51 protein-coding genes and 1 pseudogene (1 of these 52 running past the window's edge) are annotated in these 45,061 nt (G+C 41.5%); 27 read left to right on the forward strand and 25 right to left on the reverse strand.

The window, feature by feature from the left end; all coding sequences use genetic code 11:
* Both C505_RS0115285 and C505_RS22575 read left to right on the forward strand, forming a co-directional pair.
* A protein-coding gene (locus C505_RS0115285; protein WP_018693507.1) for an SO_0444 family Cu/Zn efflux transporter crosses the window boundary here: on the forward strand, positions 1–285 show its final stretch. The gene continues 765 nt to the left of window position 1, outside the view; 285 of the gene's 1,050 nt are visible here — the last part of the coding sequence; its start codon lies beyond the left edge, outside the window; it ends in the stop codon at positions 283–285.
* A 262-nt stretch (positions 286–547) separates the two neighbouring features.
* The gene (locus tag C505_RS22575; protein WP_018693508.1) at positions 548–1,201 is read left to right on the forward strand and encodes a helix-turn-helix transcriptional regulator; all 654 of its coding nucleotides are present in this window, start codon (positions 548–550) and stop codon (positions 1,199–1,201) included.
* Between the two features lie 38 nt (positions 1,202–1,239).
* On the opposite strand, the gene C505_RS0115295 is transcribed toward C505_RS22575, so the two are convergent.
* The 5 genes from C505_RS0115295 to C505_RS0115315 all read right to left on the reverse strand — a co-directional run bounded on the left by C505_RS0115295 (position 1,240) and on the right by C505_RS0115315 (position 5,055).
* Positions 1,240–2,076 (reverse strand): CsgG/HfaB family protein, encoded by an 837-nt coding sequence (locus C505_RS0115295; protein WP_018693509.1) that lies wholly within the window; start codon positions 2,074–2,076, stop codon positions 1,240–1,242.
* A 1-nt stretch (position 2,077) separates the two neighbouring features.
* A complete protein-coding gene (locus tag C505_RS0115300; protein WP_040440093.1) occupies positions 2,078–2,506 on the reverse strand; it encodes a curli assembly protein CsgF in 429 nt (142 codons plus the stop codon).
* 32 nt (positions 2,507–2,538) lie between these two features.
* Positions 2,539–2,943, reverse strand: coding sequence for a CsgE family curli-type amyloid fiber assembly protein (locus C505_RS0115305; RefSeq protein ID WP_018693511.1), 405 nt, complete (start codon positions 2,941–2,943; stop codon positions 2,539–2,541).
* 21 nt (positions 2,944–2,964) lie between these two features.
* Entirely contained in the window at positions 2,965–3,453 is a 489-nt protein-coding gene (locus tag C505_RS23790) for a hypothetical protein (RefSeq protein WP_018693512.1), read from the reverse strand.
* Between the two features lie 123 nt (positions 3,454–3,576).
* Entirely contained in the window at positions 3,577–5,055 is a 1,479-nt protein-coding gene (locus C505_RS0115315) for a hypothetical protein (RefSeq protein WP_018693513.1), read from the reverse strand.
* An 853-nt stretch (positions 5,056–5,908) separates the two neighbouring features.
* Between C505_RS0115315 and C505_RS0115320 the strand changes: the two genes are divergently transcribed.
* The 4 genes from C505_RS0115320 (at position 5,909) to C505_RS22590 (ending at position 11,874) form a co-directional block, all read left to right on the forward strand.
* Positions 5,909–8,413 carry a S8 family serine peptidase gene (locus tag C505_RS0115320; RefSeq protein WP_026318011.1) on the forward strand — a complete coding sequence of 835 codons (2,505 nt, stop codon included), beginning with the start codon at positions 5,909–5,911 and terminating at the stop codon, positions 8,411–8,413.
* Positions 8,414–8,523: 110 nt separating this feature from the next.
* Positions 8,524–9,306, forward strand: a complete 783-nt coding sequence (locus C505_RS22585; protein ID WP_018693515.1) for a metallophosphoesterase — start codon at positions 8,524–8,526, stop codon at positions 9,304–9,306.
* A 178-nt stretch (positions 9,307–9,484) separates the two neighbouring features.
* On the forward strand, positions 9,485–10,066 hold the full coding sequence (locus tag C505_RS0115330) for a hypothetical protein (RefSeq protein WP_018693516.1): 582 nt from the start codon (positions 9,485–9,487) through the stop codon (positions 10,064–10,066).
* 398 nt (positions 10,067–10,464) lie between these two features.
* A complete protein-coding gene (locus C505_RS22590; RefSeq protein ID WP_211215085.1) occupies positions 10,465–11,874 on the forward strand; it encodes a pectin acetylesterase-family hydrolase in 1,410 nt (469 codons plus the stop codon).
* 43 nt (positions 11,875–11,917) lie between these two features.
* Here C505_RS22590 and C505_RS0115345 read toward each other — a convergent pair whose 3' ends face one another.
* The gene (locus C505_RS0115345; protein ID WP_018693519.1) at positions 11,918–12,184 is read right to left on the reverse strand and encodes a GrxA family glutaredoxin; all 267 of its coding nucleotides are present in this window, start codon (positions 12,182–12,184) and stop codon (positions 11,918–11,920) included.
* 341 nt (positions 12,185–12,525) lie between these two features.
* Between C505_RS0115345 and C505_RS0115350 the strand changes: the two genes are divergently transcribed.
* Positions 12,526–12,978 carry a hypothetical protein gene (locus tag C505_RS0115350; RefSeq protein WP_018693520.1) on the forward strand — a complete coding sequence of 151 codons (453 nt, stop codon included), beginning with the start codon at positions 12,526–12,528 and terminating at the stop codon, positions 12,976–12,978.
* 564 nt (positions 12,979–13,542) lie between these two features.
* On the opposite strand, the gene C505_RS0115360 is transcribed toward C505_RS0115350, so the two are convergent.
* The 4 genes from C505_RS0115360 to C505_RS24410 all read right to left on the reverse strand — a co-directional run bounded on the left by C505_RS0115360 (position 13,543) and on the right by C505_RS24410 (position 15,479).
* Positions 13,543–13,866 carry a hypothetical protein gene (locus C505_RS0115360; protein WP_018693522.1) on the reverse strand — a complete coding sequence of 108 codons (324 nt, stop codon included), beginning with the start codon at positions 13,864–13,866 and terminating at the stop codon, positions 13,543–13,545.
* A gap of 595 nt (positions 13,867–14,461) precedes the next feature.
* Positions 14,462–14,683, reverse strand: coding sequence for a hypothetical protein (locus C505_RS0115370; RefSeq protein ID WP_018693524.1), 222 nt, complete (start codon positions 14,681–14,683; stop codon positions 14,462–14,464).
* A gap of 159 nt (positions 14,684–14,842) precedes the next feature.
* The gene (locus tag C505_RS0115375) at positions 14,843–15,157 is read right to left on the reverse strand and encodes a hypothetical protein (RefSeq protein ID WP_018693525.1); all 315 of its coding nucleotides are present in this window, start codon (positions 15,155–15,157) and stop codon (positions 14,843–14,845) included.
* Positions 15,150–15,479 (reverse strand): hypothetical protein, encoded by a 330-nt coding sequence (locus C505_RS24410; RefSeq protein WP_157369102.1) that lies wholly within the window; start codon positions 15,477–15,479, stop codon positions 15,150–15,152. The genes C505_RS0115375 and C505_RS24410 overlap by 8 nt, the downstream gene beginning before the upstream one ends.
* 505 nt (positions 15,480–15,984) lie before the next feature.
* Here C505_RS24410 and C505_RS0115385 point away from each other — a divergent pair.
* On the forward strand, positions 15,985–16,833 hold the full coding sequence (locus tag C505_RS0115385; RefSeq protein ID WP_018693527.1) for a PDDEXK family nuclease: 849 nt from the start codon (positions 15,985–15,987) through the stop codon (positions 16,831–16,833).
* A gap of 18 nt (positions 16,834–16,851) precedes the next feature.
* Positions 16,852–17,148, forward strand: coding sequence for a helix-turn-helix domain-containing protein (locus C505_RS0115390; RefSeq protein WP_018693528.1), 297 nt, complete (start codon positions 16,852–16,854; stop codon positions 17,146–17,148).
* Between the two features lie 67 nt (positions 17,149–17,215).
* On the opposite strand, the gene C505_RS23795 is transcribed toward C505_RS0115390, so the two are convergent.
* On the reverse strand, positions 17,216–18,733 hold the full coding sequence (locus tag C505_RS23795; protein ID WP_018693529.1) for a sensor histidine kinase: 1,518 nt from the start codon (positions 18,731–18,733) through the stop codon (positions 17,216–17,218).
* A gap of 63 nt (positions 18,734–18,796) precedes the next feature.
* On the opposite strand from C505_RS23795, the gene C505_RS0115400 reads away from it, so the two are divergent.
* Positions 18,797–19,588 (forward strand): TatD family hydrolase, encoded by a 792-nt coding sequence (locus tag C505_RS0115400; protein WP_018693530.1) that lies wholly within the window; start codon positions 18,797–18,799, stop codon positions 19,586–19,588.
* Here C505_RS0115400 and C505_RS0115405 read toward each other — a convergent pair.
* Positions 19,559–20,101 carry an AhpA/YtjB family protein gene (locus tag C505_RS0115405; RefSeq protein ID WP_018693531.1) on the reverse strand — a complete coding sequence of 181 codons (543 nt, stop codon included), beginning with the start codon at positions 20,099–20,101 and terminating at the stop codon, positions 19,559–19,561. The genes C505_RS0115400 and C505_RS0115405 overlap by 30 nt on opposite strands.
* Positions 20,102–20,112: 11 nt before the next feature.
* Here C505_RS0115405 and serB point away from each other — a divergent pair, with 11 nt between their 5' ends.
* The gene (gene serB / locus C505_RS23800; RefSeq protein ID WP_018693532.1) at positions 20,113–21,183 is read left to right on the forward strand and encodes a phosphoserine phosphatase SerB; all 1,071 of its coding nucleotides are present in this window, start codon (positions 20,113–20,115) and stop codon (positions 21,181–21,183) included.
* Positions 21,177–22,070, forward strand: coding sequence for an alpha/beta fold hydrolase (locus tag C505_RS0115415; RefSeq protein WP_018693533.1), 894 nt, complete (start codon positions 21,177–21,179; stop codon positions 22,068–22,070). Before serB ends, C505_RS0115415 begins: the two co-directional genes overlap by 7 nt.
* Positions 22,071–22,140: 70 nt before the next feature.
* Here the strand turns inward: C505_RS0115415 and C505_RS0115420 are convergent, their stop codons facing one another.
* Complete coding sequence (locus tag C505_RS0115420) at positions 22,141–24,660, reverse strand: PilZ domain-containing protein (RefSeq protein WP_018693534.1); 2,520 nt, start codon at positions 24,658–24,660, stop codon at positions 22,141–22,143.
* A gap of 124 nt (positions 24,661–24,784) precedes the next feature.
* Between C505_RS0115420 and radA the strand changes: the two genes are divergently transcribed.
* A complete protein-coding gene (radA, locus tag C505_RS0115425) occupies positions 24,785–26,140 on the forward strand; it encodes a DNA repair protein RadA (protein WP_018693535.1) in 1,356 nt (451 codons plus the stop codon).
* A gap of 4 nt (positions 26,141–26,144) precedes the next feature.
* Here the strand turns inward: radA and C505_RS0115430 are convergent, their stop codons facing one another.
* The 3 genes from C505_RS0115430 to C505_RS0115440 form a co-directional block, all read right to left on the reverse strand.
* On the reverse strand, positions 26,145–26,519 hold the full coding sequence (locus C505_RS0115430) for a PilZ domain-containing protein (RefSeq protein WP_018693536.1): 375 nt from the start codon (positions 26,517–26,519) through the stop codon (positions 26,145–26,147).
* Between the two features lie 118 nt (positions 26,520–26,637).
* Positions 26,638–26,880 (reverse strand): hypothetical protein, encoded by a 243-nt coding sequence (locus C505_RS0115435; RefSeq protein WP_018693537.1) that lies wholly within the window; start codon positions 26,878–26,880, stop codon positions 26,638–26,640.
* A gap of 59 nt (positions 26,881–26,939) precedes the next feature.
* Positions 26,940–28,268, reverse strand: a complete 1,329-nt coding sequence (locus tag C505_RS0115440) for an HD domain-containing phosphohydrolase (RefSeq protein WP_018693538.1) — start codon at positions 28,266–28,268, stop codon at positions 26,940–26,942.
* A gap of 176 nt (positions 28,269–28,444) precedes the next feature.
* Here C505_RS0115440 and C505_RS0115450 point away from each other — a divergent pair, with 176 nt between their 5' ends.
* The 6 genes from C505_RS0115450 to C505_RS0115475 all read left to right on the forward strand — a co-directional run bounded on the left by C505_RS0115450 (position 28,445) and on the right by C505_RS0115475 (position 34,545).
* On the forward strand, positions 28,445–29,152 hold the full coding sequence (locus tag C505_RS0115450) for a DUF2982 domain-containing protein (RefSeq protein WP_018693540.1): 708 nt from the start codon (positions 28,445–28,447) through the stop codon (positions 29,150–29,152).
* Positions 29,153–29,270: 118 nt separating this feature from the next.
* The gene (locus C505_RS0115455; protein ID WP_018693541.1) at positions 29,271–29,606 is read left to right on the forward strand and encodes a hypothetical protein; all 336 of its coding nucleotides are present in this window, start codon (positions 29,271–29,273) and stop codon (positions 29,604–29,606) included.
* A 107-nt stretch (positions 29,607–29,713) separates the two neighbouring features.
* The gene (locus C505_RS0115460) at positions 29,714–31,360 is read left to right on the forward strand and encodes a DUF342 domain-containing protein (RefSeq protein WP_018693542.1); all 1,647 of its coding nucleotides are present in this window, start codon (positions 29,714–29,716) and stop codon (positions 31,358–31,360) included.
* A 215-nt stretch (positions 31,361–31,575) separates the two neighbouring features.
* Positions 31,576–33,261: an Lcl C-terminal domain-containing protein gene (locus C505_RS0115465; RefSeq protein WP_018693543.1), complete on the forward strand. Its 1,686-nt coding sequence runs from the start codon at positions 31,576–31,578 to the stop codon at positions 33,259–33,261.
* Positions 33,258–33,782, forward strand: a complete 525-nt coding sequence (locus C505_RS0115470) for an Lcl C-terminal domain-containing protein (protein WP_026318015.1) — start codon at positions 33,258–33,260, stop codon at positions 33,780–33,782. Before C505_RS0115465 ends, C505_RS0115470 begins: the two co-directional genes overlap by 4 nt.
* 7 nt (positions 33,783–33,789) lie before the next feature.
* Complete coding sequence (locus C505_RS0115475) at positions 33,790–34,545, forward strand: DUF2884 family protein (RefSeq protein ID WP_018693545.1); 756 nt, start codon at positions 33,790–33,792, stop codon at positions 34,543–34,545.
* Between the two features lie 63 nt (positions 34,546–34,608).
* Here C505_RS0115475 and dusA read toward each other — a convergent pair whose 3' ends face one another.
* The gene (dusA, locus tag C505_RS0115480) at positions 34,609–35,610 is read right to left on the reverse strand and encodes a tRNA dihydrouridine(20/20a) synthase DusA (protein WP_018693546.1); all 1,002 of its coding nucleotides are present in this window, start codon (positions 35,608–35,610) and stop codon (positions 34,609–34,611) included.
* Positions 35,611–35,766: 156 nt separating this feature from the next.
* Here dusA and C505_RS0115485 point away from each other — a divergent pair, with 156 nt between their 5' ends.
* Positions 35,767–36,831, forward strand: coding sequence for a tyrosine-type recombinase/integrase (locus C505_RS0115485; protein ID WP_018693547.1), 1,065 nt, complete (start codon positions 35,767–35,769; stop codon positions 36,829–36,831).
* 108 nt (positions 36,832–36,939) lie between these two features.
* Here C505_RS0115485 and C505_RS0115490 read toward each other — a convergent pair whose 3' ends face one another.
* The 8 genes from C505_RS0115490 to C505_RS0115525 form a co-directional block, all read right to left on the reverse strand.
* Positions 36,940–37,536 carry a hypothetical protein gene (locus C505_RS0115490; RefSeq protein ID WP_018693548.1) on the reverse strand — a complete coding sequence of 199 codons (597 nt, stop codon included), beginning with the start codon at positions 37,534–37,536 and terminating at the stop codon, positions 36,940–36,942.
* Between the two features lie 130 nt (positions 37,537–37,666).
* Entirely contained in the window at positions 37,667–37,912 is a 246-nt protein-coding gene (locus C505_RS0115495; RefSeq protein ID WP_018693549.1) for a pyocin activator PrtN family protein, read from the reverse strand.
* Positions 37,909–38,811, reverse strand: a complete 903-nt coding sequence (locus C505_RS22600) for a RecT family recombinase (RefSeq protein ID WP_018693550.1) — start codon at positions 38,809–38,811, stop codon at positions 37,909–37,911. The genes C505_RS0115495 and C505_RS22600 overlap by 4 nt, the downstream gene beginning before the upstream one ends.
* 10 nt (positions 38,812–38,821) lie before the next feature.
* Complete coding sequence (locus tag C505_RS0115505) at positions 38,822–39,370, reverse strand: hypothetical protein (protein WP_018693551.1); 549 nt, start codon at positions 39,368–39,370, stop codon at positions 38,822–38,824.
* A gap of 9 nt (positions 39,371–39,379) precedes the next feature.
* Positions 39,380–40,348 (reverse strand): YqaJ viral recombinase family nuclease, encoded by a 969-nt coding sequence (locus C505_RS22605; RefSeq protein ID WP_018693552.1) that lies wholly within the window; start codon positions 40,346–40,348, stop codon positions 39,380–39,382.
* Positions 40,348–40,713, reverse strand: coding sequence for a hypothetical protein (locus tag C505_RS0115515; protein ID WP_018693553.1), 366 nt, complete (start codon positions 40,711–40,713; stop codon positions 40,348–40,350). Before C505_RS0115515 ends, C505_RS22605 begins: the two co-directional genes overlap by 1 nt.
* On the reverse strand, positions 40,710–40,901 hold the full coding sequence (locus tag C505_RS0115520; RefSeq protein WP_018693554.1) for a hypothetical protein: 192 nt from the start codon (positions 40,899–40,901) through the stop codon (positions 40,710–40,712). Before C505_RS0115520 ends, C505_RS0115515 begins: the two co-directional genes overlap by 4 nt.
* A 133-nt stretch (positions 40,902–41,034) precedes the next feature.
* Positions 41,035–41,670, reverse strand: a complete 636-nt coding sequence (locus C505_RS0115525; RefSeq protein WP_018693555.1) for a LexA family protein — start codon at positions 41,668–41,670, stop codon at positions 41,035–41,037.
* Between the two features lie 85 nt (positions 41,671–41,755).
* On the opposite strand from C505_RS0115525, the gene C505_RS0115530 reads away from it, so the two are divergent.
* From C505_RS0115530 to C505_RS25010, 7 genes and pseudogenes are all read left to right on the forward strand, one after another.
* On the forward strand, positions 41,756–41,929 hold the full coding sequence (locus C505_RS0115530; RefSeq protein ID WP_018693556.1) for a Cro/CI family transcriptional regulator: 174 nt from the start codon (positions 41,756–41,758) through the stop codon (positions 41,927–41,929).
* Between the two features lie 31 nt (positions 41,930–41,960).
* Positions 41,961–42,632: a hypothetical protein gene (locus tag C505_RS22610; protein ID WP_018693557.1), complete on the forward strand. Its 672-nt coding sequence runs from the start codon at positions 41,961–41,963 to the stop codon at positions 42,630–42,632.
* A complete protein-coding gene (locus C505_RS23805; RefSeq protein WP_018693558.1) occupies positions 42,629–43,618 on the forward strand; it encodes a replication protein in 990 nt (329 codons plus the stop codon). The genes C505_RS22610 and C505_RS23805 overlap by 4 nt, the downstream gene beginning before the upstream one ends.
* On the forward strand, positions 43,605–44,288 hold the full coding sequence (locus C505_RS22620; RefSeq protein WP_018693559.1) for a DUF6475 domain-containing protein: 684 nt from the start codon (positions 43,605–43,607) through the stop codon (positions 44,286–44,288). Before C505_RS23805 ends, C505_RS22620 begins: the two co-directional genes overlap by 14 nt.
* A complete protein-coding gene (locus C505_RS0115550; protein ID WP_018693560.1) occupies positions 44,275–44,634 on the forward strand; it encodes an endonuclease domain-containing protein in 360 nt (119 codons plus the stop codon). Before C505_RS22620 ends, C505_RS0115550 begins: the two co-directional genes overlap by 14 nt.
* Complete coding sequence (locus C505_RS0115555; protein WP_018693561.1) at positions 44,631–44,828, forward strand: hypothetical protein; 198 nt, start codon at positions 44,631–44,633, stop codon at positions 44,826–44,828. The genes C505_RS0115550 and C505_RS0115555 overlap by 4 nt, the downstream gene beginning before the upstream one ends.
* 90 nt (positions 44,829–44,918) lie before the next feature.
* Positions 44,919–45,061: pseudogene (locus C505_RS25010) on the forward strand (IS256 family transposase); the annotation flags it as partial.

A 45,061-nucleotide genomic window follows, 5' to 3' on the forward strand; every position in this document is an offset into this window, starting at 1 on the left:
AATATTGCGACGCTTGCAGTTGTTGGTAACGAGTTAGGTAAACGATCGCTTGTTGGTTATCTCACAGGGCTTGTGGGAAGTGCATTCGCATTTGGGCTATTTGTGGATTTTCTTATTCAGGAAAATGTTATAAATATTCAGGCGCAACTGGCTGATGTTCAGCAAATAGTTTCACCTCCAATTCAGACTATCTCAGCAGTCATCTTATCTGTATTCATGATTATTTCTATCATGAAATGGTTGAGAAAGAAGGGGGGCCTACTGAAAACGGTATCGGAAAGCTAATATTTATATGATATTGAATGATAAAATATCTGACTACCGATAAATTTCTGATATCACTACCTTAGCATTGGTTTCATTTATTTATATGGGTACAATGTAGCAAGTTTATGAGAACAGAATTGATGTTGCTCTGTACCACATAAACCATTTTGGTTATAAATATGAACCAATACTTATATAAATAAGCACTAAGGATACAGCGCTTATTCAGGGGAAGTAGGGACTAGCATAGGTAATTTGTACCTATCTAAGGAGCTGAAAGATGCCGCTCAAGAAAATTTATATACTAACAACAAACTCTACACAGACATCACAAGAAACAGCATTAATCGAAACGCTTGGTTATCCTATTTGTGTTGAACCCTTTGAATCTATCTTTGTACCTGATGATGCAATTTTAACAATCATTGATTTACATGGTTGTAGTGAGTTGCCGGAAGGGTTGTTCACTTTTGCGAAAGGTTCGTTCCAGCGTTTCCCAATTATGCTGATGAATGCCGAAATCAATCGAGTTGATGAAGTCAGGGTCCTCTTAGGTGGGATTGGAGGTGTGCTTTATCAACGTGATATGCCGGAGTTAAAAATCAAAGGAATTCGTAAACTGTTGGAAGGTGAGCTCTGGTATGGCCGTGAAACCCTCAGTGAATCGTTAAAGTACCTTATCTCTCAAGTTGGTATTCGGGGTGAGGTGATCAATGAGCATAATCATGATACGTCTGTTGTTGAGCGTTTGACGAAACGTGAAAAGATGATTATTCACTTAATGTCGACTGGTGCGAAAAACAAAGAAATTGCACATCAGTTAAATATCAGTACACATACAGTGAAAACGCATATTTACAGTGCATTTAGAAAAACAAACTCAAGAAATCGTGTCGAGCTAGTGAGTTGGGCACAACGGAACTGTTTGACTTAACACTGTAACTGCTATCATCTATAAAACTCAAAAATCGCCTATGTTGTTACAGGCGATTTTTCTTTTTTGAACTGTTTTTCTTTTTGTACTGCATGAGTTGGGTCAGGTGACCAGACTTTTTTCTCAATGCCCTTCTGGATCAGATCTGAAATTGCTTTCTCAATTGCTTGTTTGACACATAAAAACATCGGCTCATTTGTTGTAAACCCTGCCTCTGCTTCAGCAAGTCTTTTTAGACTCACATAACGAAACAACCCAGATCGAACTTCAGTTGATAGCACACGTTTATCTGTTGATGTAGATAATAAAACACGTCCAGAACGAATATCGATTGCTCGAAGGTAAATGGTTACAATATCTTCTCGATATTGCTCAGAAGCGCCGATACCATAGTATTTTAAGCCGATCCCTCCAGTTCTGATATTGGAGTCGTAGCTGATAATTCCACCCTCAAGAAGGACTTTTGCAGTAAGAAGCGGCGGTAAATCGCCATTTCCATCTTGCTTTTTATTTGCGGCCCGGATGATTTTTCTTTCGGTCAAAATATTTTGGAGACCTTCTCTCTCTACAGGAACAAACCAACCAGACTCGAGTAAAGCTTGAACAAGAATCGAAGTTGCGCCTTGTGTTACAGCTGTTGAAAATGAGCTGCCATTTTCCTGTGGTTTGTATTGTCCGGTTTGATCTCGAAATGAATAAACAGAAACAGGGATTGCACCGATTGGTTTTGGTAATTCATGCAACTCTTTTTGAGTATCAGTCACTTCAGTGATTTGAGCTGGTGTCTTGCCAGGATAAAATGTATAGCTGCACCCACTCAAATACAAAAGGGCCAATGCCGGGTATAGCTTATTGAATGAAAATCCAGACTTCATTTTAGTTATTTCTCTTCATGGATGTTCGTGTTGATTGATGGGTTTCTAGGTTTGTAACTGTGATATAGATCTCTAGAGGCGTATATTCGACAAATATTTCATAGATCCCGGCTTTATAAGTTTTTTCTCCAGAAGTTGGTGAGCCGGTATCTGTGCTGTCATCAAATGCTGCGTTCGTGATTTCACGAACAAGTCGATTCAAGTAGGCGCGCTCAAGTGAACTTTGTAGTCTCTCGTCAAATGTTTCTTGTTGTCTTGCTGGTGCTGAATGTGAGTTTTGGCTTTGGGCAGAATTGAGGAGGAACGTACCATTGAGGGGATTTCCACCAAAACTTGGGTTAATAGGTTTATAGACAAGTTGTGAGGCGTATGTTGATCCTGCAAATAGTGATAAGATTAATGCAATATGTTGTTTTCGTTTTTGATTCATCATGTCTGTCCTGAAAAATTTATCCTAGAGAATTACCACCCTGAAATCGCAATATCTTCTGTGTCTTGTTCAAGGCTACTGCGTATCATGGCATCCATGACACTTTGTAATGCTTGATCGACACGTTCTTCTATCGGTGTTGCACGGCGACCAAAATAAGTGACATATATCACCTTATGATTGAGCTCGAGCCAAACTTTTGTACCAGATTTCGGTGTGACTCTTTCTTTCACAGCAAGGTTAAATCCAGCTGTGCCCGGAACCTCTTGCCAGAGAAGCCCTAACTTTTTAGCAAACTCATGGCCAAATCGAGAGATAGATTGATCGATGATAAAGCCACTCAGGGTAATATCATCGACCGCATGGGCTGGCAAAATAAAGAATTGAATGCTCAGAAAAATAGCAATGTATTTTCGAGTTGAGAATCCCGACCGCATATTTCATACACTCAAAAGAACTTAATATTGTGTCACTTCGACTGTCATATCATCCCCCATTTGTGTCACTTCATAGGTTTGCTCATCCCCAAATTGATCAACTGTTGCATGATTTCTATCACCCATCTGGTTGACTTCCACATAGTTATCGCGACCAAGTTGGTGAATGCTTACTTTATTTTCTGTGCCTTGCTGTATAATACTTGCCTCATTTCCTTCTCCAATCTGCATGAGTTGAACATAGTTATCCAGGGATGCGGATTGTTGGATGAGTGATTTATTCAATGAGCCTTGCTGGTGCAATAGGATCGCTGAGAGTGTTTTCTGGGCTTCACTAGAATTGAGATCATGACTGAGTATTGAGTCCGCAAAATCATCATTCCCAAGATCGATATCTGAAGAAGCGAGTACAAATGTAGGTAAAGCCGACAATGTGAGGAAGAAAAGAAAACGGGTGAAATGTCTGTATTGTTTTAGAAGAGTACTGTGTTTGAATAAAGTACGATACATGACCTGTTCTCCTTATTTTACGAGGTGAAGACTTATTCTAAGAATTGTTGGCGATAGAAAAATCAGAAAAAATAATGAAATATGAACGGCCCATAAAGGCACCGCTCATATCTATATCATTCATTAGTGCTGAATGATTGTCGCTGAGTTCATATCACCAATTTGTTGGACATCAACAGAACCATGACTGCCATTGACAGAGCCTGCAACGATGTTGTCATTCCCCTGTTGCATCACATTAATTGAATGATTATCACCTGCGACAATAAATGCTTCGCCATCAGAAGCGCTCGTCCAGTTGTTATCGCCTGTTTGCGCGATATCAATATTGATATTCGAGCCGTCAACTTGGAAATCAATCGTGTTGTCACTGCCTTGTTGGTTCAAAGCAATATCATTATTGTCAGATAAAACGGTGTAGCCAAGTTGAATGGTTGCTTCATTATGGGCACCATTTTGAATGATATTGATATCATTCTCTGCGGTCGTCTGATCTGTGTCTTGTTGCCCTAGAAGCGTATATTGTTTGTTGCCACTGCCGACTTGATTCACTGCGAGCTTATTCGATGTACCGCTAAATGCGACGCCATGGGATTCATTGCTGGCGCCAACTTGAGCGATATCAAAGGCATTCTGATTTCCAATTGCACCTGTGTAGGATTTATTGCTGCTGCCATCTTGTTTCAGAGCAACGTTGTTTCCATCTCCGAAAAACTCAAGGTTTCCATTGTTTTTGCTACCCGTTTGGTTCGCATTGAGTTCGTTATTATGACCTTCAATCATGGAAGAGCTGATTCTATTCTCTTCACCAAGCTGCTGGATTGTGAATAGGTTACTATCACCTTCAATGCTGTTAAATCCAGTGTAGTTACGGCGACCATCCTGTTCGATTTCAGTTTGGTTTAAATGACCTTGAACCGAGTTAAACTTTGCTTCGTTATAGTGACCAGACTGGGTTACATCAACTAGGTTATCACTACCGACCATCTCAGTGACGAAGACTTCGCTCCATTCATCCTTCTGATCGATCGCAATTACGTTGTGATCACCTTGTAGGTTTGCTTTAACCCATTCGCCATTTCCTTGTTGATGGATTTCGATATTGTTATCAATGCCTTCAACGCTCAGACGAGAGTAGTTATTGAACATGGCATATTCAGCTTCATCCTGTTCAATTGTAACTTTATTCGAGTCACCATTAAGTGAAACTTTGACTTCATTTTTTTGGCCCAGTTGATTGTAAGACTCGATATTCTCATTACCTGTCACGTTGGTGAGAACAATATTCTCACTACCGGATTGGTTGACAAGCTGCTCGTTCAAATTACCTGTTTGTGCAGAATCAACGCCATTTCTTTGGCCTGTCTGCTCAATCTGAGCTGTGTTTCCTTCGCCGCCATTTTCACCAGCTTCCTGTTTCAGCTTGATCACATTACCGATTGTATTCTCAATCATTGATGTGTCGGTAGGAGTGGATTCTTTGACACTTTCTTGTGGCGCTTCATGCGTTGTGATTGTTGCCTGTTCTTCAGCGAAAACTGCTTGAGACAGACCAAGGGCAAGTGCGATAGAAGTCGTTAGAATTGATTTACGAAGCAACATGGGTTCCTCCTGATTATTGCTTTTTCGTCGTTTCCGAAAACACCCAAGCCAAATGTATTGCGGGTGGAACGGAAGAGTTTTATGTTCTATGCGATATTGGTATAACCAAACAGCAGCGCAGTGGTGAACAGGTTTACAGCATTTTGTGTGGTATCAATGTGTGAGAGTAGGTCTCCTAACCAGAACACCTCCGATTCGTTCATCGATCCTCAAGGTTGCTTGCCGAGTACTGATGAACAGCTACATAGATCCCATACGCCCACGTCACGTGGGGAACTTTGAAGACCCGCCGTTTTGTGCACTTTTATCGCGGCACATTCGACAGGATTTATTTCTTGGAGATTCCAGCCTATCTACTGCAAATGTATTTGACGCACATACAAAACAAATTCAAATATAGGCGCAATCATATTCTCCTTGAGTGACATCATTCCTTTTAACAGTAGATAAGACCTAATTTAAAAATTCGTCATCACATTAACAATCAGAAAATTGAATGATTTTGAAACAAATTTAAATATATGAAAAAAAAGAATATTTAGGATAATTAAAATATTAAATTTTTTTCATATAGTGAAAAATAACTAGTTTTTGGTTGTAAACAAAATTTTCACAAAAACAACAAGTTAAAAGTATTAAGTATTAAAAATATGAATTTGAGTAATTATTCTAGTTCTTTGTTCTGTTTTATGAATAAAAACCTAGTAATTTAGATCAGTTCTGATTTATAAACGAATAGCTTGCCGAAGAATCTGTTGAACTTCCACATACCCGATGGAGAGTCAAAATTGTAACTAAAACGGTTACATGAGACCCATAGAAATTCAATTTCATAACAATGTTGGAAGGGATTATGAAAACTAAATTATCATCATTAACACTTGCTTTATTGCCATTCATATCTGGTGCTGCGATTGCGAAATCGGTTGAAATTAATTATGTCGAAGCAACAACGCCAGCTTATGATCAAAAATCGGTTCTGATTGTTTTTAAAGATAATCAGGAAAATGCTGCACGAGTGAGTACGTTGTCTAAAGTGAAGGCCGCACCCACAGATTTGGTGACGGAAGACTTTAAAAATCTTCTTGATGGTCGAATTGCAAAATTAAAGCTGGATGGTGTCAGTGTTGAAGATGCCGTTAAAATTTTATCGAAAGATCCGGCGATTAAATCTGTTGAGCCAAATTATATTTTGCATGCATTATCAGTGCCAAATGATTCTGAATTCTCCAAGCTATGGGGCATGAATAATACAGGACAAGACAATGGCGTCGATGATGCTGATGTTGATGCTCCTGAAGCCTGGGGACTTGCGCTTGGTGACCGAAAAGTCCTTGTTGGCGTGATTGATACTGGTATCGATCACAGACATGAAGACCTAAGAATGAACATGTGGAAAAACCCGGGCGAAATTCCAAATGATGGCATAGATAACGACGGGAATGGTTTTGTCGATGATGTTCATGGGATCAATACCATTACTGGTTCTGGTGATCCGATGGATGACAATGGGCATGGGACACATGTTTCAGGAACCATTGGCGCATCTGGGAATAACGGTATCGGGGTCGTAGGCGTGAACCATGAAGTGTCTCTCATTGGTTGTAAATTCTTGAATGCAGGTGGTAGCGGCACGACAGAAGATGCGGTGAAATGTATCAATTACTTTATTGATCTAAAAGAAAAAGGTCATGATATTCGTATCTTGAATAACAGCTGGGGTGGTGGCAGTTTCTCTGAAACGCTATCGCAAGCAATTGAGCAGACAAACGAGGCTGGGATTTTATTTGTTGCAGCAGCAGGAAATAATGGCACAGATAATGACACGCTCCCGCACTATCCTTCGAATTATGAATCAGACAATATCATCGCGGTAGCGAGTACAGATAGACAAGATGCGTTATCTGGCTTCTCTTGTTATGGCCAGGTCAGTGTCGATTTGGCTGCCCCGGGTAGTGATATCTATTCGACGATTCCAAATGGTGGTTACGGCCTTGGTTCTGGTACTTCAATGGCTGCACCACATGTTGCGGGTGCTGCTGCACTTGTCCTTGCTGCAAAACCGGAGTTGACGACGGCCGAGCTAAAAACAATTCTTTTGGAATCGGGTGATGTGATAGAAACTTTTGCAGATAAGATGGTTTCTGGAAAACGCTTGAATGTACATAATGCAGTCAAAGCTGTTGACCCTGCGCCAAGCTATCACCTTTATGCACAAGATGCCAAACAGCAAATTGTTGCTGGTGAAACAGCGACATTCACATTCCAGGTTGCAGGCTTAGCTGGATTTGATGGTGAGATTGATTTGGTTCTTGTTTCATCATTAGATGGCGCAGTTCTTTCATCAGCGAAAGTAAAAGCTGGGGATATATTCACACTTGAGGTTCCAACGGCAGAACAAACCCCTTGGGGTGATTATGCGTTTGCGATTCAAGCAAAGCATGGCGATCTTGAAAAAGACATTTCTGTTGACCTGAATGTATTGCCTTTTGGTATTACAGACTACTCTGTTGCTTATTCTGGCGACCCAATCTCTATTCCTGATGCGGATCCAACAGGGATCACTTCTGTACTGAATATTGTTGATGATGCCGTCATCTTCTCAACAAAAGCACACGTGAAGATTACGCATCCGTGGATTGGTGATTTGACCGTGACGCTTGTTTCTCCAGATGGAAAAGAGTGGGTGATGCACCGCCGTGAAGGTGGACAGGCAGATAATATTGATACAGTCTTCGAAACTGAAATATTTAATACGATGTCCACAGCTGGTGATTGGACACTGAAAGTATCGGACTCTGAAGCACGTGATGTGGGTCAATTAGAAAGCTGGAAACTAACATTCTTGGCTCTAGGAAGTGGCACCGCACCGGCTGCAGGGTTTGACTTTGCAGTTGATGAAAGAACTGTCCAGTTTACAGATCTAAGTACGGATAGAGATAATAACATCACAACTTGGTTATGGGATTTTGGTGATGGTAATACGTCGGATCAAGCAAACCCAAGCCATACTTATGCTGAAGATGGTACTTATGACGTGTCTCTGACGGTGACAGATGCGGATGGCAGCACAAGTACAATTAACCGGACAGTTCGTATTGATACGATTGACTTAGTGGTGGATGTGAAGCGTGCGATGCTTTCACGTTTAGGGCGTCTATATGTCAACCTTCGTTGGGAAGGCACAGATGCGGAACAAGTCACAATCAAGCGTAATGGTGAAGTCATCGCGACTGTGCCAAATACAGGTCGATTCATTGATCGCGAAAGACAAGTGGAAGGAAATGAGTTCACATACGTTGTCTGTGGTGATGATAATGACTGTTCAGAGCCAGTTGTTGTTAACTTTGATCGTTAATTGGTTGTCGTAGCCATACCATTGGAAAATCGCTTCTTGATGAAGCGATTTTCTTTTTTTACTGTTTATACTGAGTGATTCATATTTAAAGGCTGGTTTCAGGAGGCAAAGTGATTGACGCTAAGTTTCGAAATCCAATTCTATGCGTTCCAGAAAATCGGCAGGGTCGTGATTTTTTTGTGGGGGATATTCACGGTGAGAAGGACTTGCTTTTTGCCTTGTTAGAGAAGTCAGGGTTTGATCGAACAAGCGATCGAGTTTTTTCTGTTGGTGATTTAATTGACCGAGGCCCTGATTCATTTGCATGTTTGAAATTAGCAAGAGAGCCATGGTTTTTCCCTTGCTTGGGGAATCATGAATGGATGTTACTGACCTGTGGTGAAAATCAGTCTTTATTAGAGACAACCTGGTTACCGAATGGTGGACACTGGTGGACAACAATTTCTTATGAAGAAAAGCTCGAAGCGACATCAATCATCATGGAGCATATGAGTTTAGCAATAGAAGTTTTGAGCAAAGGGAAAAAACTTGGTGTGATTCATGGAAATATCCCAGAAGGGTACAACTGGGACCGGGTGAAGACCCTTCTCGTTGAGGATGAGGTCTTTTTTAACAGTTGTATTTGGGGACGTCAGCGTGTAGAGCAACGCATTAAAACACATATTGATGGTATTGACGCTGTTGTTTTTGGGCACACGCCACTTGATAAAGTACTAAAGCTGGGCAATTGCTTATTTATCGATACAGGTGCATGCTATGCGACATCATCGATTGTATCTCACCCGGCATTAACGCTGGTTCGTTGGGAAAACGGCTATTGGCATTGCTCTCAATTGAAAAAGGAAAGTAATGACTTTCGACAAGGGAAATTAACATTCCCAATCCCATCATAACTTCATTCAAGTTTGGTTATCCTCATACTTTTTGAATGCGAATTCAAGAAGTTCATGAAATCGTTGCATTGACAGAGAATAGGTACGCCTCGTATAAAGGGTAGCTTTCAGGTTTCGTATCACAATCGTTAAGCTCGAACGATCAAGCAGAGATGCTGTAGGAAAATTCTTCTCAAGGGTGACAAAAGGGAGGGTGATCGCTTTGTTACAAATTGCTGAAAAACTACAGGCCTACTTAAAAAGAAAACAGGATGAGAACCGTCCTGCATATCGCATTGAAACACGCCGGGAACTCGAAGGACTGTTGAAGACATTCTGCCATCAGCGTAATTATCATGTAATAGAAACTGAAATTGTACTGAATGGCGGGATTAATTTAATCGTCAAAAGCGAGAAGCAATACCTGCTCATCTACGGTGAACGTTGGTCAAAGAAGAAGTTATTCCCAGAGGATATTCAGAATGCGATTCAAAAAGGCTTGCAACTGGATATGCAACGTATCCTTTTTTTACACCAAGTCAAAAATATCCATGAATTAGAGTATTTTTCTAGAGAGGTTGACTGCCATTTTCTTCACCTATCCAAATTAAGAGAATATTTCGCGTATTCAGACATTCCTTTTGAACATGCATCTAAGGATATTCGTTGCCCAAATTGTGGTGATATGATGAAACTCCTTGTTGGACAACACCACGTCAATCATCGTGCGATTTGGATTTGTCAACACTACCCATTCTGCTTAGGAAAACAACGTATTTAATTTAACGAACTTAATTTAACGAGCAAGTATATGCTTGAAAAATAAACTTTAAGTACTCATCTTTGTAAATTGTTTGTATAAATTCGTAATCAAGATTAAAGTTTCTTACACAGTCATCATGATGACTGACAGCCGTTCAGTTGTTCCAAAAAATAATAAATCAATCAATGGTGAGCTGAAGCCAGTTCCGATTTGTCGTCACTTCAAGTCTTACCAATATTGAGCGCTCATCAGTGAAGGTGAGCTTTCCGTGCTTCGTTTTCTTTTCTGTTATGGTGCCTGGAGGTGGTGTGAGTGAGGCCAACGTTGTTTCTCCTGAAAAGTAGTGTCATCGTCAAAGAGGCATGAAAGTCTGACTTTCAGATGAACGCTTTTCCGATAACAATGGGAGAAGCAATATGAAACGAGTATTGATTTGCAGCCTATGCAGTATGATACCTTGGGCGACGCAAGCTTACGATGATGGTTACCTGCCATTTTGGAAAACAGCATTAAATTTGGTTTCCCCGCCTGTCGCGGATCGACCAGTTGAGGATCGTGAGCGACTTGGACCTTATCCACTTTTGACAAACCCAACATCCTTTGAAGATGGTTTTCAGCCAGGAAAATACGGGTTATGGCAGGGGATCACACTTGATGAAGCTTCAACGGGAGCAAAGTGTGGCAATGGGACACCGTATAAATTCTTCGTTAACCGAGTCGCAGATAATAATAATTATCTGATCTACCTTGAAGGTGGTGGTGCCTGCTGGGATTATGATAGTTGCACTGGTCAAACCGGGATCCGAGGGGCAAGAAACCCCAATGGTATTCCAGATGATTATATGCGAAAACTGGAGTCTTCTTTGGTTTCGCCATTTGTATTTCGCTTGCATTATGCAGATCATCCACAGCCACAAGATTGGAATTTGGTCTATGTACCATATTGTACCGGAGATGTTTATTCTGGTGATAAAACAGCAGTTTATGAATCCCCTGAGTCTAATGTTGAGCCACTGACTTGGCATCATAATGGTTTTAAAAATATGAGAGCAGTGACGGCATGGCTCAGAGAAAACATGCAGCAGCCAACACGAATGATGATGACTGGTTGCAGTGCTGGTGGGACAGGCTCACTTGTGAATTATCACTTGATGAGACGTGATCTCTCACCAACAAGCCGTGCTTATTTACTCAATGATTCGGGGCCGATTTATCATGCCAGAATGGGATCAGATCAACCCAGTGTTCCACTACATACCAAGATCAAAGAAGCTTGGGGACTGGATAAGGTGATTGATACTGTCGGTGCAGATATTAGTGGATTTGATCGTGATGACTTGGGAACGGTAAATGGCGCCCTGGCGATGCACTGGCCAGAAGACAGAATGGCACATGTTCAGTTTATGAAAGACTTGAATTACTCAAGCTATTCTTATGAACGTTTTTACGATGAAATCAATCATGAGCCAGACAAACTCAAAAAGTGGGCGAAAATTCATGAGAAGTGGGATAAGGATGCGAGAAATTTGGCGAGTTCATTAGATGAATACGCAAATTTTGCTTATTACTTGCCACAGTTTCGAGATCTCAATGAATCTCATTGTGCGACGATTGTCGAATTTCATGGCGGGGATATTCAGACACAAGGAATGGAGCTGAGTCAGTTTATTGATGACTTGGTTGATGATAGAAAACCTTTAAATAGTTATCTTGAGGAAGATCCAGAGGCAGATTACAGTAAAGGAGCAAACCTGTTTTATTTATTGTTGAACAAAGTACTGGATGCACCCTCATCAACAAACCCACGTAATCAGGAAGCGGATTAGTTAGTTATTGTGGGAGATAACCTCTCCCGCAAAGAAATAAAAGTTATGTGGAATAGAGGCCAAGTTCTTTTTTTGCGAATTGCTCAAACGCATTAAAATCTCCAAGATAGTGCTCATCAATAAAAATCTGAGGAATACTTTCTATTTTTTTACCTGCGCTTTTTTCTATGTCTCGCTTAGACACGTTATCTTTTTGAACATCGACATATTTAAAGTCAAAGTCGTCTCGTTCGTTTTTGAGTCGTTCTGCGATTTCTTTTGCGCGTTTGCATGTTGGGCAGCCCGCAATGCCAAAAATAACGGTATACATACATTTTTCCTTTCGACGACTTTCTTTTATTATTCCGAAAATAAGCTGACTTTGACAATAAATCAATTCTATTTTCCTAATCTTTAAAAATAATGAATATCGTTGATTGGTTGACATTGAGCTGTGGCGGGTAGAGCGAAGGGTTTTTATTCTGAAGTCGTCTATCGTTTATTCAATGTATACAAAATATATGCATTTTTTAACTTGCATTCATTTTGATACCCTATGTATACTGGAGATGGTCTGAAGGAATGGATAAGAAAGAGGGTATTAAATTGACAAGATACGCTCTGGCTGATCAAAGCAGGTCCAAGTAAAACGGGTCACATAAGTGGGATATTATGGCTGATATAAAAGCACCAGTTTGGGCTGAACCAACATTAAAAATCATGGAAGAAAAGGGAGTAAAAAAATCTCATCTTCTCCCTGTACTTAATGTCACAACAAGAGGTGCGATTGGTCATTATTTCCGCGGTCGTGTCGACTTGTCAGCGACGCAACTCAAAAACCTTTCCGAATTTCTTGAAGTCCCAGTGAGTGCTCTATTTGGGGAGCAAACCACAACCCGAACCGTTTCATCTGATGCAATTGCTTTAACAAAGTCGCTGCGATTATTAGCAGCAATACGTCCAATAGATGATAAAGATCTGGATTATTTCTTTAAAATATATAATGCGCTAGGCCCGGAAGAAATCGTCGCCATCCAACATTCACTCTCCACAGCAGATGGGCTTGGGGAACTCTCCGAGAAAGTACTCAACCTCATCAATCAGATTAAAGAGAAGTCGGTTTAGTTTCTTCAAATGAATCTCTATATTTTATCAATACCTTACATAAGAAGCCTGATAAAGTAAAAACGATAATGATATTTAGTGTAATGTTGGTGACGTTGTAAAGTTCAATTAGGATATTCGTCTCAAGTACTAACCTATCAATTAAACGAGCTCCCTGCATTAAAATCAAAAAATTAGCCATCAAGCAAAAGAATTTGGAAATTGGATGTAACGGCATACCAATCATTCGATGACTCACTAAATATGACAACACATAACAACAATAAATGAATGCACATAGTGTATAAAAAATACAAGCTCTTGATCCTTTGGGAATATCTATTGCGTTAAAAGTTGCAGCTATAAAAGAAAACATAAGGAAAAAGAATGTATGAATTAATAGATTGATAGCCGCTGTTGTTATTTCTGGTGTCGTATGAAGGCTTTTTGTCTTCCATAATCCATATAGTCGATCTTTATACAAGAAAAGAAATATTACTGTGAGTGCCAAAACAATCGAGTTGGCAACGGTATCAATGATGGTGCTCGCTTGGTATAGACTATGAGCGATCTGAGAAAATATGCTCACGAGCCGTTTTCCTTTGCAATAATTTCTTTCCCTTGTTTAAGAAGCTTTTCATCTAACGCATTTAGTTCTAGGACCTTCGTCACTACATCTACTTCAGTCTTTTGATTTAATATGGCACGTTGAATTGCTAAGCGCATCAGCTCATTTGAGAAGGTACCGATTTGTACTACGTTGCTTTCTGTGGGAGTTTTAAGTGAGCCAACTGACTCATTGGGTTCGACTTGCGAGTGTGGATTGTAGTGAAAGCCATAAACGGTAAACAATATCCCAAAGAAACAACAAAAGAGCTGGACTGCCAGAAAGTTATTGTAGACGTCCATAGTCTTTATTTTCCTTTTTTATTTGGTGAGCAGCAAACATGACATATGTGAATGAAAATATGATAGTTAAGATTATTAAAGCATTTGCTAAGTAATTAGATAGAAAGTAAAAGAAAGATAGAATGTCAGTTTTTACTATCAAGCGATCAGTAAATCTAGCTACTTGGACAAAAATAAGAAAAGTCCCAATGATACAGCACATTTTAGCCATGGAGTGTAAGGGAATTTTTAATAATGAATGAATTTGAATATGGGAATATATATAAGCTAAGAATATTATTGAGTTAGAAGTATAGAACAAACACCACCTAGATTCTTGAGACATATCAAGTAAATATAGACTACTTTTTACATAAGAGAACAGTAAAAAAAATAACAAGTTGAGAGCTAAACAGGTACTCATTGAAGATAAAGTTGAGTGTTTCTTAAAGTTCTTGGTCTTCCATAATTGCACATACTCAGATTTAAAATAATATACAAAAAGTAATATGCTGATAAAAAGAGTAATATTTAAGCTGGTATCTATTAAATCAATTAATCCCTTATCCATTTCTTTTCCTTGTAAAGTACACTAAATGATAAATCTAGTGTGAATCTAATCAACCATATCACCTGGGAAGGCGTCAACTTTTAAACTAGGTTGAGAACTATAGGTACTCATTCTACGAGTTTTTATATTACCAAAAGCTTTGCTTTTTACTCCCCCAATAATTCTATGGTAAAAGTTTTCTTGTAATATTGTTGGGCATTGTAAACTTGAGTGAGCCTTATTTTTAGCTAAAATACCAAAAGAAAGTTGTGCTAACAAAAATTTCATTCTCATTTATAACTTATATTTTCTATTTCTGATCGGTATGTTAGCAACAGCAGACATGGTATAAAATAGAACTTTTGTATTAAAAAATAGTTCTGAAAATACTTTAAAACTATTCTTAGAATAACAACTAGCTAATGAGAAAAGTATTATTTTATCTGTTCAATCCTGGCCCTTATTCCGACTCTCAATCAACTTCTCCCCTTGTTTCAAGAGCTGTTTATCTAGTCGATGGATCTCCATCACTTGTGTGGCGACATTTTGTTCCTGCTCGGCCTTTGCTCGTCGAATCGCAATTTGTCTCAATTCTTGAGCCAATGTGAGTGAAGCGACAGTTTTCTTTTGCCCCTGATTTTCTTGGTGATTGATATTTTCTTTCTTGGGAAGTCGTAGCAGAGACCATGTCATCAACATGGCGATCATCAATGCCAAAAAGATTGCCCACAGGAAATTGATATAAGTGCTCACATCATTCATGGCTTACTTCCTGTTTTCGTTTCCTCTGATGCAGTATTTCTAACACAACATACCCATTTAAAAAGCCCATGACAATGAAATCTGCAAGAAAACCGCTCCAACGATGAAAGTCGGCAAGGACGTTGGTTTCTAAAATCAATCGGTCAATAAATCGGATGAGTTGGACCACAATCAAAAAACAGCCAACCAAACAACTGATACCAGTCAATGGGTGAAGTGGAAATTTAAACTTGATATGAAAGATAAAAAAGCTGGTGACATAGGCCAATAATAGTACAGTGTTGATTGTGTAATATAAACACAGCTTCGAGTTTTTGGTCATGTCTAATTCATATAAGAATGCGGTTGCGATTGAAAATATGTAATAGAAAGCCAATGTGATGAGAAGGCAAAAGCTCACCGTTGTTAGGGATGGGTTGGCTGAAAAGTCTCTCAATTGAAGTGATTTTATATGCTCTTTTCCGAGTGAAAAAAAGTAAATCATTGTCACGAATAAGAGTGCTCGATTTAAATATAAATCAAAAAAGGTTAGTAAATCATTGGCCATATTCCATTCAGTGCGAGATGCACGATTGCTCCTGTTATGGTTAAGAAATAAGAGACATTTATCCAATTGTACTTTTGTAATTTAAATCAGGAATTTACCATGACTGTATACATAGAGTTATCCATCCTTATTCTTAAAATAAAGGGCGATCTTGTCTTTATCACTGGTACTAATGTCTTGTTTTATTGTAGTGCATAGTATTTATCAACTTTTTATGTTGAATGTATACTATTAATATACTAATCTGCACTCATTAACTGATTTGTTTAGGGAAATTATGATGAGTACAGGGCTGAATGGACATCGTATGAGCGCAATGACAGTATCTCGTAAAGCACTACAAAAATTCTTATCGTTGTTTACTGGAACATCATCACAGATGAATTCGTATGTTTATGAGCTTGCAAACCAAAGACAACAAAACCTTTTGCAAACTCAAAATGGAGAGTGGGGAACCTTCATCTGCCCATCGGAAGCGAACTCCCCCTTCGATGCTCGGTTATTATTTGAATCAGTGGAGCAGTTATCAACAGACAACGGTATGCCACTTGGTGTGATCACCGCTTGTCGAGTTCATGAACTGATTAAAAAAGAAGGGCAAACCGTGCTGAGCGCACGATATCAGTACTTACTCAAATTACTCAATGAATTAAAAACAGGGAACCCACAACGACAATTGGGTTTTAAGCATGCCTGGGAGCAAAAACAAAAGCCAATTGCCAGAAAGTTATATCAGTCAATCCGAGAGTGTGAATTGGAAATGCCTCGTTTTATATATGGTGATTCACGATGCCGTTATGGTGGGTTTATGGAGCATATTACTGGACATTCTGGTCTAACGATAAGTTGCCCATGGCAGTCGAGTCACCACTTAAACTTTGTGTCCTATGGTTTTGTTCGCCCTGAATTGATCACACAATGCCAATTTAATATGTGGATCACAGGTGTGCCTGAGTGGGAGTTATGCAGTTATGATCCCAGGCATCTAGCTCACCCTCTTCATATGATGACACTTTTCCGTGATGAGGAAAAAATGGCACTATTCGAGAAAGAAATCCCACGTTTTTTGCAAGAAATGACAGATGCGTGTCAGTCATCTCTTGATATGACCACCGAAACGAAACAGTAGAAAAAGAGAATTGGAAAGATGAACAAAAATGGAATCGACCTCATGCACATTGAAAAGCCAATGACCATTAATTTTAGAACCGTCAAAGCAGATGAAAACCGTCGGCTGACATCTTGGTTAAAATCGAAAAGAAAGGAGCGTGGCCATACGATGCGATCACTTGCTGAAAAATTGGGGATGCAACACTCTTTTATCGGTAAGGTTGAAAAACAGGAACGACGATTGGATGTTGTTGAGTTTATACGGTATTGCAATGCACTTGAAATTGACCCAATGGAAGGGGTTCGTCAGCTGCAAAGTGATGGGTTTCTATAACCGATGCTTCAGAGAACAATCAATGGATGATGGGCTGTTTTTAAGGTTATACAGCCTGTTATTCAACTTATGCAACAGCATCATGTTCGGATGATTGAACCGGAAAAGAAATCGTAAATGTTGTTCCGCTACCAATTTCGCTTTCGACATCAATTGTGGCGTTATGGCTTTCTAGAATACTATAAGATATTGAGAGGCCGAGACCTGTTCCTACACCTACAGGCTTCGTGGTAAAAAATGGAGTGAATAGCTTACTGATACTTTCTTCATCAATGCCGCACCCTGTATCGCTAATGCTGACATGGGACTTTTTACCATCATCCCAAGTGGTAATCGTAATTGTGCCTCTCTCTTCATCATCGATAGCTTGGCTTGCATTGACAAGTAAATTGACGAAAACCTGCTGTAACTGACCCATATTTCCCGATATGTATTTTGTACTTCGGTAGTCTTCATTCACGGAGCATTTGTATTTCAGCTCATTCCAGACGAGTTTCAGTGATGCTTGAATGCACTCATTGACGTTGATACTGTCCAGCGTATCTGTGGAGGAGTGGGAGAATGTTTTCAGCCCTGATACTATTTCCTTGACACGAACGAGTCCATTTTTTGAGGAGTCGAGCAGCTCGTCCAAATCTTCTAAGATGAATGATAAGTCTTCGTCTTCACAATAATCAGATAGTTCTTGCAGTTTTTCTGGTTTTGCTTCCTTAATATTTTCCATCATGAGAAGCGGCTTTTTTAATGCAATTAAATATTCGTTTAATGACTCGATATTGCTTAAGACAAAGCCGACAGGATTATTGATTTCATGTGCAACACCAGCGGCGAGTTGTCCAACAGAAGCCATCTTCTCAGATTGAAAGAGTTGTGACTGCGCTTGCTCAAGTTTCTGATATGCCTTTTCTAGCTCTGAAAACCTTTTCTTTAATTGAAGCTCCTGTACTTTATCTTGAAGCGTGAGGCTCAGAATGATCCTGCTAGACTCAAGTGTTTGTAAACGGTAGATATCGACTTCCGACTCATCGAGAAAAAACAGACATATGTCATAACTTTTTTTGGATAGCGATAGCGGAAATGCAGAAAAGAAGCCAGGAAAGCCGTCTTCTTTCCATGATGGGTAATATGTTTCGGCTTCCAGTAGTTGGCTTTCGTTGTTGTTATCTGCCAAGTCACTAATGATCGATTCAAATTGAATTCGATTTAATATACTAGGGGAGCTTTGAACAATACGTTTTAGTGCTTCATTTGTACCTCGAATGGATGCTTTTTGTAATTGAAGATCGTCCTTTGAAATATCACAAAAGAGACTAATACTGTTGTTTAAAAAATCTGTACTTTTACTTAGAAAAATGTCGATCATGGCGCTGATCGTTTCTTCATTAAAAGCAATTGTCGCGACTGCAGTTAAGAACTCAAGCTGAATTTCTTTGACGACCAAGTCAGACTGTAAGTTCTCTAATTTTATTTCATACTGAGCAAACTCATGCTTTTTCTCTTCGAGCAACTTATCCGTGATTTTACGGAGCTCTTTTTCTTTTTCCAGCGCTTGAATCAGCAAAGCTTCGCGATTATTGTCTGCCATTTTTCTGAAAGACTGTCATTTTTAGGTAAACTATAGCTTATTCATGATAAAATCGACTAGTTTATGCCGTTTATCGATTCACATTGTCATCTGGACTTTCCTGACTTTGACCAAGACAGGGATGAGGTCATTCAATCCTGTCAGAAGCAAGGGATCGTACGTTGTATTCTACCAGGAACTTCACACCTTCAAATGGAAAAACAGCTAGCACTCAAGGGGGCTTACCCAGACTGGATCGACATCGCTTTTGGGCTTCATCCCTATATGATTGAATCCCAAAAAAAAGAAGATGTTGAGGCAATTTCCAAGATGATTGCAAGCCATTCAAAAACGATAGTTGCACTTGGAGAAATTGGATTAGATAAACGTTTTCCATTGTGGGAAGAGCAGGTGAGGGTTTTTGAAAGGCAGGTTGAACTGGCCCAAGATTTCCAACTGCCTTTGATCCTACATCATCAGAAGTCACAAGATACGATGCTTGGTATTTTACGAAAAAAGGGATTCTCTCATGGGGGCGTGATCCATGCTTTTTCTGGGAGTTTGCAGCAAGCGCAGCAGTGGCTAGCACTTGGATTTAAACTTGGACTGGGGGGAACGGTGACCTATCTCAGAGCACAAAAAACAAGACAGGTTGTGAAAGAACTCCCACTTGATTCGTTTGTGTTAGAAACAGACGCGCCGGATATGCCTGTTTATGGGTATCAGGGGCAAAGAAATTCACCTGAGCGTTTACTCAACGTTTTTCAATCGCTCACTTCGCTAAGAAATGAAGATGGCAGTGTCATCGAACGACAAGTTTATCAAAATACATGTGATATCTTTGGATCAGTAAAGCCGCTCGGTGATGATTTGTGACAGCATCCTTGCAATAATAATCCCCATGTTGACCGCAAAAATCAGGAAGAGCCATGCATATTCATCAGAGGGCTGGTTCATCATTTTCATTGTCAGCTCAAGATCTTTAAAGTTATAACTGACTTTCAGGTACCCGAGAATATTTCTTTCCTCATCACGGATCTCTTGAAGGATGGGTTTCATTGCGCGTTCTGGATGGTATCGAAACCGCTCTTTTGTGAGCAATGCATGTGGTGTCTGGTAGACAATAGTGCCATTTGGATTATGTAGGATCACATCTTCTATCATGGGAGACTGCACAAGAGCCAGACACAAGCTTTCAATCATCGACTTATTATTTTGAGAAAGTGCTGTTTGAAGGAGATTTGATGAATGACCTAGCATTTCCCGAAAGACTTGCTCAGATTGTGTCATCTGGATTTGAGATTTTTCCTGTAAAACCTGATGCCAGCCGAAAAAAACAACAAACCCAAGGCCGATAACAAGTAAAGATTTCCAGAGCTTTTTGATCATGAGAAAATAAGATGGAAACAGCAATCAATCATAAGGATAAGCATAGCATGACAAAAATAGTGCTGTCGCCAGCTTCATCAGAGCAATCTTGTATCGAGATGATTTATGAACAATGTTCGCTAAGTTCTTGCTTGCTATTGCAATGGCAGACAGATCACTTTGTCCCATTCCATTTTGCCGAACAGCAACAAAAAAATAAACGGTTGATAATATGGGATAGTCAGCTTACCGCACAGCAGTTTCTGGATTGCTGGCAAGGTACCCTTCAGTATCAAGCCTTATCGATTCATATCTCAAAACCTCATGTTGATTTATCGCCTTCTGTTGTCATCACACTCAAAGAAGATACCGATGAATGGGCGTTAAGACCGACGCTTACGCAGTTTTTTTCAAAGATAAATACCTCTGGTTGGACACTTCAATCTCATTCACCAAAGTTGCAGCAACCGGGTTTGCTTGTGATGGATATGGACTCTACGGCAATTCAAATTGAGTGCATTGATGAAATGGCGAAGCTGGCTGGTGTTGGTGATCAAGTTGTCGAAATCACGCGTCGTGCAATGTTGGGGGAAATTGATTTTGATGAAAGTCTACGGCAACGCGTCGGATTGCTTGTGGGGTTACCACAGGAAGTGATTGAATCAATGCTGAAAAATTTGCCATTGATGCCAGGTCTCCAGCAACTTGTACAAACGCTGAAGCAACATGAATGGAAAATTGTGATTGCATCAGGTGGCTTTACTTACTTCACAGAGTATTTAAAACGAGAACTACAATTGGATAAAACGGTTGCAAATATATTGGAAATGACTGAAGGGAAACTGACAGGAGAGGTTCTCGGGGCGATCGTGAATGCGCAAATGAAAGCCGATGTTCTCCGTGACTGTTGCGATCAGTGGGGATTAAAGGGCGAACAAACGGTTGCAATTGGTGATGGGGCCAATGATCTGGTGATGATTGAAGCCGCAGGGTTAGGGGTTGCATTCCATGCGAAGCCAACAGTCAATGCACAAACCTTGTCGAATATCCAATCAGGGTCACTGCTACAACTTTTGTATCTTATGGAAGGTGATGCATGTTAACGCAAAAGTCGGAATTTATTATGGTGAATGAGCACCAGCTGCATTTACGTCATATTTTTAAGGAAACAGGCGGGCAGCCTGTTTTAATGGTCCATGGCGCAATCGAAAACGGAAGAATTTTTTATACAGAATCAGGCAAAGGACTTGCTTGTTATTTGGCAGAGCAAGGTTTTGATGTTTATGTCGCTGACCTGCGCGGTCGTGGTGATTGTGAACCAAGGCTACAGCCTTTTGATAACTATGGACAATATGAATCCATTAATGAAGATTTACCTGAAACCATCCGGACATTAGCAGAACGAACTGGTCAAACCGTTCACCTGGTTGCACATAGCTGGGGTGGCGTATTGTTGACAGCTGCGATGGCACGTTATCCAGATTTATTACCAAGGGTTCGCTCAAAAGTCTATTTTGGTACGAAGCGACATATTTCTGTTTTTAGTCTCGAACGTTTGATCAAAATCGAATTACTTTGGTGTCGTTTTGGTCCCTGGGTCTCCAAAAGAATTGGCTATCTCCCTGCAAAAAAATGGGGGATGGGTTCGGATGATGAGACAATTGATTCATTGGCCCATTCGTCTGCATGGGTGAAAGAAATACACTGGCGAGATCCTCATGATGAATTTGATTACGCAGCTGCGTGCCAGGGTATTACATGGCCACCAAGTTTGTTTCTCGCTGGAGAAAATGATTCTTTACTTGGACATCCAACCGATGTTCAACGGTTCATCAAAGAGTCAAATAATCTTTGTGCGGAATATCGTCTGCTGTCCGTGGCAAATGGAAGCGCATTAGATTATGACCATATCAATATACTGACCCATCCAAAAGCAGTGAACGATCACTTTCCTCAAATTTTAAATTGGTACTTGGCATTGAGCCACTAAGTCACGCTATGGTTAGGATCTATTGCTCTTTCATCTGAAATACCGTGGATTTTCAGAAGGTCTTCTGACCTTAATATTGGAAAGGACGCGAGGTTCCAATTAGGGCTTTGCGTTTTTTCTGTTGCTTAAGAATGGTATCAAGTGGCGCTTTTTCTTCAGCGAGTACTTTATCGGTAATATCGATGAGATCGCCAATGCCTACCACACTCCATAGATCCTCTTCAACGACTCTGGCTTTATGAATAGCGTAGTGACTAATATAGCTCAGCTCCTTTGCAATAAAATCCATATCTGGCCGACCTGTACGTGAGATGTAAAGCCGATAGGCGATAAATATCCCCTCAGATGTAGAACGATCAATAAAGCTGCCTAAAGGATTTAGCCCTTTCATTTGAAAGTCATAGATGCTTTCTGGTGCTTTCGTTACATCATCTGGAATAAAGAGAAAGAGATCACTGGATACTGGTCGAGAATGCCGCTTCAATGTCTTTAATTTGGTCCCTAATGTACCATTGAGTACATTATCTTTGGATAATGGATAAGTTGTTGCCATTGACTCTTCGTTATCTGGAAGCTGTATCACAGCTTGGAACGGCGTTGGATAACGTCCGTGGGCAACCGTATTAATCTGCAAACGAACCCCTTTTCGGTGGATGAAAAATGGTGTGTTGTAGATACAGTTGACGAGCATATTTCTTAATGCCTGAGATAAACCAGGGATCTTCGGTGCATCTTCCGCTGCAGTGAGTTTATTCCGGTTACTCGCAATGAGCTGTTGGAAGAATAGTCGAGCGGAATGCTGTCCCTTTTGCTCGTAAACTCGCAAGTTAATAATCGGCATTTTTTGGCTAACACCGACAACTTCATAAGGCATTCGAATGAGTTTATATTTTTTGGTTAATTGCTGAAATTCATGAAAATCGACTAATAAAATATCACCTTTTTTGACATCGATGCGATGATCTAATTCGACCTGTAAACCTTTTGTTGAAAAGTCCCGAGTCGTCCCATCACTTTCTCCGACATTTGGCATTTCCACCATGACCTTTGACTTATAGAGATAGCGTGATTCGGTTCGAAGGTTCACGTACTCCATCGCGACTTCTTCAAACGGAGGGTATGCTTTTAAACGGTGATGCCCAAAGGGCTTGAGGTTATTGACTTTGCCTTTATCGAACTCAAAAACTTTGTATTTCTCAAGACAATCAGCCTGGGTTAAATTCGTCAGCAAAGCAACGCAATTCACACCTTGAATCACATGTTGTACTCTGGCAGATGGCGGCCGGTTCTGTCGTTTTACCTCATCACTTGCTGTATCCGGAATACTTAAAGGCATAAAAGCTTCCTCTGCTGAGCTCGGAAGGACTTGGAACTTAAAGACATGCCAATCTGACTTTGAAGCACCAAATCCAATAAACAGAGAAAACAAATCTGGATTTTGACTCAGCTCATCTATGGTTGCGCTATAGAAAAATTTTCGTTTTTTTGACCAATGACAGAACGTAAACAAGAGTGATTCGTAGGGCATTTTACCTGATGTTATCTTGTCCATGCGTGCCTTATTAAAGACTTCGGACAGAACAATATGGTTTTGCTCATCTCGCCAATATAAAAGAGCGCCTTTGTTGTTTTCGTTGGTCAGTATTGCAGCAGGAATATAACGATCTTTTGTCTTTTTGATATAAACAGGCAGGGAATTGATCCGCGGCACATAGTACTGCTCATACCCTTTGATTTTAACGGCATGAATGGTATTGTCCAAATTCACCTTATAACGCCGTTTATTTCCGTTAATAAACCTTTCTAAAAACTCATCGAAGACTTTTAAATCTTGATCATCAGCACGTTTCATTCTCAGATATTTCGCGCTATCGATCACATCAATCGCAACAATTTCATATCGAACGGCTTCTTTTAGACCTAAAGTGTATTCTTGCTCCAACCCTCGGAAGTGAATACCAACTTTTTGCCCAACCCCGAATGCAGCACTGGTCATGACTTTGGCTTTACAACCGCCAACTGAAAGATCACTTGTTGATGCATTAAATGTTTTGCCATCCAAAGTTTCAAGTTCGATAGAAATGGAGTAGTTCATGCGTTCTTCAGCACGTGAACCATAACTCGCGAACTCAATGAATTGGGCCTGAAATAATGTACTTTGTTGTGGTTCTTCTTTTTTCTCTGTGTTTTTTGTTGGTTCGGTATCTTTTGCTTTTAAGCGTTTTTCTTGATCACGCTTATGCATGACGCGGTGGTTATTTTCAGCGGCGATGACATCTTCATAAACACCAATGGTATAACCGCCATATGTATTAATTCCTTTCTCGAAGCGTTTAATCGCAATTTCGTCAAGATAATGCTGTTTGCCTTGGTGATCATAAGGTTTCACTTCTCCATCGACATGTCCTCGTAAATCAATAAATCGATTACAAGGTTGGCCGAGTCGTTTCAGCTCCATTTTGATGAGAAATTGCTTGGGTTTTGGTAGGTCGTGGGTAACTGACTGAAAGACAATATCAAAGTCTGGCTCACTCAATACTGGTTTGAGCCTGTCAATGATACCTTGGAATTCTTCTAGTCCCGTCGCCATACAACAACTATCTCGCTTGATGATGCGCTTTCAATTGAAAAATGCCTCTAATATATTTATCGTGTCAAAACTTTATAATTGCAATATGTAAAGGCAAGAATTGTGCCTGAATTCGCAAACAGTTATGGCAAAAAATAAAACAGCTTATGTATGTTCAGATTGTGGGTCTGAATATCCAAGGTGGCAAGGTCAATGCACCGATTGTAAAGCCTGGAATACAATTTCCGAACTTCGGATCCCAAAACGACCACAAACAACACGTGCCGGTTATGCTGGTGCAACGGATGCAAAGGTTCAAGTCCTTGGAGAAATCGACTTACAGCAAGTGCCACGCTTTAGTAGTGGTTATGTTGAGCTTGACCGAGTCCTTGGTAGTGGCATTGTTCCTGGATCTGCAATTCTGATTGGGGGAACGCCTGGTGCAGGTAAAAGTACATTGCTTTTACAAACCATGTGTTACCTCGCAACACAAATGAATGCTCTGTATGTGACTGGGGAAGAGTCATTACAGCAAGTTGCAATGCGCGCTCATCGTCTAGGCTTACCCACGGATCGTGTCAAAATGTTAGCAGAGACGAGTGTTGAAACGATTTGTCATCTGGCACAGCAGGAAAAGCCAGGGATCATGGTGATTGACTCGATTCAGGTCATGCATGTTGCAGATATCCAGTCTGCGCCAGGGAGTGTGTCACAAGTCAGAGAAACGGCAGCTTATCTGACTCGTTTTGCCAAGCAGCATCAAATTGCAATCATCATGGTAGGACATGTAACAAAAGACGGCACGCTTGCGGGGCCAAAAGTCCTTGAACACTGTATTGATTGCTCAATTATGCTGGATGGTGGCACAGACAGTCGATACAGAACACTTCGGAGTACGAAGAATCGCTTTGGCGCGGTGAATGAACTCGGTGTCTTTGCGATGACAGGGGAGGGACTCAAAGAGGTTAAGAACCCATCAGCCATATTTCTGACCCGGACAGATGAGCAGTCTTCAGGAAGCTCGGTTATGGTCATTTGGGAAGGTACACGACCGTTGCTTGTTGAACTTCAAGCGCTGGTGGATTACTCGCAGCTGAGTAACCCGCGACGCGTCAGTGTAGGATTAGAGCAAAATCGTCTTGCTCTCTTACTTGCAGTACTTCATCGTCATGGTGGATTGCAGATGTCAGACCAAGATGTATTTGTAAATGTTGTTGGTGGTGTTCGTGTGATGGAAACCAGTGCAGATTTAGCGCTGCTCTTTGCGCTTGTATCCAGTTTTAAAGATCAGCCCTTGCCCCATGATTTGGTTGTGTTTGGGGAAGTGGGGTTGTCTGGAGAAATTCGACCTGTTCCCAGTGGACAGGAGCGTCTTCGTGAAGCGGCAAAGCATGGGTTTAAACGTGCAATTGTACCAAAGGCAAATATTCCGAGGGAGCCCATTGAAGGAATGACCGTCAATGGTGTCTCAAGATTATCGGATGCGCTAGAGCTCTTGTGATTGGCTACTCTTCTTCATCGGGCTGGACGAGTTGATCCAGTTCTCGATGGAGTAATTCTTCGCTGCCGACATTGAGTTCGATCAGCCGTTTGAGATGGGATGCACTATCCAAGTCTAATTTGTCACAGAGCAGACCAATGTAGCTTTGATGACAGTGCATGACTGTCATTTGCATTTTAATATCGATATCAGAGCCTGCGAGTTGAAAAAGTAATGTATGTCTTGCGCCGAGTTTACATTCCCACTTTTCAGGCACTTCAATCAGTGCGCCTTTGAGCGAAAGATCGAGCAAGTGTGTTTCGTATTTGACACCATCACAATCGAAAAGAGAGGCGGATGTTGAGAAAATCACACGCGTGAATTTGCGACGTTCTTCCATATTCAAGGACCTGTTTCGAGAAAATTAGAAGTACCCATAATATGGATAGTATAGTGATGAAGTGAATAATGCAAAGTGCGAGAATTCGATTCTATGAAAACGCATCCCTGCGTCATCTTTAAGCGAGAGCTTCGATATGAATATTCTTTTGTTGTAGTAGTTTATGCGTTGCCGTAAAGAAGCAATGTGCATGCTCTTGTGCAATGGATTCATGCCTTAAGAAGCCTTCCTGAATCAACCAGCGAAAAGTATCTGTTGGGCATTCATCAATATGAATTTTTGCTGGCGCAGGCAATGCTTGAATGGCAAGTTGTGTCAGCATTTTTACTTCAATTTCGAAGTTATCCTGTGGACTGGACATATCTTGTTTCCGATCAATTATTTTTAAAATGAACTATTTAACAATAATCACACCAAGGGTCAACGTTTCACATAGAAGAACATTGAATTTCCGTGCTCTTCACTGATCTGATTCAGTTTTAGAACCTGTTCTTGAGTGAGTTTATTCCCTTTCACCAGGATTAAACCAACTTTTGGGTGTTCTACATCTCTTGTGATGGTTAAACTGGGTGTTAGCTGATTGGCATTGACCGCATATTCTATAGGGACTTCCTCATCAGTGGGCATTGCACTCAACATTTCCAGATATAGTTTTAGTACCTTCCCATCATATTTGTGACCTGCCATTTCTGTGAGGTATTGTTTGGCTTCTGCGCAGGTCTGGATCTCTCCAGTGAATTTCCCTTGGCAGTAGTTATCAAAATCAGAAACAATGCTCAAAATTCGAGAAGCAATCGGGATCTCATCTTTTTGCAACTGATCTGGGTAACCATTGCCATCCATGTGCTCCTCCAAAAATCGAATCGTAAATCCCACGGATGCGAAATTGGGAATAGGGGACAACAGCTCGCTGCCAAGTGACGTATATTCGCAGTAATCTTTGATTTGCTGGCTATCCATATTCAGAATAGGTTTTGTCAGTAACTGTTGATCAATTTTGGACTTACCGACTTCATGGAGGAGGCCTGCGACATAAGTATGTATACATGTCGATGGCTCTAACTTGAGTGTTTTTGCCGTGTACCTGGCTTGAGCGGCGACGCGATGTGCATGTCCATTATCTTGGCCGATTGCCCTTTCACATAAGTTGGTTGCTAGTTGTATCAGCTGTTGGTAGGTTTTTTTGAGCCGTAATTGCGATTTCTCTGAGGATTGCACTGCAACCATCAAGTCCTGTTTGGTTTGTGTATTTTCTTCACTGAGAGAGTCATTGAGGACTTTTAATTCCTCATTTTTTGTTTCCAGTTCTAGTGAAAGTCGACGCTTTTCTCGTTCAGCAGTAAGCAAGTTATAAGCGTTTGATAGTACTAAGATGATCTCCTCATTTTTCCATGGCTTGGAAATATAGCTGTATATCTCTCCGTCATTAATCGCTTTAACCGTTGATTCCATATCAGAGTAACCCGTTAAGAGTATCCGTTTGGAGTTACTGTGTAGCTCTTTCGCTTTTGTTAAAAAGGTTGCGCCGTCCATACCAGGCATTCGCATATCTGAAATAATGAGATCAGGTTTTATTTTTTGGATCTCAGAAAGTGCTTCTTCACCTTTTTCAAATAAGGAAATTTCATAGGACTTTCTCAAGACACGCTTGAGTGCTTTTAAGATTTCAACTTCGTCATCCAACAACAGGACTTTGGGCTTTTTTGTTTCTTGAACTGCTTCTTGGACATCCGCTTCATTTTCCATCATTAATTGCTTTTTGAAGTTGTTTTAGTCCAGTATAGACAGGGATTTGCGACAATACTTAGAGCATATTGAATGGAAGAAAAAAAACAGAAGACTTGTCCATATTGTAAAAAAATTAGGGCGATATTTATTTGGATGGTACTGATGATGATCCTTTACTTTGTTGTGTTTGATGTTTAATGGAAAATAAAGCGCAAATTCAACCCACAGCTGTTCGTATTCGAGGGCAGGCAAGTCGTGGTGGGAGTTTATTAATTCTCATGAGTGCAGGCCTATTTGGTTTGACCACATTGCTCCGGTTGATTGATGTGCCTTTTGTGGCAGATATCTATCTATTTATCACGCTCATATGCATCGCGCTCAGTGCTTTTGGATTTTTAAAGCTGAATGAACCAAGATACAGCATAACAATGAATGACAAAGGATTCTGTTATCACCATCGGTTGGGGAAATGGCGAATTGACTGGGTGGAACTGATGCATATCGGCGTTCCCGAAGTTGCTTCTGGCTTTGAAACGCAAACTTTATCTTTTATAGGGATCCGTATTCGCGATCCTGCATTGCTTGTACAACAGCCCTCGTTGAGATTTCTTGTGAAGGTAATGACAGAACAACGACCATTGTTAATACAAGCGGCAAAAGCGCTTGAAATACCAACCCACGAATTAGAGGACTTTTTCTTTGAGCCTCCTTCATTTGTTTACGAAGGAAACAAGTACGCAGGGGTCATTGGTCAGTTTTTGTGTCGTTGCGACAAACTGCGTGCTGCGTTTGGTTTTGACTTATACATCCCCGTGTCTGCTTTAGATAAGGAAGGCCTTCAGTTTTGCAAGGAAGTCAGACAGTTGAAATTACAGTGGTTGGCTTATTTGGAGCAAACGAATTAAAGCGTTGAATCAAAATATGAATTCTTGAAGGAATTCGCCTTAGAAATTTGCCGTTTTTTTCGATCTACTGTTACATTTGATAGCATAGGATCCATACATATTGTAGAACGAATAGACCATGGCAGATTACGATAAACCTTATTTAACCAGCGGCAGAAACACAATTATTCATAAACTAAAGCGGTTTGATTTGGTCATTTTAAATGGAGAAGGAGAGCCGCCTGTCCTTGTATCCCATCATGGCTTAAAAGTTTTTGATGAAACCGTGCCAAAAAATCGAAAGGAAGCGAAAGAAAGATACCTGTGTGTTGTGAATGCGGAAATACCAGAGATATTTGGTGAACATAAAACATTATTGTTTGTACAAGCGTTGGACGGCAAGGAATACAAATTAGATTATAGTAAAAAAGATACACCAAACTTTATTCGTGTTCATCAAGATAGTTATATCTAAGCCATAAGGGTACATACAAACAAGATGAGACTCGTTATAGCGAGCATAGGCTGAGCAAGCCTGCTTGAAAATGGAGGCTACCATAGCCCCATCGTAAGGGGGACCCTTTGGACAATCAAAATTTATCACATCGTCTCAAAGGAAACGCGGTCGTTCTGATCGTTCAAGCCCAGTTACAACAAAATTTACAGATCACAGATATTAAGTCTTACCTCAAGCAACATGGTTATGAAGCGTGGTATTTTCTGGAAGAACCAGCCGGAGAATTGATTGAAAAAGCGAATCATCAGGAAGAAGGTGCTGCTGACATTTCAGGCATTATTGCAGAGCGGCGTGATGCAGAATTAGAACTTGTTGTTGGTGAGGATAAAATGCAGGTGATTGCGATGATCACAACTGCATTTGGAGGAGAAGATATCTCCAGCAAGTCATTTGCGAAAGCCCTTCAGGAAAAACAAATCAGCTTTGGCCTCAATAAAAAGCAAATCCTTCAATTGATCGAGGAGTCTGCTTCTTCCGAACCTGGGATGACAGTAAAAGGTATTATCGCGAAAGGACGAGAAGCTGTTCCTGGAAAAAGCGCTTATCTTGAGCCACTTGTGGAGTTGTTTCGTGATCGAGAGGTCAAACCAACGGTTCAAGATGATGGCACAGTAGATATGCGTGACTTTGGGCGGATCCTTTCTGTGACGAAAGGACAGCCTATCATGAGAAAAGTGCCAAAAACTGAGGGTGAAAAAGGATGTAATGTCCATGGTGAAGAAATCGATCCAATTGCTGGTGATGATTGCGAAATAAAAGCATCTGAAGGTACCGTTATTTCTGAAAAAGATCCAAATGTCCTGCTCGCTGATGCGATGGGGATTGCTGTGTTATGTGACAATGGCATGAAAATCGATGAGCTGCTTGCTTTGGATAAAGTCGATATTTCGACTGGACATATTTATTTTGAAGGCTGTGTGGCGATTGCTGGTGATGTCGCGGAAGGGATGAAAATTGAAGCAGGAGGGGATGTCAATATTACTGGTTTTGTTGATTCAGCTGTGATCCAGGCAAAAGGAGACATCATCATTACAAAGGCTGCAATTGGTCACCAGAAAGAGCAAGAAAATCATGAACTGGAGTACACAACAAGGCTCAGTTCTGGTGGTGATGTGATTTTAAAGCATGCTCAATATATCGAGGTTCATTGCAAAGGACAGCTCATTGTAGAAAAGCAATTGCTCCACAGCAGAGTCACAGCTTCCAGTGTGCATATTGGTATCGAAGGGAATCCAAATGGCAAAGTCATTGGCGGCGATTTTCACCTCGGCAAATTTTTGCATGCCGGAGAAATTGGTGCACCAGCGGGAAGCCAAATGCATATCAATTTCAATTATTGGTTGGAGCAGTTGAGTGTTCGGCAACAACTAGTGCAAGAGAAATTAGCCAACCATAAAAGTGTCATTGGAGAACTGAAGGAAACCATCGAGTATTTTGAAGAAATTAAGAATGAAGAAGATGTGAGGGATGTCAAAGAGCAGGCTTATAAAGAAAAAGAAATCCATGAAATGACCTGCCGTAAATATACTTTAGAGTGGCGAAAACTAGAGCATAAACGAAAAGTGATATTACAGCATGCTCATGTAGAAGCGAAATCAAAACTCTACCAAGGGATCCATATCAAAGTGGGTGAAAAGGCTGTGGTTTCCACACGAGAATATGGACCTTGTAAAGTCGCGATGAAAGAGCATGAGCTGACCTTTATCGTATAAAAACATCGTTTAGTATAGGGAATGGTGACACATCATAAACGCTTGAAATATGTTCCATCAAAAAAGTACCAGTAAAAACTCCATAATTTGAAAAGCCTTAGCCCGCTCAACATGAAGTTGGCACGAAATATGACTGTCTACGATCAGGTGTCAGAAGTGATGTCTTCATGATGGATAGTGTGTTGATAAAGTCTGTGTAGATTGAGGTACGCTCAATGAATTGCTCCAAAAATAGATTGAATTATCAGCTTTTACTCAGTGTTTTTCTTAGTTTACTCATTGGATGTAGTGGCGGAGAAGATACTCAGAATAACGCATTAACGAGCATTAATGCTGGTCCTGATAGAACCACAAGGCCTGGTGAGGAAGTCACCCTTTCTGCTAGTGCTTCTCCATCAGGCGGTACATTTTCTTGGACACAACTCAAAGGCGATACCTTAGAAAGTTTTCCAGCTGCAAGTGAAAGTGTCACTTTCACAATGCCACCTACTGTGAGTAAGCCGTCACTTTTCAGCTTTAAAATTGTGTATAAAACATCAAGCGGTACAGTTGAAGATATCGTCGAAATTACAGTGGAAGATGAAGCACTCACGCCGATTGCAAAAATCGCCCCGGGAACACCGAACACTGCCCCTTATTCACCCAGTACACTCTTAAAACTGGATGGGACGAATTCTTACGATCAAAACCCATTAGGTACAATCAAAACTTATCTGTGGTCTCAGGTCTCAGGTCAGAAAACATTGAATTTTCGGACTGCATTAGATGCGTCCAATGTGACACTGATCGTTCCACTAGGCAGTAGTGATCAATCGTATCAAGTGAAGCTGATCGTGACGAATGATAAAGGGTTATCAGCGGAGACAGTGTTTGAGTTTACCGCTCAAGGAAGTTCAATTCCAGTCATTGCTCATGCCGGTGATACACTGACGAAACCTGAATTTAGTAAAGTCACTTTAGACGGCTCAGGCAGCCAATCATTGAATGGCACATTAAATTGCACTTGGCAACAAGTGAGTGGCCCAACGGCAACAATCACCAATGCGAACCAATGCCAGACAGAGTTTACTGCACCGGATGTCAGTGGGACAGAATCTGCGGTTTTCTCGTTATTGGTTGAAGATGGGCAGGCTAACTCAGATACCGCTTCAGTCACGCACCAATTGATCCCTTTTGATTTCGGAAAAGTACAGGATACGGGAATACTGAGTTGTTTTGATGTAGATAGTACAGAGCCTTGTACATCAGAGGCCGTGAAAGAACAGGATGCGAAAAGTGGCCGTGATAGTGTTGCTTCATTGTTGTTTAAAACAGGAACAGGTACCGGGGGATTTGATTTTACCAAATTGGATATCAATGGAGATGAAGTACCGGATACAGCGACTATTTATTCCTGCATTCGGGATAATGTTTCTGGGCTGATATGGGAAGTCAAATTACCAGCAACAGATACACCTCCGAATTCTGCGATCCGCTCAGGCATAAATCGTTACAGTTGGAATCTTGCAGATGTTCCAAATAATGGTGGGAAGGGAGTTGCGGCAGATGCACGATCAACATGCCCCAGTGCGACGGATTGTTCGATTACACAATACGTACTGGATGTAAATGCGACAACGCTCTGTGGTGGGAACAATTGGCGAGTCCCCACTTTGGAAGAGCTTCAGTCGATTATCAATTATGATTTGATGCCGTCCGGTAAAGTCATTGATCCCGCTTTTTTTCCAAATGTACCAACACTTGATCCTACCGTAGGTAATCTTTTTTACTGGACACAATATACGAGTGCTGATGGTGGTGGCGTCGAAAGTGCTTGGGTTTTGGATTTTGTCACAGGCAATGATAATACACAGCCAAAATCCAGTTTGGCCTATGTTCGATTAGTGAGGACAAACTCATGAAGTATCTCATATTCCTTAGTCTATTTATGCTGATTAGCCCCTGGGCGAGTGCAGTCCAAAAGTGCTTTGAAGATCAGTTGCACATTACAACACCGACGACAGAGTTGACGGATAACAAAGACGGGACAGTCACAGATACAGGAGCGGGCTTGATGTGGCAGCGTTGCTCATTCGGCCAGACTTGGAACAGTTCAGCATCAGCCTGTGATGGCTTTGCATTGAGAAGAAATTGGGAAAATGCACTTCAGGCAGCGATGGATAGTACCTATGCGAAATATACGAATTGGCGTATCCCAAACGTGAAAGAGCTTGCATCTTTAGTAGAAAGAAATTGTGTTGATCCTGCGATTAATGCGACAATCTTCCCAAATACGAAGTCGGAGAATTATTGGACGTCGAGCAGTGACACCAATACACCCGCTCGGGCCTGGAGTTATGCGTTCTACAGTGGGAAGAATAATACCAAAGCAAAAACGATCACCCTGTATGTTCGTATGGTTCGACATTTAAGTAATGAGTGATGCGTTCATGCGAAAAAAGCTATTTGGCTGCCTCCTGTTTTTGGCAATGGGAAGTCAGGCGGCAGAATGTAATTTAAAACTGAATTATGGTGTTCTTATCTCCCCGCAAGAGATCAGGATCATGAAGCAAGGAAAAACCCATATTCAGATCAATCAGGATAAACAGTTGTTTGTCCGAGGTGAATGGGTACAGCTTTCAAAAACAGATGAAGCCAAGCTCACGAAGTATAGTCTTGGACTGCGTCATCAATTACCAGAGATGATCTCCACTGCTGTGGATGGTGTCGAAGTTGGTTTATCTGCGATATCGAGAGTCCTCAATAGTTTGTCAGACCGGGACTCTGAAGAAGTCGAAGCACTTGTTGTTGAAATCCGCGATCGCGTAAAAGGTAAATTTAACTATCGAGAAGAGTACTTCTTTATTGCGCCACAAAGTTTGACGGAACTCGGGGCCTTTATGAATGACTCTTATCAACAGGAGTTAAGTCGGGCGTTAAGAGAACCTCTTGGCTCAGTCCTATCTGCAGTGAATAGTGCATTAAAGCCAAATCAACGAGCGATAGAAAAGACGCCAGGACCGACCTCGACGGCAACTTTTGTGGAGCAAACACAAAAACTACTCACTTATAAAGCAAATAAACTGGACGAGATCACGAATAAAATCTGTCTGAAGATGGTTGAACTTGATCGTTATGAAACTGATCTACAACGCGTGGTACCGGAGCTTGCGAGTCTCGACTTATTGCACCCACAACGTGGATAGGATCATACTTTCTTCCTCGCTGTGATCGTGTTGATAACGAACACAGCGAGAACATCAAAGCGATTAAGCTGCGCTTTCTATATCTCGAGGCACGTGAGCCAATGCGGCTTGTAAGACACGTAAATCCGCATCTTTCTTGGTCGCATTTTCACTTAAATGACGACGCCAAAGTCGCGCCCCCGGCATCCCCGGAAACATCCCGACCATATGACGAACGATATGCCACATTTTTGTCCCTTTAGTCATTTCATTCTCAATATAATCAAACATTGCTTCCACGACTGCATGTGGATTATCAAAATGTTGTTCACCTTGATGGAAAGTTTTATCCACTTGATTCAAGATAAATGGGTTTTGGTATACTTCGCGGCCAAGCATCACGCTATCAACATGCAGTAAATGCTCAAGACAGGACGGAATGTCTTTAATTCCACCATTCAGTTCAATAAATAGTTCAGGATTGCGCAGCTTTAAATCATACACCCGGTCATACAAAAGTGGGGGAATTTCACGGTTTTGTTTAGGACTTAATCCTTTTAACCAAGCTTTACGGGCATGAATGATAAAAGTATCGCAACCAGAATCTTTGACAGTATCTATAAAATGGGTAAGAAATGCGTAGTCATCCATGTCATCAATCCCGATACGAGATTTCACGGTAACTGGAATGGACACTTGTTTTTTCATTGCGGTAATACAAGCAGCGACAGTTTCAGGCTCTTTCATTAAACAAGCACCGAAACGACCATTTTGAACACGATCTGATGGACAACCGACGTTGATATTCACTTCATCATAACCACGTTCTTCGGCAAGCTTGGCACATTGTGCCATTGCTTCAGGATCTGACCCACCAAGCTGAAGTGCGACGGGATGCTCTTGTTCGTTGTAACGCAAAAAATCATCTTTGCCATAAATGATCGCACCAGTGGTAACCATTTCTGTATACAACCAGGCTTTTTTCGTCATGAGACGATAAAAATAACGGCAATGACGGTCAGTCCAATCCAGCATAGGAGCCACGGAAAAACGACGTTCAAGTGCAACTTTAGATTCTTCAGTCATATTCTTTTAAAACCAACTACTTAAATTCAATTTCATCTCTTTGCTGACTCACTCAAACGTCGAGATTTCTGATATTTTCAGCCCGTTTCTTGACGTTTTTTGGTTGTCGGGGCCACAATAGGGTCACAGGAATTTTTGTGACCCCAAGGAACTTTTATGGCTTATTCAACCATAACGAAACGATTAAAAGCAGATGGAACGCCCCGTTATACATGCCGTGTTCGAGTCAAACAAAATGGCCGCATAGTATACAATGATACGCGCACATTCTCAAAATTAGCACCCGCGAAGGAATGGGGTAAGAAGCGTTCATTAGAGATTGAGCAGTTTGGCTTTGGAGAAAACTTTGAAGGAGATGAAGTCATCACCCTTGGAAAGCTCATTTATAAATACCTCAGTGATCCTTTCCTAGAACTTGGCCGTACAAAAAGAAAAACTCTCGAATTTCTCATCGACTGCGACATCTCAAAAAGACAAGCCTCCAAAGTCAACGCAGCAGCAATCATCCAGCATTGCAAAGAAAGAAAAAGCACAGGTGTTACCCCATCCACAATCAACCATGACGTGAGTTATTTAAGAAGTGTTTTTAAACATGCAAAACCAGCATGGAGTATGAATCTGGATGACTCTGCTTTTGTGGAAGCCTTACCTATTTTAAAAGACCTCAATTTGATTGGTAAAAGTGAGCGGCGTACTCGCAGGCCGACCAGTGTAGAAATCGACAAGCTAACCAAAGCGCTATCCAAAAGGCAAAGCCACAGAGGTTCTAAGATCCCATTTATCGATATCCTGAACTTCTCGATTTTATCCTGTATGCGGATAGGAGAGGTCTGCAAGATACGCTGGGATGATGTGCAAGAGGATAGTAAATCGGTATTGGTTCGAGATAGAAAAGACCCACGTAAAAAAGCAGGAAACCATATGTTGGTTCCACTCCTTGGCGGTGCATGGGAGATCTTACAAAAGCAACCTAAGACAGCAGATTTCATTTTTCCTTATGAGTCCAAATCAGTCTCAGCAGGTTTTCAACGAGTACGAAACCAGCTCGGCATTGAGAACCTCCGATATCATGATTTAAGAAGGGAAGGGGCCAGCCGACTCTTTGAAAAAGGTTATCATATCGATGAAGTCGCCCAGGTCACAGGACACCGTGATCTCAAGACACTATGGCAGGTGTATACCGAGTTATATCCGAATCGGTTGCATGATAAGGATATATAAGAAAAATAGCATAAACCCAAAAAGATCAGCTGGTAAAAAGGTTTAAAAGTTAAACTTTTAGCTAAAACAAAATTTAATATTTGGAGCTGATCTTACAAGCTAATACAACTAATATGCTTGAAACCTAAATGGTTTAAAGTTTTTCTCAAAGTTCTTCGTTTTTTTCCTTGTATCTTTATTATAAGAAGTAATATGGCTATTGGAATTAGCTGCTTGACCACCATAAATTCTATGCAAATGCGAGACTTCTCCATATTCTTCCTTTCTGCCTCCTGTAGTTACTCCAGCTTGAAATTTTACCAAGGTGTATTCTTTGGTTATATATTCAATTTCATTAGAACCATTATCCTCCTCTTTAATCAATCCTGTGTAAGACACAGTTACAAATTTTGTTGACCAAACATTATTTCCTTCATTTTTATAGCCAACGGGGGAGTGGAAGTTATCCCACATTGATTTTAAGAGAGCTTTTTCCTCATTCTCATCTTTAGCAATTATTACTGTTGATTCTGTAGGGTTAGTGCCATTTCTGATATCTAGATCGATCCTATTTACTGACTTTGCATTCCCATCTTGAATATTTTTAGACAGATGCTTTTCTCTAAAACTATCTGAAAATCTTAGTATATCGGAGCTAGGGAAGTTCTTGGGTTTATATTCTTTATCTGTTTTCGATACGAAATTATTTGGTTGTTGCATTTGCATTTGAGTACCTTTAGCGATCTCTATTTCTATCAAAAGAAATTACATCTACTTTAGTGATTAAGACGAACAAGTGAGCTGAATGTGAAAAAGATGAGTTAGTTTATATACCACAAGTCTGTCATCTATATACTCAACCAACCCAATCTTCCTTAGCAATCTCACGCTGTCGATCAATAAACTCGGCCAAGTCTGACAGGTGGATCACCCATTGGTTTTTTTGGCTTTCCCCACATCGAAATGCGGGGACGGGGAGGGTGCCAGCTTTGGCTTTTGCAATGGCTGTATTGCGGTTGCAGCCAAAGTAAGTTTCGCTGATTTCTTCAATGGGAACTACAGCTCTTTCGTATTGTGCCAGGAGTATAAATGCGGTTTTCATTTTCCTTCTCCTAATAATTCCCCAGTTTCTGGATCAAAGCTTTCTTCGATGATGAGTTGGATCTCGTCTTGTTTGTCTTTGTATGCTTTCCTTGCGGTATGCTGTAATTCTTTAGGCAGTGCCTTTGCTTTCTCAGCGACCTCAAGTAATTCTGCCTCGGTGTGGGCATTTTCAATTTGAGTCAGTACTGCCTGGAGCGCAGGATCAACTTCTTTTGGGGAGTTGGCTTTTAGCTGCTTCACCAGTTGTTCAGAACGATTACTTTCTGTAGGTTGGTCACTGTGATTTGTGGGCGTAATATCCCTCTCTTTTAGGACTGGGAAATCCTCAAACTCATCGACTGTGTACACACCTAGAATTACATCTGGGCAGTACAGGCGGGACCAGTATTTTACTGCGAGATAGGCGCTTTGTTGCTTTGGGTTGGTCTTCCATAGTGGACTATTTTTGACGCCCACTGTTGCAGGGTATAGCCATTCGCCCCAGGTGATTTCCTCATCCCCTTTTAAGACTGCACCGACGCGAACACATGCTTTACTAAACTGATGCCAGTTAATTTCTCCAGTGCCTTGTGGCCAGTCACCTTGATACTCATATCTAAAGCGGCCAACAATCGCCTGGGATGAAGAGATCACCGCGTTGATAAGCTGCGCTTCATAACCCAGTTGTCCATTTACGAGGTGGGTCTTTTGGGCAACGGCGAAGGGATTCATCCGCCATTGTGCCGCTTGCATGACGACAGCCAAACAATCAGGTTCTGCACCCTGCAAATGTTTTGGAACCGTGACCCGGCTTTGTGCCATTAGGTTTGCAACGCTGATCATCTGTTGCATCACCGCAGCATCAAGTATCAGATCGGTTGTATTCATTGGATTGTCTTGTGGGGTAAGTTCGTTCATGGTCATTCCTTTATGCTGCCTGTTGTTGGTTCAACGTGAGTAAGTTGGACTTGATAAATTGGATCATTGACAGAAAATGTTCAGCAACCGGGTTTTCCTTCATAGGGACGTGATCCATCCAATTTTTGCCGAAAATATTTATCATGTTATCCATGATTTGCACAATTCTGGTGAAGTTAACCTCGCTCATTTTAAAGCTCACCTTTTCATACCGAAGGCTATTGAAGATGTATCTTGCGAGCGCTTTATCAATCTCCTTATTACGGCGATTTTTGAGTAACTGACTTACTGCAATGTCAGGTACGAATTCTTCGTCAATTATCATCAAATCAAAGCAACCTAGCTTCTGTGTTAACTCGACATCATCCATGCCCATAAAATGTTCCATCACACATGTTGCTTGCATATCTTTAAATTGCAGAGAGTTAGTTTTATCCCCGTATACGCGTGTGAACTCGCCTTCCCCTTCTCTGATATCTTCAAAGGTGACATAGATGGGAAAGAAAAACTCTTCGGAGAAGATTTGGTACTTTGTGATATCACATTGTTGAATGGTCATGATGATCCCCTAGATGCGAAAAACGCGAATTTCTTGTTGTTTTGTGAATTTGTTGGCAAGTTCTGGATGGACTTTGCGAAACGTGGTTGTATCAAAGCTGTTTCTAGCCTGAGTCTTCCATGAGGCAATTCTTTCTCCATTGCATAGCAATACCTGATTCTCTCCCATGTGGGACTTGATCGCTTGGTCTTGTGTCTTGATGATCTTCTCTGCTTCCTTTTTCATCCGTACAGCTCGGTCGCGTTCTTCCATAGCAAATATCACGGATTTATTTGCTTCTACCGCTTGGGCATTGTCCTTGGTGTAAAACTCGTTTAACTCATCCAATGTCACAGGCTTTGGTGGGACATCTGCAATGACGTTGCTAAACCAAAAGTCCTCAAGTTTTTCGTCCATATAATCTGCCAGCTCAGTATTGAGCGTGAAGGAATACACACGAAAATCATTGCCCCCAATCAGCACAGCCAAGTCAGCATATAAGCAACCCAGCACATGCATATAATGGGTCACTTGTAATAAGTAGGTATGTGGAACTTCATCTGTACCGACCACTCCCCATTGTGAAGTGCTAAATGCACCTGCGGTTTTACACTCTAAAACTTTGCGTTTGCCAACCACCATGCGATCCAAATTGGCACGAAGCCAAGGGGCTTCCGGGTAAATGTAAGGTTTATTCCTGCGTTGTACTTTACAGCTCATCCGCCGGGCGTATTCCTTCGCAACGACATCTTCCAGAACATTCCCAAAATGAACCGCTTGGTTTTCGGATAAATCTTCCGGGCTAACGCGGCCTGTTTTCTCAAGCCACACTTGATACGCGCTTTTGTATGGATTAAGGCCCAGGATAGAGCCGACATCACTGCCGCCAATCCCTTTTCTTCGTTCGAAGTGCCAAAGCTCCTCATCTGTGAACTTGCTTTGGTCAACCTGCGCTTCGAGCTGAGCAATGTAGTTTTGATGAATCTCGATTGAGTCCATTAGTGTTCTCCTTGTGCGAATGCGCGGATCTCATCCATTGAGTTTTCGACGATTTTCCCAACCATGTTTTGTGCGGTGCACTCCAGCAATGCGCGATACAACTTATTCGCCATTTTTAAGTCCGCATAGTTTTTTGCCACTGCAAACAGTCGGAAGATTTCAGACGACTTTTCTATTTCCTGTATTTCGCAAATGACTTCTTCAAGATTGACGGTGGTTGATCCAATCTCGACGCGTTCTTGTTCAAGCAACTGCTGGGTGTAACGTTCTGTCAGTTTATAGATGGCTTGCTCTTCTCTTTCTTGCTGCGCTTGGCTATCAAGAAAGGATTCAAGCTGGGTGGAAGTAACACAGGGAAAGCTCATCTTGTTGCTCCTTCTCTGATGATGGGAAGTGGAAATGCGATCTCTTTACCGTTCCTTACTGCGCGATTGTGACGAGCCAATCTTTGACGGTAGGCAAGCAAACGTTCTTCATTGGTTGAGGCCAAATAACAGCAAGCCAGTTGGCAATGATGCTTGAGTGATTTTGACGATTTGAATAATGTTTTCATGTCCTGCCCTCGAATAGGTGACATGAGGAAATATAAGATAACTTACTTTTTAGATCAAGGAAGATTTATAAGATTTCTTACTTTTATGTTTCTAGGTCTTCGAAAAGTTAATATCTGAGGTTATTTTGATGGGCTAGAGTTGGCGGCCAGAAAAGACGACAGAGCCGATAATTTTTGAGTCATCTCCCAAGGAAACGAATTGCTCAGGCCAATTTGGGTTCACAGGTTTTAAAACTTTGCTACCACCTTCTTGTATGAGCTGCTTGAACGTGACATCACCCTGTTCACTGACTTTAGCAATAACGAATGAGCCGTGTTTTGATTCAGCCAATGGATCAACAAAAATAAGATCACCTTCCCAAAACTTAGGTTCCATCGTGACACCGCTGACCTTGAGAACAAATGTCTTATCGCTACATTCTACAGGGCACGGGAAATGCTTAGCGGATAGCTTTTCGGAAGGGTCTATGGATTCCCAGTTTTCAGCCTGAGCCCATGAAATTAATGGATACTGGCCTTGAAGTTCTGGCCCTGGTGCAACATTTGATGCAGGCTTATCCGATGGTGAACCTTTCCCATGAAGTAGCCATTCGGGGTTACAGTCCAACACTCGGCATAGAGCATAAAGATTTTCGCCTCTTGGTGAGGTTTCATCTTTTTCCCATTGCGTGACAGAAACTGATGAGACTCCAATATAAGTCCCAACTTGCTTTTGCGTTAGCTTCTTATCTTTGCGCCTTTCGCGGATGCGCTGACCTAGTGTTTTCATGTAAGTGATCTTATACCCTCTTGATCTAAGTTTCCTTTGATTCTAATATGTAAGAAATCTTATATTCCTAACTGAGGAACTAGATATGAAAAAAGCGGAAGCAGTAAAACACTTCGGTGATACCAAAAAACTAGCAAGAGCTTTAAACATCACTCCCTCTTCAATTTACCAATGGGGTGAAACGATCCCACCCCTTCGAGCATTTCAAATTGAAAGAATTACCAAAGGAAAGCTGAGAGCAGTAGCAAACCACCAATGAATGAAATCTAGTCTATCCAAGGAGAGAAGACATGAAACACTGTTCACGCAATCGTCTGTCAATTTTGCTCAAGCATATGAGCATGTGGTTAGAATTTCCCAGAGAGTCCCGATCCATTATCGGGGAAGAAGTTGCCCAGGCTTTCTTCAAATTAGGGTTTGATCAGGCGCTACAGCGAGAAGGGATCAACTTTAAACGAACGGACGATGTAGACAGGGATATGCGTACCCGCGCACAAAAGTTGTTTCGCTGGCTGGGGCATTATGAGGATATTGCACCGGACACGGAGAAGTTGTTTTACATCGAAGTCGCCATTGTTGCAGCGATGCCAGAACCTATTCGACTTTCTTATCTCAATGAAGTCTTTGCCGTCACAGGCGTGTTTATCGGCATTTTCCAAGACCCTTCCAAAGAGCTCAATCATTCGCAAATTGCTGCGGCCTTGATGAAGGAGAACACAGAAGCGCAGTTGTCCGTTTTGGGATTAAGCAATGAACCAAGTGAAGAGGAAGTCACAAACACCTACCGGGAGCTACAAGAATCCGCAGGCACTACCATTGCCGCGTTGAATCTACTGGAGCGCCATTACCCCAAACTACGCAGCTACCCAAAAGTGAAAAGCCGCCTAACACCATGTTTTTCGAGGACAGGAGAGGCGGCTGATCAGGATGCTCATGGGAGTCGCACCCGGAGGTCATTATGAGCAACTTGGCAGAAAAAAACAACATACTACCGTTTCCGACTGGCTCACCATATCGGCCACCGGATCAGGGGGAAATCGTGAAAGCTGACACGAACGATGGGTATACGAGGTTAGCCAATGAGATGCTGGAAACGTTGTGCCAGTGCGAGCTTTCCGCTCGGCAGTATCGCGTTTTCATGGCGGTGCTTCGCAAGACCTATGGCTGGAATCAAAAGTCTGACGTGATCTCATCCGGTCAGATTGCCGAATTGATGAATTATCAGGGTGGGTATCGGCACATTTGCACGGATATTCGAGACCTAAAAGAGCGCAATATTTTGATTGGTTCTGGAAGAAATATTGGCCCAAATCCGCATGTGAATCTATGGAAATTAAGCAAGTCGAAACCATCAAAATCAAGCGCAAATGTATCTGAAATCGGATACCCAAAGTGTCCGAAAACGGATACCAAAAGTATCCAAAAACGGACACATCAACCGGATGAATTACAGGACACATGTATCCGAAATCAGACACCTAAAGTATCCGAAAATGGACACCCTATGTGTCCGGAAACGGATACAAAATGTGTCCGAAATCGGATACCACAAAAGACAAAAGACAAATTAAAGACAGTGAAAGACATTGGTAAGAAAAAAACACGCGCGTCACCCGCGCCCAAAAATTTCCAAGTCACCGAGAAATTAATCGACTGGTGTCGAAGCAATGACATTCAGGCAGATTTACATTTGGAGACTGAGCAGTTTTTGGATCATCACCGAGCCAAAGGATCGAGTTTCAAGTGTTGGGAGGCTGCTTGGCGAACTTGGATGCGAAATACCAAGAAGTTTACCAGTCCCAGACAATCCCAACGGCCAACGCAAAACAACGCAATGCGACAGCAGGACATTCAGGATTGGCTCAACCATGATGACACGGGTAACCAATCCATAGCTCAACAGCCCAGCCAAATGACTCAGAAGGACATCGACCATGAACCATTCTGACAAACAAGAATTCATGAAAGTACTCGAAATGACCGCCCAGCTGTACAACCAGAAGCAACCGGAATCAATGGTACTGAGGATGTATTTTCAGGCGCTGGAGCGCTTTTCACTGGACGAGGTGAAACACGGGATCAACGCCCATGTGCAAAACCCCGACAACGGCCAGTTTTACCCAAAACCTGCGGATATAATCCGAGGGATTGAGGGCAACACGAATACCCAGGCGCAACTTGCTTGGACGAAGGTTGAGCGGTCGATCCGGTGTATTGGACATGACACCTCAGTCGTGTTTGATGATCCGGTGATCCATGTGGTGATCGAAGATATGGGTGGATGGATAGACCTGTGTGGTGTGTTGATGGATGAAATGCCATTTCGCAGAAACGAGTTTACCAAGCGCTATCAGGGGTATGTCAGCAACCCACCAAAAACTTATCCTCGGATGCTTATCGGTGCGTCGGATGCGAGGAATCGACAACAGGGTTATGCCTTGGGAAATCTGAGATTGATTGGAGACAAGGAAGCGGCAAAACGGGTGTATAACCAAGGGGCTGAACAGGCGAAGACATTGGGGCATTGGGTAAATCCAGAGAGCTTACAGCTTGAGCGAATTGATCACGCAAAGACGCATAACGCAACGCTGACGCAGGTGACGCATGAGCAATCTTGAGACCGCACTTGCGCTCCACATCCGAGCAATGAAATTACCTGAGCCGCAGCGGGAGTTTCGTTTTCATCCTACCCGGCGCTGGCGCTTTGACTTCGCTTGGCCGGATTTGAAGATTGCTGTTGAGGTTGAAGGCGGCACCGAAAGCCACGGCCAGAGGCGAACTGTTCAGGGACGAATAACCACACTCAAAAGCCGTCACCTGACACCATCAGGATTCAAAGAGGACTGCCACAAGTACAACCAAGCGGCATTGCTAGGCTGGCGCGTCCTGCGATTTTCCGGTGCGATGGTCAAAAGCGGCGAAGCGATAGAAGCTATTCAACAAACTTTGGGGAGCACATCATGAACGTCATTGAACAACTCACACAAGTCATTGGTGAAGAATCTGCGCTATTGCTTGGAAACTACATGGGCGGTGCAAGGCTGTATATCCCGGTCAAGGTCCAGCATGACCATCCAATCACCATGTTGCTAGGCCGCGAGAAATCCCAAATGCTCAGCGACTACTTCAAAGGGGATACGATTGATATTGAGCTATGATGATTTCTGGTGTATGAGGTGAGAAAAAGAATGTGGTGCTAATCTGTTGATTGATCTCGCAAATCAATAGTCAACAAAGAGAAACACCACATGGCAAATCATAAAGTATCACCACTGAAATCACCAGAAATAGATCCACTGAACGACGTTTTAAAACAAGGGGCACAAGCACTCCTCGCGAAAGCCATTGAAGCTGAAGTGGCCGAGTTATTGGCACAATACGAAACGCTTCA

Origin of the sequence: Algicola sagamiensis DSM 14643 (assembly GCF_000374485.1) — a bacterium.
GTDB lineage: Bacteria > Pseudomonadota > Gammaproteobacteria > Enterobacterales > Alteromonadaceae > Algicola > Algicola sagamiensis.

Bases quoted from the DNA above. Each gene is read 5' to 3' on its own strand.
- serB (WP_018693532.1), top strand. From the start codon at position 20,113: ATGGAAACAGCAATCAATCATAAGGATAAGCATAGCATGACAAAAATA.
- C505_RS0115520 (WP_018693554.1), bottom strand. From the start codon at position 40,901: ATGAAAACATTATTCAAATCGTCAAAATCACTCAAGCATCATTGCCAA.
- C505_RS22605 (WP_018693552.1), bottom strand. From the start codon at position 40,348: ATGGACTCAATCGAGATTCATCAAAACTACATTGCTCAGCTCGAAGCG.
- C505_RS0115315 (WP_018693513.1), bottom strand. From the start codon at position 5,055: ATGTTGCTTCGTAAATCAATTCTAACGACTTCTATCGCACTTGCCCTT.
- C505_RS0115420 (WP_018693534.1), bottom strand. From the start codon at position 24,660: ATGGCGACGGGACTAGAAGAATTCCAAGGTATCATTGACAGGCTCAAA.
- C505_RS0115550 (WP_018693560.1), top strand. From the start codon at position 44,275: ATGAGCAATCTTGAGACCGCACTTGCGCTCCACATCCGAGCAATGAAA.
- C505_RS22590 (WP_211215085.1), top strand. From the start codon at position 10,465: ATGAAACGAGTATTGATTTGCAGCCTATGCAGTATGATACCTTGGGCG.
- C505_RS0115485 (WP_018693547.1), top strand. From the start codon at position 35,767: ATGGCTTATTCAACCATAACGAAACGATTAAAAGCAGATGGAACGCCC.
- C505_RS23805 (WP_018693558.1), top strand. From the start codon at position 42,629: ATGAGCAACTTGGCAGAAAAAAACAACATACTACCGTTTCCGACTGGC.
- C505_RS0115345 (WP_018693519.1), bottom strand. From the start codon at position 12,184: ATGTATACCGTTATTTTTGGCATTGCGGGCTGCCCAACATGCAAACGC.
- C505_RS22620 (WP_018693559.1), top strand. From the start codon at position 43,605: ATGAACCATTCTGACAAACAAGAATTCATGAAAGTACTCGAAATGACC.
- C505_RS0115555 (WP_018693561.1), top strand. From the start codon at position 44,631: ATGAACGTCATTGAACAACTCACACAAGTCATTGGTGAAGAATCTGCG.
- radA (WP_018693535.1), top strand. From the start codon at position 24,785: ATGGCAAAAAATAAAACAGCTTATGTATGTTCAGATTGTGGGTCTGAA.
- C505_RS0115400 (WP_018693530.1), top strand. From the start codon at position 18,797: ATGCCGTTTATCGATTCACATTGTCATCTGGACTTTCCTGACTTTGAC.
- C505_RS0115375 (WP_018693525.1), bottom strand. From the start codon at position 15,157: ATGAATGATGTGAGCACTTATATCAATTTCCTGTGGGCAATCTTTTTG.
- C505_RS0115360 (WP_018693522.1), bottom strand. From the start codon at position 13,866: ATGGACGTCTACAATAACTTTCTGGCAGTCCAGCTCTTTTGTTGTTTC.
- C505_RS0115295 (WP_018693509.1), bottom strand. From the start codon at position 2,076: ATGAAGTCTGGATTTTCATTCAATAAGCTATACCCGGCATTGGCCCTT.
- C505_RS0115490 (WP_018693548.1), bottom strand. From the start codon at position 37,536: ATGCAAATGCAACAACCAAATAATTTCGTATCGAAAACAGATAAAGAA.
- C505_RS0115465 (WP_018693543.1), top strand. From the start codon at position 31,576: ATGAATTGCTCCAAAAATAGATTGAATTATCAGCTTTTACTCAGTGTT.
- C505_RS0115470 (WP_026318015.1), top strand. From the start codon at position 33,258: ATGAAGTATCTCATATTCCTTAGTCTATTTATGCTGATTAGCCCCTGG.
- C505_RS22575 (WP_018693508.1), top strand. From the start codon at position 548: ATGCCGCTCAAGAAAATTTATATACTAACAACAAACTCTACACAGACA.
- C505_RS0115405 (WP_018693531.1), bottom strand. From the start codon at position 20,101: ATGATCAAAAAGCTCTGGAAATCTTTACTTGTTATCGGCCTTGGGTTT.
- C505_RS0115455 (WP_018693541.1), top strand. From the start codon at position 29,271: ATGGCAGATTACGATAAACCTTATTTAACCAGCGGCAGAAACACAATT.
- dusA (WP_018693546.1), bottom strand. From the start codon at position 35,610: ATGACTGAAGAATCTAAAGTTGCACTTGAACGTCGTTTTTCCGTGGCT.
- C505_RS0115505 (WP_018693551.1), bottom strand. From the start codon at position 39,370: ATGACCATTCAACAATGTGATATCACAAAGTACCAAATCTTCTCCGAA.
- C505_RS0115320 (WP_026318011.1), top strand. From the start codon at position 5,909: ATGAAAACTAAATTATCATCATTAACACTTGCTTTATTGCCATTCATA.
- C505_RS22600 (WP_018693550.1), bottom strand. From the start codon at position 38,811: ATGAACGAACTTACCCCACAAGACAATCCAATGAATACAACCGATCTG.
- C505_RS0115530 (WP_018693556.1), top strand. From the start codon at position 41,756: ATGAAAAAAGCGGAAGCAGTAAAACACTTCGGTGATACCAAAAAACTA.
- C505_RS22610 (WP_018693557.1), top strand. From the start codon at position 41,961: ATGAAACACTGTTCACGCAATCGTCTGTCAATTTTGCTCAAGCATATG.
- C505_RS0115305 (WP_018693511.1), bottom strand. From the start codon at position 2,943: ATGCGGTCGGGATTCTCAACTCGAAAATACATTGCTATTTTTCTGAGC.
- C505_RS0115475 (WP_018693545.1), top strand. From the start codon at position 33,790: ATGCGAAAAAAGCTATTTGGCTGCCTCCTGTTTTTGGCAATGGGAAGT.
- C505_RS0115370 (WP_018693524.1), bottom strand. From the start codon at position 14,683: ATGAAATTTTTGTTAGCACAACTTTCTTTTGGTATTTTAGCTAAAAAT.
- C505_RS0115415 (WP_018693533.1), top strand. From the start codon at position 21,177: ATGTTAACGCAAAAGTCGGAATTTATTATGGTGAATGAGCACCAGCTG.
- C505_RS0115430 (WP_018693536.1), bottom strand. From the start codon at position 26,519: ATGGAAGAACGTCGCAAATTCACGCGTGTGATTTTCTCAACATCCGCC.
- C505_RS0115495 (WP_018693549.1), bottom strand. From the start codon at position 37,912: ATGAAAACCGCATTTATACTCCTGGCACAATACGAAAGAGCTGTAGTT.
- C505_RS0115385 (WP_018693527.1), top strand. From the start codon at position 15,985: ATGAGTACAGGGCTGAATGGACATCGTATGAGCGCAATGACAGTATCT.
- C505_RS0115440 (WP_018693538.1), bottom strand. From the start codon at position 28,268: ATGATGGAAAATGAAGCGGATGTCCAAGAAGCAGTTCAAGAAACAAAA.
- C505_RS0115515 (WP_018693553.1), bottom strand. From the start codon at position 40,713: ATGAGCTTTCCCTGTGTTACTTCCACCCAGCTTGAATCCTTTCTTGAT.
- C505_RS24410 (WP_157369102.1), bottom strand. From the start codon at position 15,479: ATGACCAAAAACTCGAAGCTGTGTTTATATTACACAATCAACACTGTA.
- C505_RS0115390 (WP_018693528.1), top strand. From the start codon at position 16,852: ATGAACAAAAATGGAATCGACCTCATGCACATTGAAAAGCCAATGACC.
- C505_RS0115300 (WP_040440093.1), bottom strand. From the start codon at position 2,506: ATGAATCAAAAACGAAAACAACATATTGCATTAATCTTATCACTATTT.
- C505_RS23795 (WP_018693529.1), bottom strand. From the start codon at position 18,733: ATGGCAGACAATAATCGCGAAGCTTTGCTGATTCAAGCGCTGGAAAAA.
- C505_RS0115525 (WP_018693555.1), bottom strand. From the start codon at position 41,670: ATGAAAACACTAGGTCAGCGCATCCGCGAAAGGCGCAAAGATAAGAAG.
- C505_RS0115350 (WP_018693520.1), top strand. From the start codon at position 12,526: ATGGCTGATATAAAAGCACCAGTTTGGGCTGAACCAACATTAAAAATC.
- C505_RS0115435 (WP_018693537.1), bottom strand. From the start codon at position 26,880: ATGTCCAGTCCACAGGATAACTTCGAAATTGAAGTAAAAATGCTGACA.
- C505_RS0115450 (WP_018693540.1), top strand. From the start codon at position 28,445: ATGGAAAATAAAGCGCAAATTCAACCCACAGCTGTTCGTATTCGAGGG.
- C505_RS23790 (WP_018693512.1), bottom strand. From the start codon at position 3,453: ATGTATCGTACTTTATTCAAACACAGTACTCTTCTAAAACAATACAGA.